Source organism: Caenimonas sp. SL110 (genome assembly GCF_001044395.1).
Taxonomy (GTDB): Bacteria; Pseudomonadota; Gammaproteobacteria; order Burkholderiales; family Burkholderiaceae_C; genus Ramlibacter.
Genome location: NZ_JANU01000007.1, coordinates 1 through 57671, shown reverse-complemented (window position 1 = coordinate 57671; position 57671 = coordinate 1). Strand labels below are relative to the sequence as shown.

Below are 57671 nucleotides of genomic sequence, written 5' to 3'. Positions count from 1 at the left end.
CACCTCGGGCTTGAGGCCCAGGTAGAACACCCCAACGATCAATGGAATCGCGACAATTCGCGTCCAGGTCAGGATCGTCGGGATCGTGAAGAACATGTGCCGATTCTGGCACGAGCCAACGGCACTAATGGAGCGCGCGATAAATCTCTTCGGCCAGCTCGCGCGAAATTCCTTCGACGCTGGCAATGTCGTCCACGCCGGCCGACGCCACGCCACGCACCCCGCCGAACCGTTGCAGCAGGCGCGCGCGCTTCTTGGCGCCAATTCCGGGAATCTCTTCAAGGCTGCTGCCGCCGACCCGAACCTTGGCCCGGCGCGCGCGCATGCCAGTGATGGCAAACCGGTGGGCCTCATCGCGGATCTGCGCGACCAGCATGAGCGCGGCCGAATCGCGGCCCAGGTAAACCTTCTCGCGTCCGTCTGCAAACACCAGTTCTTCCAGGCCGACTTTGCGCCCCTCGCCCTTTTCGACACCGACGATCACCGCCAGGTCCAGCCCCAGTTCGGCAAAGACCTCGCGCGCCATGCTCACCTGGCCTTTGCCGCCATCGACCAGCACCAGGTCCGGAAGCCGCAATGCGCCGCCTCGACCAGGGCTGGGCCGCTTGACCTCGGGCTGCTCCGGCGAATCAATTGGAGGAGAGGCATCCGGCGGGTCGCGCCCTACTTCCGCCAGCTTGGAGTAACGCCGCATCAGCACCTGCCGCATCGCCGCATAGTCGTCGCCGGGCGTGATGCCTGCGATGTTGAAGCGCCGGTATTCGCTGTTTTGCATCTTGTGCTGGTGAAACACGACGCATGAAGCCTGCGTGGCCTCACCGGCGGTGTGCGAAATGTCGAAGCACTCGATGCGGAACGTGTCGATGTTGTCTGGTGCAAGGTCCAGGGCATCGACCAGCGCACGCGTGCGCGCCTGCTGCGAGCCCTCTTCTGCCAGCAGCCGGGCCAGCTGGATGCCGGCGTTCTTTTGCGCCATCTCCAGCCAGAGGCGGCGCTGCTCGCGGGGGTTGTGGACAGCCGTCACGCGCACGCCGGTCTGCTCGCTGATCGCCTCGATCAGTTCGCGGCTCACGGGTTCGCTCGTGATCAGCGCGGGCGGCACGGGAACGCCGATGTAATGCTGCGCAATGAAAGCTTCGAGCACATGCACTTCGACGGGTAGCGGTGGCGATGCACCCATGCCCTTGTCCGCGAGATCGTCGAAATCCTGCACAGCGGCTGCGTCCTCGACATGCGTGGGGAAGTACGCGCGGTCTCCCAGATGGCGGCCACCGCGAACCATCGCGAGATTGACGCATGCGCGACCGCCCTGCACCTTCACCGCAAGAATGTCCACGTCCTTGTCCGAACCCGTATCCACCGACTGCTGGTGCAGCACCTTCGACAGCGCGCCCACCTGGTTGCGCAACTCGGCCGCCTGCTCGAACTCCAGCTTGTCGGCGTGCTGCATCATGCGCGACTCCAGCTGCGTGAGCACCGCTTGCGTTTCACCCTGCAGGAATGCCTGCGCGTTGTTCACGTCGTGCTGGTAGTCGGCGGGCGTGACGAGGTTGACGCAAGGGCCGGAGCAGCGCTTGATCTGGTAGAGCAGGCAAGGCCTGGTCCGATTGGCGAACACCGTGTCTTCACAGGTGCGCAGCCGAAAGACTTTCTGCAGCAGCTGGATCGACTCCTTGACAGCCCACGCGCTGGGGTACGGCCCGAAATACCGATGCTTGCGGTCAACCGAACCCCGGTAATAAGCGACGCGCGGGAATGCAGACGCGCTGGCAACCGATGGGTCGCCCGCCACCTGCTTGTCGGTGCCGAAAATCTTCAGGTACGGATAGCTCTTGTCGTCGCGAAAGAGGATGTTGAAGCGGGGATTGAGCGCCTTGATGAGGTTGTTTTCGAGCAGCAGCGCCTCGGCCTCGGAGCGCACGACGGTGGTCTCCATCCGCGCGATCTTGCTGATCATGTGGCCGATGCGCGTGCCACCGTGGCTCTTCTGGAAATAGTTGGAGACGCGCTTTTTGAGGTTGCGCGCCTTGCCCACATACAGCACGCCGCCATCGGCATCGAAATAGCGATAGACCCCCGGCAGGTTCGGGAGCGCGGCCACTTCGGCCAATAGCTGATCGGAATGCGTGTCGGACATACGGGGGCTATTGTGGACAATCTTCGCTTCAATCCCCGGCCCACCCGCCCATTTCCTATTTTTGGCAGCACACATGCTCTGGGACATCTTCTGCAAGGTCATCGACAACCACGGCGATATCGGCGTGTGCTGGCGGCTGGCCGCTCAACTGGGCGCGCTGGGCGAGTCGGTGCGCCTGTGGGTTGACGACGCATCGGCGCTCGTGTGGATGGCACCAGCAGGCGCTCGCGGTGTAGAGGTGCGCGACTGGGCACTGTGCGTGAATCCGGCAACAGAGCCCGGTGACTTGGTGATCGAAAGCTTTGGCTGCGAGATGGAGCAGGAGTTCCAGGCGGCGATGGCAAGGCGTGCGCAGCGACCTGCCTGGATCAATCTGGAGTACCTCACGGCAGAAACTTTTGCCGAACGCACGCACCGACTTCCGTCGCCTGTTTTGGCAGGCCCCGCCGCGGGCATGACCAAGCACTTTTTCTACCCGGGCTTCACGCCCGGAACCGGCGGCCTGCTTCGTGAGCCTGACCTTGAGGCACGGCAAGCGCAATTCAACGCGCAACGCTGGCTTGGCTCCATCGGCGTGAGTCTGGTTGAGAACGCGCGCCGGCTCAGCCTGTTTTGCTATGAGCCCCCACAGCTGAAGGCGCTGCTAGTTCAACTGGCCACAGACGCCCACCCGACGCAGTTGCTCGTCACTGCGGGACGCGCGAGCGTCGCCGCCCGCGCGGCAATTGATGTGCTGAATGCGCAGGATCCGCAGTGGAATGCCGAAGGTCACCTGTCCATCCGGTGGTTGCCCCTTCTCACCCAAACCGACTTCGATCACCTCCTGTGGTCCTGCGACCTCAACTTCGTGCGGGGTGAAGATTCACTGGTGCGTGCGCTCTGGGCGGGCAAGCCCTTCATCTGGCAGATCTATCCCCAGGACGACGACGCGCATCACGCCAAGCTGCAAGCGTTTCTGGACTGGATGGATGCGCCGCAACGCCTGCGCCAATTCCATCTCGCGTGGAACGACGTCGAGCCCGCCCTGCCCCGCATCGACCCGCAAGCGTGGACGCCTTGTGCCAAAGCGGCCAGAAACCGGCTGCTCGACCAGCAGGAACTGGTCACGCAGCTGCTGCGCTTCGTGGATAAGCTAAAATAAGAGGCTTTGCGCATGGGGCTGTTTCGATGGCCCCAACGACGCTTACAACGCTGCCAGCGCGACGAACGCCCGCCAGCGGACCTACTTCACACCAACACAGCACGCACATACTGGCCATGAAAATCGCTCAAGAAATCCGCGCAGGCAACGTCATCATGCACGGCAAGGACCCGATGGTTGTCCTGAAAACCGAATACGCACGCGGTGGGCGCAATGCAGCCACCGTCCGCATGAAGCTCAAGAGCCTGATTGCCAACTTCAACACCGAAGTCGTGTTCAAGGCCGACGACAAGATGGACCAGATCATCCTGGACAAGAAGGACTGCACGTACTCCTACTTCGCCGACCCGATGTATGTCTGGATGGACTCCGAGTACAACCAGTACGAAGTCGAGGCAGAAAACATGGGCGACTCGCTCAATTACCTTGAAGAAGGCATGCCCGCCGAAGTGGTGTTCTATGACGGCAAGGCCATCTCGGTCGAACTGCCCACCAGCGTCGAACGTGAAATCACCTGGACCGAGCCGGCCGTCAAGGGCGATACATCGGGCAAGGTTCTCAAGCCCGCCAAGCTGGCAACCGGCTTTGAAATCGGCGTGCCGATTTTCGTGGCCCAGGGCGACAAGGTCGAAATCGACACGCGCACCGGCGAATATCGCCGCCGCGTCTGACGCGCGAGCCCACCGGCTTCACAAACTCAAGGGCTCCGCAAGGGGCCTTTGTTCTTTCTGCATCCCGTCATGGACTTCAAGCTCAGCCAGATCGCCGTCCCGTTTCGCATGCAGCCAGGGCTTCGGCGTCTGGCTGACGATGAGTTGCAGTTGACGCCCTTGCAGCCTGGCAGCCGGCTCTACCAGGAAAAGCAGGCTGCGGTGGAGAGCGGCAAGTCGCGCCAGCACCTGGCCGGATTCGATCCGACCCCCGCCCTGCGCGCCATTGCGGCCCGCGGGCATGGCGACCCGACCACGCCCGAACTGGCCTACGAAGAGGACTTCGCCGTCCTCGATGGCGAGACGGGAAGGCTCCCCTGGCTTTGTGTTTGCGTGCCCTCCCACTGGGCCCCCGAAGAAAAGCTCGGCCTGGACTTCGCAGCGCTGCATGCGCCCGTTGCAGACAGCGCCACCATCGTTGCGGCATCGCAGCATCTGGTGGCCCTGGCAACCGGTGGCCAATGCTGGGAGCGCTTCGTCTGGACGCTGACGCCCTCGCCCCGTTATGACCAGCACCCCATGCGCCACTCGCGCACGCCGTGGCCCGCCTTGCTGGATGACGGTGGATTTGCAGCTGCGTGCTGGCTCAGGGCCGAGCGGCAGTGCTTCTTCCCGGTTGGGCAAGGCACGCGCCAGTCAGTGTTCACGATCCGGGTGATGCTGCAACCGCTGGTGGAAGCGGTTGCAAGCCGCGAGGATGCCGGGCGCCTGCGCGATAGCCTGGCTTCGATGTCCGACGCTGTACTGGATTACAAAGGGCTGCGCGGCGCGCGCGCCCCCTTGCTGCGCTGGCTGGATTCGCGGGCCGACTGATGGCTGGGCGACGGCCTGGTCAATAGACCCGCGGCCATAGAAGCACCATCAGCATCACGCCAAGAACGAGCGCGATGGAGGCGATTGCGACCCAGAGCCCATTTTGCGATGCCTTCCCATCTGGCACGCGGCTGCCCGATTCAGCCAATGGGATCGCATTGGGGAACCAGGTGATCATTTCAGCCGCCACTGCCGCGGTGAACATTTCCATCGCGATGCGCTGCTGCTTCTTCTCGCCCTCGTTGCGAAGCCACATCTCGACGATGGTGCCCCTGACCCGGGTCTGAACCACATCCGCCAGCGGGATCTTGATGCGGCCTTCGTGCGTGCCCAGCCCTTTGCGAAAGCGTCCTGCCAGTCGCAGCACATCACTCTGGACCCGGGCCTCGATTTCGCCCTGGAACGAGGGAACGGGAATTCCCCGCCGGTCGGCCGCGATCAACGCGGCACTGTAGGTGGCGCGCACGACCGAAAACACGCCGCTCTTTGTCGCATTGAAGCGCTCAGCCGGCGGTTGACCAATCAGCTCGGCAACGGTCAGCTGCGCGCCATTGCTGGCAACCAGCACATGGCCGCTCGTCAATGTCTTTTTTATTCGCATGCCGACAATGGTCCGGCGGTCGTAAGGCCCCACCCGCGCACCGTCCAGCAGAACGTGAAATCCGCTCTCTTCCACCTGAGCCCCCATCGTTGTCGGCGCTAGGATAGCGGAAGATGAGCTGGCCAGTAACGCAAAATGCGCTCATGGCATCTACACGCAACATTCACGACCGACGACTGGCCGACGCCTGGGCGACCCTTCACGCGCATTCAACCGAGGGGCTGCCGCTGGACCCGGACGCGAGCCGCCTCGCATTCGCCGACCCCGAGTTTCTGCTCAGGCGCGAGACACGCGGCATCCGCTTCCAGCTCGAACTGCTCAAACCCGACCTGGAGCAGCAGGCGATGGGCATCGAAAACACCATCGTGGTTTTTGGCAGCGCCCGGTTTCGCAGCGACGAAGAGGCTGCGGCAATGGTCGTGGCGGCCCAGGCCTCGGGTGACGAAGCGCAGATTCGCCGCGCGCGCGCCCTCGCACGCAACTCGCACTACTACGAAAAGGCCCGCGCCTTCGGCAAGCTCGTCGCGCAATACAGCCAGGGCAAGGAGCCGCGCGACATGCTTTTCATCTGCACCGGCGGCGGGCCCGGGATCATGCAAGGCGCCAATCGCGGCGCGCACGAAGGTGACGGCATCAGCGTCGGCCTGGCCATCGCGCTGCCAATGGAAGAAGCGGCCAATCCATACGTCACGCCTGCGCTCTCATTCAAGTTCCATTACTTCGCGCTGCGCAAGATGCATTTCATGATGCGTGCCAAGGCGCTGGTCGCGTTTCCCGGCGGCTTCGGCACGCTCGACGAATTGTTCGAAGTCATCACGCTCGTGCAGACGAGAAAAGCCAAGCAGGTTCCGATCGTGCTTTTTGGGACCGACTACTGGAAGCGCCTCATCAACTTCGACGTGCTGATCGAAGAAGGCGTCATCTCCGAAGCAGACCTGGAGCTGTTTCGCTACTGCGACGATCCCGCAGAGGCCTGGGAGATGATCAAGGAGTTCTACCGGCTCTGATGCGCTGGCTCACGCCTGGGGCGCTGAGTCATTGCGCATCTTCACGGCCAGGCGGGCGCCCGCACCTACGACGGCGCCGGTGAACCAGAACACGCCGGAAATGCCGATCACCGCACCGGTCAGGCCGAACAGGATTGGCATGGCGACGCTGGAGGCATTGATCGCCATCAGGCGCATCGCCAGCGCTTCGCCATGACGGTGCTCGGGCGTGATCTGGTGCAGGCTGCTCATGATCATCGGCTGCACGGTCCCCAGCGCGAAGCCCAGCATGACCGAACACAGGCCCATTGCGAGGGCCGAATGCATGAACGGATAGATGCCGAAAAGGACCGCCGTCGCAACCATCGCGCTGGCCACCACAGCCCACTCGCGCAGGTGTGCAGCGACCATGGGCAAGACAACCCGGATCAACGCAGCAGCGATGGCAAACGCGCCCAGGATCGATCCGATCACAGACGCTGAAATTCCCCGCTCGTGTCCCAGCACCGGAACCACGAAGGTGTGCACATCCCAGCACGACGAGAGAAACCAGTTCACCAGCAGCAGCCGCCGAAACCGCGCGTCACGCATCAGGTCCCAGGCGCGGTTCTTGTGGTCGCCCTCCCTGGGCACCACCGGCTCCAGCTCCTTCGTCTTGCGGATGAACAGCCAGGACGCGACAGGCGCAAAAGCCATCAGCAGGAATGCCCAGCGAAACCCCGCATGGTCGATCATGAGGCCGGCTGCAAAGGGGCCCAGGAAATTGGAAAACGCCGGTCCTATCGACAGCCAGGAAAACACCTGCCGCCGCCGGGTCGAATCGCCAGCAGCGCGCCCGACGTGCCGCTGGATCGCGATCGATGCCGCGCCTGTCGCGCCTCCGGTCAGCAGCGCGGCCAGACACAGCACCAAAAAGTTCGGAAACGCGGCCGCGAGGCCCGCACCGGCGCAAGAGGCGAACACGCAATACGAAACCGGCCGCTTCAAACCGTGCCGGTCGGCAAATCGACCTGCAGGCAGCGACAGGAACACCTGTGTCAGGGCAAATAGCGCAAGCAAGACGCCGACCGCCGCTGCACTGTAGCCTTCGCGCAGCGCCAGCAAGGGGGCCGCAAGCCGCACCCCTGCCATCGTCGTGTGCAGGAAGACGTGGCCGCCGATCAGCCGCGCCAGCGCCGGGTCGAGTCCCATCATGGCGGGCCGTCGTCCCCTTCGTCAGCTGGCGGTAGCAGCGCCTGGGCCTGCTCTTGCGGCAGCGCCTCCACAACCTTCAGCGCGCGGCGCATCTGGTTGGTTCGCGTCTGCGCCGTGTCCAGCGTATCCGAAGCCTTGCGCACCTGGTCGCGGATCTTCTCCACCCAGGTGCCGTAGCGTTCGAACTCGGTCTTGACCGCGCCCAGCACCCGCCAGACTTCCGAAGCCTGCTGCTCAAGCGCAAGCGTGCGAAACCCCATGTGCAGGCTGTTGAGCATCGCCAGCAAGGTCGTCGGGCCTGCGAGCGTCACGCGGTAATCCCGCTGCAGGCTGTCCATGAGGCCGGGGCGGCGAAGCACCTCCGCGTAGAGGCTCTCGATGGGCAGGAACAGGATCGCGAAGTCGGTGGTGTGCGGGGGGCACAGGTAGCTCTCGGCGATCGACCTGGCCTCGGTGCGGATTCGCGATTCAAGGGCGCGGGCTGCGATGTCGGCAGCTGCCGCATCGGCTCGGTCGTGGGCGTCGAGCAATCGCTCGTAATCGTCGCGCGGAAACTTGGCATCGATCGGCAGCCAGACTGGAGTTCCATCGGCGCTGCGGCCCGGAAACTTCACCGCGAAATCCACGCGCTGGTTGCTGCGCGGTTTGGTTTCAACTTGCTTGGCGTACTGCTCGCTGGTCAGGACCTGTTCCAGCAAAGCCTCGAGTTGGACTTCGCCAAACATGCCGCGCGTCTTCACGTTCGTCAGAACGCGCTGCAAGTCGCCCACGCCCTGGGCGAGCGACTGCATCTCGCCCAGGCCCTTGTGCACCTGCTCCAGGCGATCGGCGACCTGCTTGAAACTTTCGCCCAGGCGCGTCTCCAGCGTCGTCTGCAGCTTCTCATCGACCGTCTTGCGCATCTCGTCGAGCTTGGCCGAGTTGGTCTGCTGCAACTGGGCAAGCTGGGCATCCAGCGTTGCGCGCACTTCGCCCAGACGCCGCGCGTTCGATTCGCCCAGGCTCTGCAGCTGTACCGACAAGGTGTCCGAGAGACTTTTTTGCAGCAGCGTGAGTTGCTGGGCGAATGCGTCGATCTGGATGTTCTGCGTGCGCGTGGCTTCGGCGCCCTGTCGCACGACGGCATCCTGGAACGTTGCCAGTGTGTGGGTCAGCTCGGTGCGCGCGCCACGAGATGACTCGCTGATCTCGCGGCGCAGTTCGCGCTCCATGCGTTCGTTGGCGGCGAGCAGTTCCTGGCGCGCTGCATCATCAGCCGCAGGCTTGCGCATCAGCAGCACAAAGACCACAACCGCGTTGACGATCGCCAGCGCAATGAGCAGCCAGATTTCCAAATCAGGCACCCGCCTTCAACACGTCAGGGTTCAGTGGCGTGAGCGGTTTGCCATGCACAAGGAAGCCAATCAGGTTGTCTGCAGCCAGTTGCGCCATCGCCAGGCGTGTCGGCACGGTAGCGCTGGCAATGTGCGGGGTCAGCACGACGTTAGGCACCGTCAACAGATCGGGATGCACCTTGGGCTCCCCCTCGAACACATCAAGGCCTGCCGCCGCAATCGTCCGGTCGCGCAGTGCTTTGGCCAGGGCGGCATCATCGACGATGCCGCCACGCGCAATGTTCACGAGCGTCGCGGTGGGTTTCATCTGCGAAAGCTCCGCAGCGCCTATCGTGTGATGGGACTCGGCTGAATACGGCAACACGAGCACCAGGTGGTCGGCCGTGCGCAACAGCTCCTCTTTGGTGACATAGCGGGCCTTGCACTCGCCTTCGAGTTCAGCCGACAGGCGCGAGCGGTTGTGATAGATCACATTCATGCCAAAGCCGTGCGCCCCACGTCGCGCGATGCCCTGCCCGATGCGGCCCATGCCGAGAATGCCGAGTGTGGAACCATGCACATCACTGCCGGCGAACATGTCATAGCTCCACTTGCCCCACTTTCCGGCGCGCAGGAAATGTTCGCTCTCAGAAATCCGCCGCGCGGTGGCCATCAAAAGCGCGAAGCCGAAGTCGGCGGTGGTTTCGGTCAGGACATCTGGCGTATTGGTCGCGAGCACACCGCGCTGCGTCATCGCCGGCACATCGAAGTTGTTGTAGCCCACGGCCATGTTCGCGCAGATCTTGAGGGCCGGCGCTGCGGCGAGCGTCTGCGCGTCAATGCGTTCGCCGCCGGTGGTGAACGCGCCGACCTTGTCGTGCAGCTTTTCGCCGAGTTGCTGCTTGGTCCACTGTTCGTCGGCCTGATTGTGTTCAACGTCGAAGAACTGCTGCAGCTTTTCGATGACTTCAGGAAAAACCGACCGTGCGACGAGGATGCGTGGCTTGTTCATGTTACTTAAACCAGATGAGGGTGATGATGAAGAAAAGCGGCAAGAGGATCAGTCCGGACCAGGCCATGTAACCAAAGAAGCTGGGCATCCTGACGCCCCTGTCTTCGGCAATGGCTTTGACCATGAGGTTCGGCGCGTTGCCGATATACGTGTTGGCACCCATGAAGACCGAACCTGCGGAAATGGCGGCGAGTGTGGGAGCAAGTTCCGTCATCAGGCGCACTGCGTCTCCACCTGCGGTGTTGAAGAAAACCAGGTACGTCGGCGCGTTGTCCAGGAAGGAGCTGAGTACGCCGGTCGCCCAGAAATACATGAGGGGATTGGGCGATCCGTCCGGTCGGGTGACCGCGGAGACGATGGCACCGAATGGCCCATCCACGCCGGCGCGCAGCATCGCGATCACCGGGATGATGGTCAGGAAGATGCCGGCAAAGAGCTTGGCGACTTCCAGCATGGGTCCCCAGCCAAACTGGTTGTCTGCATGAACCGAAGTGGGCGTGATCCTGAGCGACAAGATGGTGATGACCAGCAAACCGGCATCGCGTACGAGTCCCGGAAGGCCGATTTCCGTGCCCGACAGATTGAACGTCACCGGCGACTTCCACAAGCCGCTCAGCAGCACCAGGCCCACGACGCCTGCCAGCAAGAAGAAATTGCGCGCGCCGTCGAAGCCCAGGCGCGGTGAATCGGGGGTCGGGTCAACCGGCAGAATCTCTTCGCGCCGGTGGTAATACCAGCTGTCCATCACGTAGAAGATCACGAGCAGCGAGCCCACCAGGAACAGGGTCTCGGGGAAGATGTATTTCACCGTCCAGAAGAACTCCACCCCCTTGAGGAAGCCCAGAAAAAGCGGAGGATCGCCCAGCGGCGTCAACGAGCCCCCGGCATTGGAAACAATGAAGATGAAGAAGACGACGATATGCGCCGCGTGCTGTCGGTTGTCGTTGGCTCGAATGAGCGGACGGATGAGCAGCATCGATGCGCCGGTCGTGCCCATCAGGCTGGCCAGCACGGCGCCAATCGCAAGAATGGCCGTGTTCAACCCCGGGCTGCCGTGAAGATTTCCGCGTATGTGGATGCCGCCGGACACGGTGTAGAGCGCCGTGAGCAAGATGACGAACGGCAGGTACTCCGCCAAAAGCGCATGAACCACGCTCACCCATGCCGGTCCCACTCCCCACTGGATCGCAAAGGGCACCAGAAACGCCAAGCCCCAGCCCGCCGCCACCTTGCCGAAGTGGTGGTGCCAGAACGACGGCGCGAGAAGTGGCATCAACGCAATGCAAAGCAGAAGCCCCGCAAAAGGAATACCCCACATGGGCCCGAGCAAACGCCCATCCATATCGGCCGCGTGTGCGATTTGCGGGCCCATGACAAGCGCGCCGGCCAGGGCTCGCGATAATGCTGGATTCATTCTTGTTCTCCGTAAACCGAGCATAACCGCCGCTGTTTGGACGAACGAGCCCCGATTCGCGTTCCGGGAAGTCCTGAGTCCTAGCGCAGCGCCTCGAGCACCTGGCGCAGCCGCTGCGCAAGCTCGGCAGGTCTGCGTGTGGTGCGATCGACATAGACGTGCACGAAATGACCCTTCGCGGCTGTCATCGGCTCACCCACAGCGAAGATTCCGACTTCATAGCGCACGCTCGACTTGCCCACATGGGCAACGCGCAATCCTGCCTCGATGGGGTGGGGAAACTCCAGCGCAGCAAAGTAGTTGCACTGGGTTTCAATGACCAGCCCGATCGTTTCGCCGTGCTGGATGTCAAGCGCACCCTGCTCGATGAGGTGGGCGTTGACGGCCGTGTCGAACCAGCTGTAGTACACGACGTTGTTGACATGACCGTAGGCGTCGTTGTCCATCCAGCGTGTGCCGATGGTGCGGAACACCTTGTACGCCGTTCGATGCTCAGGCTGGGGCTTGGTTGATAGAGAGTCGCTCATCGCGCCAGATTCTGCCAGCGCGCCGCGTATTCGCAGGCAACCTTGAACGTGTTCACCTGAACCTGCACCGTGTCTTCAATACGCTCGCCGTAGCCGCCAGCCATCGCAAAAGCCAGGGGTATGCGCCTTTGCCACGCCCAGTCGAACACCCGCCGGTCACGCGCCTCCAGGCCATCCCAGGTCAATTTGAGGCGGCCCAGCCGATCACCCTCATGCGGGTCGGCGCCGGCCAGGTAGATCACGAGACCAGGCTCGAACCGCTGCTCCAGCTCGAACAGCGCCACTTCGAGCGCATGAAGGTATTGGTCGTCCGCACAGCCATCGGGCAGATCCACATCAAGATCGCTCGCCTCCTTGCGAAACGGAAAGTTCTTCTGCCCGTGGACGGACAGCGTGAAGACCGAGTCGTCGCTGCGAAAGACATGTGCGGTTCCGTTGCCCTGGTGAACGTCCAGGTCGATGATTGCAACGCGAAGCGGTCGATTCCCCCGCCGCCCCCACTCGGCCTGCATGAGACGCGACGCAACCGCGGCGTCGTTGAACACGCAAAAGCCTGCGCCCTTGTCCGCATAGGCGTGATGCGTGCCACCCGCGATGTTGGCGGCGATTCCCTCCTGGAACGCCGCACGGCAAGCCGCAACGGTCGCACCCACAGACCGCCTGGCCCGATCGGACATCGCGTCGCTCCAGGGAAACCCGATTTCGCGCATGACTTTGGGGTCCACAGTTCCATTGGAGATTGCATCGATATATGTCGGCGTATGCACGAGCGCCAGCTGCCCATCCGTGGCGGGCAAGGCCTGCGCAAGCTCGACTTCGGGCAGCTCATCAGCCAGCCTGTCGCGCAGCAACTGGTACTTTGCCATCGGGAATCGATGCCCTTGCGGCAACCGCAATACGAACTGCGTGGCGTAGAAAACCTTCATCCAGCCGATTGTGGGTGCCCCTTGCGAAACCGGTTTCTAGGCGGGCTTCTCCAGAATGCTGCGTTGCACCAAAAACTGCTTGCAATACCTTTGCAGCCCCCTATACTTCAACCCATGCTGCACTGCAACAAAACGGCGCAGTAAAACCGATCCTCACCCGATCTGCACCCAAACTACCGGAGAAAATCTATGTTGACCGCTGAACAAGTCCTGGCCTCGCAAAAAGCTTCCATCGAAACCCTGTTCGGCCTGTCCGGCAAGGCATTCGAAGGCGTCGAAAAGCTCGTCGAACTGAACCTCACGGCTTCCAAAGCTGCCCTGACCGAAGCATCGGGCACCACGCAAGCTGTTCTCGCAGCCAAGGACCCGCAAGAACTGCTGGCTCTCTTCGCCGCCATGTCGGAACCCCTCGCAGCCAAGACCGCTGCTTACTTCGGCCACGTTCGCGATATCGCATCGGGCACGGGCGCTGAATTCGGCAAGGCATTCGAAGTGCAGGCCGCTGAAGCCCAGAAAAAGTTCCTGTCGGTCGTCGACAACGCAGCCAAGAACGCCCCTGCAGGCAGCGAAACCGCAGTCGCCGTGTTCAAGAGCGCCGTTGCCGCTGGCAACAACGCCCTGGAATCCGTGCAAAAGGCTGTGAAGCAGGCATCCGATGTCGCTGAAGCCAATTTCAACGCAGTCGCAAGCCAGGCCGTCAACGCTGCCAAGACCACGACTGCGAAGAAGCGCTAAGCCCTTGCGCTAAATCGTTCACAGGTTCGCGCTCTTAGTTGAGCAGGACCTCTACAAATCACGGAGCATCTGTCCGAAACTCGTGTTCACTGAACGCAAGTTCTACTGGTTGTCTCCTCGGGTCCTTTCGGCACCTTCACTGGTTCAGGGATCCTTCAAGCCCCGGTCGCAAGATCGGGGCTTTTTTTATTGCCGCATCAATGCGACTTCGCTTCCATCGCGGCCTTCAATTGCGGAATCAGGCGCTGCATCGCGACCCTACCCGCGTCGATGGACCGGCGGCGCGCCGCGAAATCGGCACCGCCGACACCCGCCAGCGCAGGGCGCACCACGATGTCTGCTTCGCGCAGTTCGTGGCTGTTGATGCTCTTGCCCATGATGGCAAACGTCTGCATCAGGATCTGCAAGGTATCGGCAGAAGGATTGCCCTCTGGCGCGCTCGATATATCGACGGCAATCACCAGTTCAGCCCCCATTTGCCGCGCATAACGCACGGGCACAGGCGACACCAGGCCGCCGTCGACGAACTCCTGCCCGCCGATCTTGACCGGTACGAAGAGCGCCGGCACAGCGCTTGAAGCACGCACCGCCATCCCGGCATCCCCACGCTGGAACAACACGCCCTGCCCGCTTTGAAGCGCCGTTGCGACGATGCCCAGGGGCATGGGCATCTGCTCGATCAGCTTGCCCTGCAACTGCGTGTTGACATAGCGACCCAGGGCATCACCGCGAAGCATTCCCCGGCTGAAAAACGGCAGGGTCCAGTCGGTGAACGCAGCCTCTTCCATGGACTCGGACACCTGCACGAGCTGCGAGGACGTGCGACCGCTCGCGTAGAGCGCAGCCACCAGGCTGCCCGCCGAAGTGCCTACCACCAGGTCAGCCTTGATGCCGGCTTCCTCCAGGGCCTGGATCACCCCCACATGCGCAAATCCCCGTGCGGCGCCACCCCCGAGCGCCAGCCCCAGCTTCGGTAGGCGCTTGGCAGCCACCGGGACCGCCGGCGGCGGTTCTGGCTCCCGGGGCTCGCGCAGGGTTGAGCAACCGGCCAGGATGAATGACCCGGCCATCAGCATTGAGATGAGAATGATTCGCGTTTGCTTTATCATCTGCCTATTGTCCATTTTTGACTTCGCAAGGAATTTCCATGTTGTTCAAGAAAGCTGTTGGCCTCGCGTGCGCGCTGCTCACCTTTTCGGCTGGAGCCTCAGCCCAGGAGCAGGTGCTCAACCTCTACTCGGCGCGCCATTACTCGACCGACGAGGCGCTCTACGCCAACTTCACCAAGTCGACAGGCATCAAGATCAACCGAGTGGACGCCGATGACGCAGGCATTCTCGCGCGTCTCAAGGCCGAGGGTTCCGCTTCGCCGGCCGATGTGATCCTGCTCGTTGACGCGGCCCGCCTCTACAAGGGTGAGGTCGATGGCATGTTCCGACCCGTGAAGTCCAAACTGCTCGAAGATGTCATACCCGCCCAATACCGGGCCAAGGCAACGCCAGAAGGCGCCACCTGGTTCGGCTTTTCCACACGCGGTCGTGTCATCGTGTACGACAAGATCAAGGTCAAGCGCGAGGATGTGGACACCTACGAAGAACTCGCCGATCCCAAGAACAAGGGCAAGGTCTGCATCCGCTCTGGTTCGCACCCCTACAACTTGTCGCTCTTCGGCGCAGTCACCGAGCATCTGGGCGAGCAAAAAGCCGAAGCGTGGCTCAAGGGCATGGTTGCCAACCTCGCTCGCGACCCCAAGGGCGGCGACACAGACCAGATCAAGGGCGTCGGGTCGGGCGAGTGCCAGATCGCGGTGAGCAACACCTACTACATCGCTCGCATGATCCGCTCCACCAATCCGGAAGATCGGGCACTGATGGAGCGCGTCGGGATCGTCTTTCCCAATCAGGCGAGCTGGGGCACCCACATGAACATTGCCGGGGGTGCAATGGCCAGACACTCGAAGAACCCTGCCAACGCAGTTAAATTCCTGGAGTACCTGGCAAGCGCCGATGCGCAAAACTATTTCGCCAACGGCAACAATGAGTGGCCCGTTGCCAAGGGGGTTGCAGTTTCAAACCCTGCGCTCAAGGCCATGTCCGGTGGAGACTTCAAGAGCGAGACCATTCCCCTGGCTGCGGTCGGTGCCAACACGGTCAAGGTCCAGCAGATGCTCGATCGCGTCGGATTCAAGTAAGTCGCTTTCCGTCCGCGATAATGCGGTTGACGTTGACGTAAAGGTCAATCCCAACCAGGAGCGGAACACATGGAAATTTCGGGCAAGGTTTACATCGTCACCGGAGGCGCTTCGGGCCTCGGTGAAGGCACGGCGCGCATGCTGGCAGCCGCTGGCGGCAAGGTCGTCATCGCCGACATGCAGGTTGAAAAAGGCGAAGCCGTCGCAAAGGAAGTCGGCGGCGTCTTCGTCAAATGCGACGTGAGCCAGGAAGCCGACGGACAGGCTGTCGTCGCCAAGGCGGTGTCTCTGGGCAAGCTGATGGGCTTGGTCAACTGCGCGGGCATCGCCCCGGCAGAAAAGACGGTCGGCAAAAGCGGCGCACACTCGCTGGGCACCTTCAGCAAGACCATCACGGTCAACCTGATCGGCAGCTTCAACATGATTCGCCTGGCCGCCGACGCCATGTGCAAAAACGAGCCCGAGGCCACCGGCGAACGCGGATGCATGATCTCTACCGCTTCCGTGGCCGCTTATGACGGGCAGATCGGCCAGGCCGCGTACAGCGCCTCCAAGGGTGGTGTGGTCGGTATGACGCTTCCGATTGCGCGTGACCTCGCGCGCAATGGCATTCGCAACATGACGATTGCCCCCGGCATCTTCGGCACCCCCATGCTCTTTGGCATGCCAAAAGAAGTGCAGGATGCATTGGCGGCCAGCGTTCCATTTCCGTCGCGCCTGGGCACGCCCGAGGACTACGCGAAGCTGGCGAAGCACATTTTCGAAAACGACATGCTCAATGGCGAAGTGATTCGCCTGGACGGCGCGATCCGCCTCGCACCTCGCTGACGCAGGCGTGCGCAAAGTGCGCGGCGCTCTCAACGAACGCGCATCCGTGAGAGCGCCCACGCGGGTCCTCGGTGCGATCGCCTCACTCGCTGCGGCCTTGCTGGTTGCCGCGTGTGCGACACCGCAGGGCCTGTTTCACCCGAGCAGTTCGACCCAGCCCGAAGCTGCATCGGGTTACACCGCAAAACCAGGCTGGGCGACTGCGCGATTTTCAGTCGCTGCAGCGAACCCGCTCGCGACGCAAGCGGGTTACCAGATCCTCAAGGCCGGAGGTTCCGCAATAGACGCCGCGATTGCTACGCAACTGGTCCTTGGGCTGGTCGAGCCGCAGTCCAGCGGCATCGGCGGCGGCGCCTTCCTGCTGCACTTTGACGGCAAGACTGTCGAGGCTTTCGACGGGCGGGAGACAGCGCCTGCCGCCGTCAGCGAAACGCTCTTCCTGACCGCCGAAGGCAAGCCGATTCCCTTCGCCGAGGCCGTTGCCGGCGGACGTTCCGTGGGTACGCCGGGCGTGATGCGCATGCTGGAAGTGGCGCATCGGCAGCACGGCAAACTTCCGTGGCGCAGGCTTTTCGATTCGGCCATCGCCCTGGCCGAAGACGGCTTTCGCATCAGCCCGAGACTCAATGCGCTCATCAAGTCAGACGCAGCGCTCAGGCAGGACCCGCAAGCTGCAACCTATTTCCTTGAATCCAGCGGCGAAGCGAAAGCGGTCGGCACCCTGCTTCGCAATCCCGAATACGCGGCGGTCCTGCGCCGTATCGCCTCCGAAGGCGCCAACGCCCTGCACGAAGGCACCATTGCACAGGCCATCGTGCAGCGGGTAGGCAGCCATCCGATCCATCCCGGCCGGCTTTCACTGGCTGACATGAGTCGCTACCAGGCAAAAAAACGCGCCCCCCTGTGCCACGACTTCCGGGCGAAGTCCCGTGACTACCGGATCTGCGGCTTTCCTCCACCGGGTTCCGGCGCCATCACCATCGGGCAGATCCTGGGCATCCTTGGAAACCTGCAAGCCGATTCAATTGCGCTGGACAACGCATTGCCCGCCGCGAACTGGTTGCACCTCTACACCGAAGCTTCACGCCTGGCGTACGCCGACCGCGCGCAGTACATCGCTGACCCCGATTTCGTGGCAGCGCCAGGCGGCAACTGGATGACCTTGCTCGATCCGGCCTATCTCGCCGACCGGGCGAAACGGGTCGGGCCGCAAAGCATGAAGGTCGCCCAGCCGGGCTTGCCTGGCGGCATCCGATCCGGTGCCGCACCGATGCCCGAACAAGAGGAATACGGCACCTCGCACATCAGCATCGTCGACGCATTGGGCAATGCCATCGCGATGACCACCACCATCGAGGCGCAGTTCGGCTCACGTGTGATGGTCAACCCCACCGGCGGCGCTGGCGGGTTCCTGCTGAACAACCAGCTCACCGACTTCAGCTTCACCCCCACCGATGCCCAGGGGCGTCTCGTCGCCAATCGCGTGCAGCCCGGCAAACGCCCTCGTTCGTCGATGTCGCCGACGCTCGTGTTCGACAAAGCCACTGGCCAACTGGTCATGACTGCCGGAAGCCCAGGCGGCGCGGTCATCATTCACTTCACGGCCAAGACGCTTTATGGCGTGCTGAGCTGGGGACTGGACGCCCAACAGGCGATCAACCTGCCGAACTTCGGCTCAATGAACGGACCCACACTGCTCGAAGCGGGCCGGTTCCCGCCAGCCACCATAGAGGCGCTGCGCGCGCGGGGTGCAGACGTTCACGAAGCTGCGATGCCAAGCGGCCTCCAGGCGATCCAGCGCACGCCAGGTGGATGGTTCGGCGGCGCCGACCCACGCCGCGAAGGCGTCGTCATGGGCGACTGATCAACCCCTTGTCGTCAGGTTGCTTCACCACTGCAACTTCGTCCGTATGCAAGGGATTGGGCGGCGGCACTTCTGGCGGCAAATCAACCCGCTCGAACTCCGAGATCACCTGAGCACCCAGCAGTAAAAGTGTCGCGGCGATCTCCAGGCTCAGCAGCACGACAATCGCCGTCGTCAACGATCCATAAACCACATTGACCTGCGAGAGCGTGCTGAAGTACCACACCAGCACATGTCTGGTGATCTCCCAGAGCAGCGCGGCCGTCACGCCCCCCAGCAATGCGTGCCGCAGCGACAGGCGCCCCACCGGCATGACCAGGTAGATCGAGGTCACCACAAAAATTTCGCCCGACAGCCCCAGCAGGTACAGGAGAACCCCGGAGGTCCCCTCCAGCGACCACTCGCGCCCGAGGAACTCGATGCTCTCCTCACCCATCGCCTGCAGGCTGCCCGAAACAAGCGTCATCACCAGCAGGCCGAACCCCAGCGAGAGGATGTACAGGTAAGGCATCAACACGGAAAAAATGAAACGGCGACGCCGCACCACGACGCGATGCAGGAAGATCACCGACATCGCGTTCTCGAGCACCGTGAATGCGAGCGAACTGAAAAACAGCATCGTCACCAGCAGCACCCCGCCGATCACGTCGCGATGCGCAAGAAAGTTCGACAGTTCCTTGACCACCGCACTTCCCTGATTGGGAATCAGCCACTCCAGGTAACGGCCCAGCGTCATCAACAGCTCAGCCTGATCGATGACGTGCGACAGAGCGATGACCGTCAGGATCAACAGCGGCACGACAGACAGCAGCGCGTAATACGCAACAGCACCTGCCAGCAGTAGACCCTGGTTGGCTTTGAATCCCTTGAGGACCCGCCAGGCGAAGGCACCCGGATGGGCCACCACATGCAGGGCTTGCGGACTGAGAAAAGGCATGCGCCGAGTATGCCGTTTCGACTGGCTCAGCAGTGGCGAGGTCAGATGTCGATGGCGGTCGCGGAGCCCACGAGTTTTCGCAATTCGAACTTCTGGATCTTGCCGGTGGACGTCTTTGGCAGCTCACCGAACACCACGGCCCTGGGCACCTTGAAACCGGCGAGGTGCTTCTTGCAGTGCGCCACGATGTCTTCGGGCCGGGTCGTCGCACCTGCCTTGAGCTCGACGAAGGCGCAAGGCGTCTCGCCCCAACGCTCGTCCGGCCGCGCCACTACCGCTGCTGCCAGTACATCGGGATGCCGATACAGCACATCCTCGACCTCGATCGAAGAGATGTTCTCGCCGCCCGAGATGATGATGTCCTTGCTGCGATCCTTGATCTTGATGTACCCGTCGGGGTACTGCACGGCAAGGTCGCCCGTGTGAAACCAGCCGCCCGCGAAAGCTTCTTCGGTTGCAGCGCGATTCTTCAGGTAGCCCTTCATCGTGATGTTGCCGCGAAACATGATCTCGCCCATGGTCTCGCCATCCAGCGGCACGGGCTGCATGGTTTCGGCGTCCATCACGCGCGCATCGCGCTGCAGGTGATATCGAACGCCCTGACGCGCGTTGAGCCGCGCCCGCTCGCCGATGTCCAGCTCGTTCCACTCGTCGTGCTTCGGACACACCGTCGCTGGCCCATAAACCTCGGTCAGACCATAAACATGCGTGAGATCAAAGCCCATGCGCTCCATGCCCTCGATCATCGAAGCAGGAGGCGCGGCGCCCGCCACCATCGCCTTCACGCCCTGCGGCATGCCCTGTTTCATTTCGTCCGGTGCGTTCACCAGCAAGCCGTGCACGATAGGCGCGCCGCAGTAATGCGTGACGCCATGCGCCTTGATCGAATCGATGATCGCGCGCGCCTCGACCTTGCGAAGGCAGACATTGACACCCGCCCGGGCGGCGATGGTCCACGGAAAGCACCAGCCATTGCAGTGGAACATCGGCAGCGTCCACAGGTAGATCGCGTGCTTGGGCATGTCCCATTCGAGGATGTTGGAGATCGCGTTGGCCATCGCGCCGCGGTGGTGATAGACCACGCCCTTCGGGTTGCCGGTCGTGCCACTGGTGTAGTTCAGCGCGATCGCGTCCCATTCGTCAGCAGGCATCTGCCACGCAAAATTCACATCACCGCTCGCAACGAATTCGTCGTACCCGATGCTCCCGATTTTTTCGACCGTACCGGTGTAAACCGCGTCGTCCACATCGATGACCAGCAGGGGCCTGGTGCTCTGGCGAAGCGCAATCGCCTTCTTCATGACGCCCGCGAACTCCGGATCGACGATCACCGCCTTCGCCTCGCCGTGATCGAGCATGAAGGCGATGGTCTCCGGGTCGAGCCGCGTATTGAGCGCATTGAGAACCGCGCCCGTCATGGGGATGCCGAAGTGCGCCTCGACCATGGGCGGCGTGTTGGGCAGCATCACCGCCACCGTGTCGCCCCTGGCGATGCCGTGCGTTGATAGCGCGCTGGCCAACTGCCGGCAACGCGAATACACCTGGCCCCAATTGCGCCGCAGCTCGCCATGCACGATGGCAAGGCGCCCCGGATAGACCTCGGCGCATCGCTCGATGAACGACAGCGGCGACAGCTGTGCGTAGTTCGCGTCATTGCGCGGAAGGTCCTGGTCGAAAATGCCTGGCATCACGTTGTCTCCGAAATCCCGGTTGGCCCGGTGTGGCGCAAGGTTAACCCCCCAGCCCTCGCAGCTGCATTAGGTAAGAATACCGAACGATGGCCATTCCCCAGACATTCATCCAGGAGCTGCTCGCGCGTGCGGACGTGGTGGAGATCGTCGGGCGTTATGTGCAGCTGAAAAAGGCCGGCGCCAACTTCATGGGCCTGTGCCCGTTCCATGGCGAGAAGTCGCCTTCGTTCTCGGTCAGCCCGACCAAGCAGTTCTATCACTGCTTTGGCTGCGGCAAGAACGGCGATGCGATCAGCTTCCTGATGGAGCACGCGGGCATGACCTTCATCGAGGCCACCAAGGACCTCGCGCAGCAATACGGCATGGAAGTCCCCGAAGAAGACACGACCCCGCAGGAACGTGAGCGCGCGGCCAAACAGCGCGAGAAGCAGGCCACCCTCAACGATGTGCTCGAAAAAGCGGGCGAGGCCTATCGCAAGCACCTCAAGCAGAGCCCGCACGCTGTCGATTACCTGAAGCGGCGCGGTCTTTCTGGCGAGGTGGCGCGCGACTTTGGCCTGGGCTATGCGCCCGAAGGATGGCGCAGTCTGGCCAGTGTGTTTCCCAACTACGACGACCCCTTGCTGGCAGAAAGCGGCCTGGTCATCGTCAACGACGAAGAAGACAAGCGCTACGACCGCTTTCGCGACCGGATCATGTTCCCCATCCGCAACGTCAAGGGTGAATGCATTGGTTTCGGCGGGCGGGTGCTCGGTGATGAAAAACCCAAGTACCTCAATTCGCCAGAAACCCCGGTCTTTAGCAAGGGCCGCGAACTCTACGGCCTGTTCGAGGCGCGCACAGCCCTGCGCGAACACGGCTACGTGCTGGTCACTGAGGGCTACATGGATGTGGTGGCCCTGGCGCAGCTGGGCTTTCCCAATGCGGTCGCAACGCTGGGCACGGCCTGCACCAACGACCATGTGCAAAAGCTGTTCCGGTTCACCGATTCGGTCGTGTTCAGCTTTGATGGCGACGATGCCGGACGCCGGGCTGCGCGAAAGGCGCTGGACGCTGCCCTGCCCTTCGCAACCGACGTTCGTTCGGTCAAGTTCCTGTTCCTGCCATCCGAGCACGACCCCGACAGCTACATCCGCGAATTCGGCAAGGAAGCGTTCTCACGCTACGTGAGCGACGCCACGCCGCTCAGCCGCTTCCTGATCGAAGCTGCGCGCGAGGCCTGCGACCTGACCACTGCAGAAGGCCGGGCACATATGGCCGCCAACGCAAAGCCGCTGTGGAACGCGCTGCCAGACGGCGCGCTCAAGCGCCAGCTGCTGGGAGAAATCGCCGCGCTGGCGCAGCTCGATGCGCGCGACCTCACCAGCCTGTGGGGCGCGAAACCGCCACCTGCTGCCGCACAGCCACAGGCCCGTCGGGAGCCGTGGCGCCCGTCCCGCAAGCCCGGACGCGCCCTGCCCCCCGGCCGTGCGGATCGCGCCCTGCAAATCGTCTTCATGGACCCGCAGGCCTGGGGCACCCTCAGCCATGACGACCATCACCTGCTTTGCGACCTGCCCGCCCCGCACGGGCCGCTGTTTGCATGGCTCGATGCCTACACCCACGAGCACGGTGCCACCGACTGGGATGCCTTGCGGCAAGCGGCGCAGGGGCACGAACATGAAGCCTTTCTTCTCGACCAGGCAGGCAAGATGCTGCCCGACATCGAACACGACCTGACCGAACTGCAGCAGATCCTGCGGATGGAGCGCGACCGGCGGCTGGACGACGAGCGCAAGGAACTGTCAGCCCGGGCCGCCACCGACCCGGCTGCATATGAGCGCCTCAAGCAGCTGTGGGCCGAGGCCAAACCGCAAAGATAAGCCTCGAAAAGGCTTGAAAAAGCGCAGCGGCGGTATAATGTAAGGTTACCGCGGCAAGAGCGACAGCAGCACCTCCGGGCCCGGCCAACCGACGCAAATAGCGCGACCGGCCAACTCACCGCAAGGACTGCACCCCAAATGTTCGCCCACACATCTTGCCCATTGAGGAATTGACAGGCCTTTCTGCCGGGTATCCCCGACAGGTCTGCTTTTCGACTCCTCTTCTCGCCCGCGCCGGGTATTCATGGCGCTATTTGTGATTCTGCTTTTTAGCCACCAAGGTATTAATTCATGCCCGCTCAAAAGTCCGGAAAGCTCATCAAGCCTGCCGCGAAACCTGTCGCCAAAAAAGTAGTCAAACCGGCTCCGCCTGCCAAAGCGAAGCTTCATGTGGTGAAGCCACCACCGAAGCCCGCGCCGAAAGCCACCGCCAAGCCCGAAACGAAAGTCAAGCCAGTGCCAGCATCGAAGTCGCCCGTCCACACCGAGAAAGCCGCCGCCACGCAAGAGCCCAAGAAGCCCGTCGCCGCAAATGCCGTTGAAGAAGTCGTGAAAAAGAAGCCGGGCCGCCCTCCCAAGGTCCAGGTGCCAGGCGCCGAAGCCCCTGCCAAGACGGGCGCCAAGCGCGGCCGCAAGCCCAAGAACGCAGCCGACGGCAAGCCGGGCGATGAAATGGACATGTCGGACATCGAGGAAGACCTCGTTGGCGAGCCGGTCGTCGAGACGACCGAAAAGGTCAAGCCGCTGCGCATGAAGATCAGCAAGGCAAAAGAGCGCGCCTTGATGAAGGAATTCGGCCTGGATGAAACCGTCCTGTCCGAAGAAGAAATGGCAAAGCGCCGCCAGCGCCTGAAGACCCTCATCACGCTGGGCAAGACGCGCGGCTACCTGACCCACTCCGAAATCACCGACCACCTGCCCGAAAAGCTGGTCGATGCCGAAACGCTCGAAGTCGTGGTCACCATGCTCAACGACCTGGGCGTGGCGGTGTACGAACAGACCCCCGATGCAGAAATGCTGCTGCTGAACAACACGACGCCCACCTCGGCGACGGTTGAAGAAGCAGAAGAAGAAGCCGAAGCGGCCCTGTCCACCGTCGATAGCGAGTTCGGCCGCACGACCGACCCGGTTCGCATGTACATGCGCGAAATGGGCACCGTCGAACTGCTGACGCGCGAAGGCGAAATCGAAATCGCCAAGCGAATCGAAGGTGGCCTGATGGCCATGATGGAAGCGATCTCCGCATCGCCCGCCACCATCGCCGAAATCCTGCGCCTGGCCGGTGATATCCGCGAAGGCAAGATCGTCATCTCCACCGTGGTGGATGGCTTTTCAAATCCCAATGAGGCCGACGACTACGTAGCCGAAGAAGACTTCGACGAGTTCGACGCCGATGATGACGACGACGGCAACGGTGGCTCCAAGGCCCTGACCAAGAAGCTCGAAGAACTCAAGACACAGGCACTCGAGCGCTTCGACCGCATCCAGCAGCTGTTCGAAAAAGTCCACAAGATCTACGACAAGGAAGGCTGGGGCACCCCTGCCTACGTCAAGGCGCAGAGCCAGCTGTCCGAAGAGCTGATGACCATCCGCTTCACGGCCAAGACGATTGAAAAGCTGTGCGACATGGTGCGCGGCCAGGTCGACGATGTGCGCAAGAAAGAGCGCGAACTGCGCCGAATCATCGTGGACAAGTGCGGCATGCCGCAGGAAACCTTCATCAAGGATTTCCCGCCCAACCTGCTCAACCAGAAATGGGTCGAAAAGCAGGCTGCCGCCGGCAAGCCGTGGTCGGTCATCATCGCCCGCAACATCCCGCCGATCCAGGAACTGCAGCAAAAGCTCGCTGACATCCAGTCGCGCGTGGTGGTGCCGCTCGCGCAGTTGAAGGACATCAACAAGCGCATGAACGAAGGCGAGACGTCGTCGCGCGATGCCAAGAAGGAAATGATCGAGGCCAACCTGCGCCTCGTGATCTCCATCGCCAAGAAGTACACCAACCGCGGCCTGCAGTTCCTGGACCTGATCCAGGAAGGCAACATCGGCCTGATGAAGGCGGTGGACAAGTTCGAATATCGCCGTGGCTACAAGTTCTCCACCTACGCGACCTGGTGGATTCGCCAGGCCATCACGCGCTCGATCGCTGACCAGGCACGCACCATCCGCATCCCGGTTCACATGATCGAGACGATCAACAAGATGAACCGCATCTCGCGCCAGCACCTGCAGGAATTCGGCTTCGAGCCCGATGCCGGCATCCTGGCTGCGAAGATGGAAATCCCGGAAGACAAGATCCGCAAGATCATGAAGATCGCCAAGGAGCCGATCTCCATGGAAACGCCGATCGGCGACGATGACGATTCGCACCTGGGCGACTTCATCGAAGACCAGGCCAACACGGCACCTATCGAAGCCGCCATGCAAGCCGGCCTGCGCGATGTCGTGAAGGACATCCTCGACTCCCTGACCCCACGCGAAGCCAAGGTGCTGCGCATGCGTTTCGGCATCGAGATGAGCACCGACCACACGCTGGAAGAAGTCGGCAAGCAGTTCGACGTGACCCGCGAACGCATCCGCCAGATCGAAGCCAAGGCGCTGCGCAAGCTCAAGCACCCCAGCCGCTCGGACAAGCTGCGTTCGTTCATCGACACGCTCTGATTGCCAGGCTGTCATCCCGGACTCTTCGACAAGCTCAGGAGAGCTTGGATCCGGGATCCATGCCTTGCGAAAGCGCCCTTCGGGGCGCTTTTTTTGCACTCAACTCGAACGACCCGCCAACAACCTGTGGGTGCTCAACCGCTCGAATTGCGCTATCAGAGCGTCAAATGTTCATCTGCGAACGACCCAAGCTCCTGATGCAGGTAATTCCAGTCACGCAGGCAGGTATCGGTTCGCTGCAGATCGTTGTGCGCTTGCGACTCTCGCAGTTCCTTCAGGCTCAGCACAGTCTCACGAATGGTTGGCCGTTCGACCGGCGGGACAGAGGTTTTGAGCTTCACGATTGAAGATCCTGAAGTTTTTGCACCTCCGCGGCCACCTTGTCACACGCGCCGATCAGGTCAAGGACAAGCCGCTCAGTTATATCCAGCATCCCTTCGTACTCACCCAGGTTTCGAACCTGATGACACTTGGCAAGGACTCGCCAGACTTCTGGGCCCAGCTGGAGCGTGTGAGGCAGCATCTGGAACACGATGTAGCGATTGCCGGATCGGTAACCGTTCCATCGCAGCGCCGCGAGGCACAGCGCGTGAGCGGCGTTGTATGCAAGATCGAACTGGCTAACGAGCTTCAGGCCGGGCGCACGAGCGTCAGCCAGCTTGTCAAGACCCATCGAATACAAGCCTTCAAATTCTTTCGCGTTGGGGGGCTCGGCCTGGAGCGGCTTGCCCGGCCCGCACAGATTTTCAAATGCGGAGGTCATGTTCACTTCCAAAGAGCCATACCTTGGGCTGAGACAAAACCCGACTCACGAAGACACTGTCGTCCGCGACGCGCTTTGCGAGCTCTTTAGGTGTGTAGATAACGGGATTGATTTCGCGGCCCAGACCTTGCGCTACGGGCTCCAACGCGGCGACTGCGTCTGCGTAACCAAGCGAATCGCTGATGATCATCACGTCGATGTCGCTTGCTGCGTGGTCAGTCTGCTTCGCCACGGACCCAAAGACGAAGGCCGCGAGGATCTGATCTTCCAGCTCTGCCAATGAGGCCCGCAATGGCTCCGCAATACCGACGGTCTTTCGCGCGATCCCGCACAATTCCTCGTAGATCGGCGACGCTGGATTGGCCTGGTAGTGCTTCTGGTTCCCGACGGGGCGCACCGTCACGAGCCCACTCAGCACAAGCCGCCCCACTTCGCGTTGCACTGCGCCCGATCCGGCACGAGCGAGCGCAATCAGCTCCGTCGCATAAAAGCTTCGATCCGGTTGCCCAAAGAGCAAGCCAAGCACCCTCTGCTGCGTACTGCCAAAGAGCGCAGAAGCGAGACTCACTACCCCTGGAGATTGGTTACCCGATGTCGAATTACCCATTTTGGGCATTTTAATACCCAATTTGGGGTTACGTGCGCCCGCAAGAGCAGCGAGGAACAGGCTTCCCTCAAAACGGATAGTGCCGGGGCGTCGTCTGCAGCGTGATCCAGCGCAGTTCGGTGAACTCATGCACACCGGCGCGGCCGCCGAAGCGGCCCATGCCACTGCCCTTGACGCCACCAAACGGCATCTGCGCTTCGTCATGCACCGTCGGCGCATTCACGTGGCAAATGCCCGAGTCGATCTTGCGGGCGACATTGAAGGCGCGCGCGATGTCCTTGCCGAACACGGCGGCAGACAAACCGTACTCGTTGTCATTGGCGCAGGCAATCGCCTCCTCGACGCCGTTGACCCGCACGATGGCTTTGACCGGGCCAAAGGTTTCCTCGTGGTAGATGCGCATCGCCGGTGTCACATGATCGAGCAGTGTCGCAGGCATCAGCGTCGAATCCGACTTGCCACCGCACACCAGCTTGGCGCCCTTTTCAAGCGCGTCCGCGAGCAAGGCATTGCAGTGCTCCACTGTGCTCATGCCGATCACGCTGCCCAGCACCACAGGCTCAGGCTTGCGCGGATCGCCCACCGGCAATGAGCGCGCCTTGGTGGCGAAGCGCCGCACGAAATCGTCGGCGATCTTTTCGTCAACGATCACCCGCTCGGTGCTCATGCAGATCTGGCCGCTGTTGGCGAAGCATCCGAATGCGGCGGCGTTCACTGCATCGTCGAGGTCAGCGTCATCGAGCACCACCAGCGGCGCTTTACCGCCGAGTTCCAGCACGGCGGGTTTGAGGTACTTGGCGCAGGTCATCGCAATCAGGCGGCCCACGCGCGTGGAACCGGTGAAGTTGACACGCCGCACTGCCGGGTGCGCGATCATCGCTTCGACCACTGCGGCCGCGTCTTCAGGCGCATTGGTGATGTAGTTGACGACGCCTGCGGGCAGGCCCGCCTCCTGGAACGCCTCGACGATCAGTTGATGCGTGCGCGGGCAGTTCTCGCTGCCCTTGAGCACCACGGTATTGCCGCACGCGAGCGGTGTCGCAATGGCGCGCACACCCAAAATGATGGGCGCGTTCCAGGGCGCGATGCCCAGCACGACGCCAGCAGGTTGGCGCACGCCCATCGCCAGCGAGCCGGGCACATCCGATGGGATGACCTCGCCCGAAATCTGCGTGGTGAGCGAGGCGGCTTCGCGAATCATTCCTGCCGCCAGCATCACGTTGAAACCTGCCCACATGCCGGTGGCGCCTGTTTCCGCTGCGACGGCTTCGACGAACTGCGGCAGCTTCGCTTCGAGCTTGTCGGCTGCCTTCAGCAGCAGCGCGCGCCGCTCGCCGGGACCGGTCTCGCCCCAGGTGCGGAAGGCTTCGGCAGCCGCTTCGACCGCCATCACGGCATCAGCAGGTGAGCATGCCGGGGCGCGTGTAGCCACGGTACCGTCAAGCGGGTTGCGGCGTTCGAACGTGGCGTTCTTTTCGGCCGTGACTTTCAGGCCGTTGATCAACATGGAAAGGTCAGACATGGGGTACTCCAGAAAATTCAGGGTTTGATGGGGATGGATGCCGGATCAGGTCCGGCATGACAGCTTTGCCTGTCATTGCGCGCTCGACCCGCGATCCATGCGGCTTTCGACCGTGCGCAGCGACGTCGCAGAAACCGCCCGTGACGCAGTCGTGGTCTCGCTACTCTCAGCGCCCAGATACGCCTCGCGAATCACGGTTGAACGCGCCAGCAGCTTCGCAGGCCCGCTCGCGACCAGCGCGCCGCGCTCCAGCACATAGCCGCGATCGGCAACGGCCAGCGCCTTCTTCACGTTCTGCTCGACCATCAGCACCGTCGTGCCGCCGTCTGCAATGCGACGCGCGATCGTGAGCAGTTCATCGACCATGCGCGGCGCAAGACCCAGCGAAGGCTCGTCCAGCATCAACAGCCGCGGCGCCCCCACCATCGCGCGCGCCACGGCCACCATCTGCTGCTCGCCGCCGCTCATCGTGCCGGCCAGTTGCGTGGCCCGCTCGCGCAGCTTCGGAAAATCATTCATCACCCGCTCGATGCGCGCAGGTCGCTCGGCGCGCGGGACCAGCCAGCCGCCCAGCTCCAGGTTTTCCAGCACCGTCATCTGCGAAAACAGCTGCCGTCCCTCCGGCACGAGCGCGACACCCGCACGCACGATCTCATGCGTCACGTCCGGCAAATCTTCACCGTCCAGCAGCACTTCACCCGCGCGCGCAATGAGGCCGCTCAATGCGCGAAGCAGCGTGGTCTTGCCCGCACCGTTCGGGCCGAGGATCACCGTCAGGCCCGGCTTGATCTCGAAATCAACACCACGCAACACCATGAAAGGCCCGTACCCAGCCGCCAGGCCTCGCACCGTCAGATGCGCCTTGCGCCCGCGCGAACCCAACTCGAACGCCGTATCCCGCCAATGCATCACAGCGAAGCCTCCGCCATCTCGTCGCCCAGATAAGCCTCGATCACTTCGGGGTTGCGCACGACCTCGCGTGGCGTGCCGTCCGCAATCAGCTTGCCCTGATGCAGAACCAGCACCCGCTCGACGTGGCGCAGCAGCGTCGTGACGGCGTGCTCGATCCAGATCACGGTCAGATCGAGTTCGTCGCGCAGGCGACGAATCAGCCGTGCCATGTCTTCCAGTTCGGCCTCGGTGAGGCCTGCGGCAACTTCATCGAGCAACAGCAGGCGAGGCCGCGTGGCAAGCGCCATCCCGATTTCGAGCAGGCGCTGCTGCGAAGGCGTGATGGACCCCGCCGGCACGTCTGCCTGCGCCGACAGGCCGATCAGCTGCAGGATGCGCGGCGCATCACGCAGCACCCAGGCAACGCCCTCCTCTTCGCCCCACAGCCAGTACTTGCGCGGCCTCTTGCCCGCGAACTTCAAACCGAACTCCACATTCGAAAGCACCGACATGTCGGCAAAAACGCGTGGCGTCTGGAAGGTCCGCGCAAGTCCGTGCGCCGCAAACCGATGGGGCCCACGACCGGTGAGTTCACGCCCTGCGACCTGGAGCCGTCCCGACGTCACAGGCTGCACACCCGAGATCGCGTTGAAGAACGTGGTCTTGCCCGCGCCGTTCGGTCCGATGATGCCCACCAGCTCACCAGCGCCAAATCGGGCGCTCACCGCATCGACGGCGACGAGTCCACCAAAGCGCACAGTGATGTCTTGTGCTTCGAGCAATGCCATGGCGGAATCAGACAACGCGCCGCTCCCTTGCACGCTGCTTGTCGCGCGCCTTGTCACCGCTCAATTCGTAGCGGCGCAACTTGGACCAGTCCCGGGTAGACCGCCACCAGCCACGGAAAGTCTCCCAGCGCAGCGACGCCAGGCCACCGGGCAAATACAGCACCGACAGAATCAACAGCAGGCCCAGCGTCATCATGTAAACCTGCGGCGCCGAAAGCCGCAGCGTCTCGGCCAGCAGGCTGAACACGATGGCGGCGATAAGCGGTCCCCACAGCGTGAGTGCGCCGCCAATCAGCGCGATCAGCACGGTCTGGAAACCGATGAACGGATTGAACACCGTGACCGGGTCGATATAGGTCCAGCGCACCGACATCGCAGCGCCCACCGCACCGGCAAAACCTGCGGTCATGACGAAGCCTGCCAGCTTCACCCAGCGCGTATTGACGCCAAGCGTCTGCGCGCGCTGCTCATCGGCGCCGATGCCAGCGAGCGCCAATCCGAACCGCGTGCGCCGGACCACGATGGACACCGCCACTGCCAACACCGCAAGCCCCAGCACCGTCAGGTAGATCGTGTCGCGCGACGGCACCACGGTGAGCACCCGCCCCACAGTCCCGGTCACGCTCTTTTCAAAGTAAGTGATGGCGTGCCGGATCAACTCCGTCATGCCGAATGTGAGCACCGCGAAATACGTGCCGCGCAGATGCAGCACCGCCGCACCCATGACCAGCGCCACCAGCATCGCCAGCCCCGCGCCAAGCGCAATCGCCTGCACCCACGGCATCTTTTCCAGCGCGAGCGCGCAGGTGTAGGCACCGATACCGAAGAACGCGGATGTTGCCAGCGACAGGTAGCGCGTGGTCCCGCAAAACAGCGCCCAGCTCGACGACAGCGCCACGTACATCAGGCAGGTCAGCGCCAGTGACACGACGAACTCGCTGCCCCAATAAGGCAACGCGAGCGCCCAGCCGGTCAGGCCGAACAGCACCAGCAAATCTCGAATGAACAATTGGCGCGATGTCATGCCTTGCGCCTCCGGCTGGCAAAAAGGCCCTCGGGGCGAAGCAGCAACACGCCGATGAAGACGCCGTAAGACATCAATGCCTTGAGCGATGGGTTGGTGTAGTGCATGCCGATGGCTTCGACCAGTCCGAGCAGCAAACCACCGGCCAGCGCGCCGCCCATGCTGCCGAAGCCGCCTAGCGTGATGACGATGAGCGCTGTCACGGTGTAAGGCTCGCCCATCGACGGAGAGATGGTGTAGGCCATCGACAGCAAACACCCGGCCACACCCGACAGCCCCAGCCCGATGCCGAACATCAGCGGATGCAGCATGCGTGTGTTGATACCCACCAGTTGCGCGCCGATCTGCGACTGCATCAAGCCGCGCACGCCCTTGCCCAGCAGGGTCTGGCGCAGCAGCACGATCATGGCCGCCGCAAATGCCAGCGCCAGCGCGAACACCAGCAGCTTGTTGCCCGCGAACTGCGCGCCGCCGAACTTGATCGGTTCGGTAAGGTAGTCGTAGCCGCGCAGGTCGCCGCCCCACATCCAGTTGACGAAGTTCTGAACGAGAAACATCAGGCCGAACGCCACCATCAGGCCGCGCGCCTCGAAGATATCCAGGTTGGGCGAGGTCGCATTGAGCCTTCTGAAACACAGCCAGTGAATGACGACGCCCAGCGCCATCAGCATCAGGAACGACACCGGCACCATCAGCAGCGGCGACAGCCCGAACGAGGTCTGCGCCATCCATGTCAGGTACGCGCCGAGCATCAGGAACTCGCCGTGCGCGATGTTCAGGATGCGCATGAGGCCGTACTGCAGGTTCAGCCCCAGCGCGACGAGTGCGTAGATGCCGCCGGTGATGAGACCGGAGGTCAGGAGTTCAAGCCAGGCGCCTGGGGACATGTGTATGTGCGGTTCTTGCGAATAAAAAAGAGGTTGTTATGCAGGGCGTGCGCTTCGCAAAAAAAGGCTGTCATGCCGGACTTGATCCGGCATCCACCGCGAAGCGGCGGCTGCGCCTGATCGACCGCAGCATGGATTGCGGATCAAGTCCGCAATGACAGCCTTCGTTCTCTTCACGAAGGTCTCTCACCCTATCAAGCCAGGCTCCCTACTTCCACGCCGGCTTCGCCGCATTCAACTTCGCCGTCGCCAGCTTCTGCGGCCACACCACCTCAAACTCGCCGTTCTGCCACTGCCCCACCGTCCCCGGCGTCGCCGTGTTCTCGCTCCCCGTGAACTTCACATCACCAATGATGGTCTTGTGCGTCGTGTTCGCGATGTAGTCGCGCATGGCCTTACGATCCAGGCCGGTCTGCTTCACGGCATTCGTGAGAATCTCCAGCCCCGCCCAGCAGTGACCGCTGGCCCAGCGATCGGGCTCCTTCTGCGCGCCGAACTTCTTCACGTGCGCATCGAAATACGCCTTCGCGCCGGGACTCGTCTTCGAATTCCACGAACCCATGCCCAGCACACCCTCGGCACCGGCAGGCGTCATGACATTGCGATAAAGCTGGAAAGCCGTACCCACCGACGCATAGAAGAACTTCGGATTGAAGCCAATCTCCTTGGCCTGGCGGCTCGCAAGAATCGTGTCCGGCGGATAGGTGAAGCCGACGAATGCGTCAGGGTTCTTGTCCTTGATCGAGCGCAGCGTCGGCGACAGATCCTTCACACCGCCCGGATAGCTCGTGTCCTGCACCAGCGAGATGCCGCTGCCGGCCAGCGCCACCTTGAGCGCGGCATAGTTCTCCAGGCCAAACAGGTCATCGACATAGATGCAGGCGAGCGTCTTGGCGCCACTGGCCTTGAGCATGTCTACCAATGCATCGCACATCGGCTTGGGCTGCTGCAACAGCAAAAAGAAATACGGCAGCTTCATTTCTGCAAGTCGACGCGAAAGCGCCGTGGGTGCCAGGAACGGATAACCGAACCGGTTCGCCAGCGGCGCGACCGCGAAATTGGCGTTGCTGCCCCAGGGCGGCAGCACCAGGTCGACCTTGTCGCTGCCCATCAACTTTTCATAGGTGCGAACGACGGTTTCCATGTCGCTGCGGTCGTCCGACGAGATCAACTCGATCGGCCGCTTCACGCCCTTGACATCCAGTCCGCCCGCCGCGTTCTGCTGCTCGGCCCACAGCAGGTAGTTCGGCTCCTGGCTGACCTGCGCGCCTCCGGTCCACGGGCCGGTTCTGGCGATCGCGTAGCCGACACGCACAGGCCCGGACTGGGCAAGCAGGCCGGGCGTCACAGCGCCTGCGCCCACGACGGCGGCGGCCCCCTGGATGAACTGGCGGCGGTTCTTTTGCAACTGGTGCAGGGACATGGCAAGGTCTCCTTCGTTCGAATGGTGTGGCTATCGTAGAAACCTGCAACGCATGGCGCTTTGCTCTGCGAGCACAAAGCGATTGACCCGGCGTGCAAGGGCCTGCGGGTTATCCCTCAAACGACCCGATAGCCGCGCCCGCTATGCCCCTCCATAATCAAATCCCATGACCCCGTCCATTGCGCTTGACACCGACGCCGTCGCCGAACGCGATCGCGCGCCGCAGTGGTGCGAGTGGGTCTGGCAGCACTTCGGCGGGCTGCAGTCGGACCTGTACGGCGATACCGATTTCGATGGGCGGCTGGCCGCTTCGCACGCAGGCGATGTCATCCTCACGCGGCTCGAAGCCAACCGGCACCGTGTCCTGCGCACACCGTCGATGGCGCGCGCTAGCGAGACGGCCTACCTCAAGATCGTTGCCCCCTGGGAAGGCAGCGCCGTGGTGCAGCAGCAAGGCCGCGAAGCCTGCGCGCGCAACGGCGCCTGGGTGATCTACGACACCTCGGGCGCTTACGAAATCGCCAACCCGGAACGCGTCGACCACCTGATCGTGATGGTGCCGGCCAGTGCCATCCAGGAGCGGGGCCTGCGCATCGATGGCGCAATGGCACGGCGGCTGGGCACGAGCGGCATTTCGCGCGTGGCGCTGGAGACCATGCGCAACACGTATCTCGAATTGCCAAACATGAGCGAGGCCTCCGCGCGCGGTGCAGGCGAGTTGATCAAGCAACTGGTGCAACTGTCGCTGATGGAAGTCGCAGGCCACGAGACCGCGGTGACGCAGCGCGAGGCTTTGCGCGACCGCATACGTGCGCATGTGCAGCGCAACCTGCGCGACCCTGCGTTATCGGTGGACAGCATTGCCCGCGCACTGAACTGCAGCAGGCGGCACTTGTACAACGCGTTTGCGGGCGAAGGCGAGTCGATTGCGGTGTTCATCCAGCGGTTGCGTTTGCAGGCCTGCATCCGTGACCTGCAAGAGAGTGCGCAACCGAGCCGGCCGATCACTGACATCGCGATGTCGTGGGGGTTTGGAAACCCGTCGCACTTCAGCCGGCTGTTTCGCGATCACACCGGCAAGAGCCCGTCGGAGTTCCGGCGCGGCCGTCGAAGTCATGGATTGCGGGTCAAGCCCGCAATGACAGTCACGCACCCTTACCGCGCAACGCCCAACAACTTCTCCAGCAACGCCGGCTGCTCCCGCAACTCGGCGGCCGTCCCGCTGTGCACCACCGTTCCTCTGTCCAGCACCACCGCGTGATGCGAGATCGCCAGAATCGCCTGCGGATGCTGCTCCACGATGATGGCCGACAGGCCCTCTTCGCGTGTGATGCGGGCAATGGCGCGCAGCAACTCTTCCACGATGATGGGCGCCAGTCCCTCCAGCGGTTCATCGAGCAGCAACAGGCGCGGATTCACAACCAGCGCGCGTCCGACAGCCAGCATCTGCTGCTCACCGCCTGACAACTGCGTGCCCAGATTCGTCTTGCGTTCGGCCAGCCGGGGAAACATGGCATAGACACCATCGGGCGTCCACTTGCCGGGCCGCGCAACCGCCGTCAGGTTCTCGTGCACCGTGAGCGACTTGAAGATGTTGCGCTCTTGCGGCACCCAGCCGATGCCTGCTGCGGCCCGCTGGTGCGAAGCCATCGTGTGCAGCGGCTTGCCCGCGAGCGTGATAGCGCCGCCATGCTGGCGCGTTGCACCGGCCAGCGTGTTGATCAGCGTCGTCTTGCCGGTGCCATTGCGGCCCAGCAGCGCCAGCGTCTGTCCTTCACCGATCGCCAGCGACACATCGTGCAGCACCACGGCCTCGCCATAACCGGCGCTCAGGCCCTCGACGCGAAGCAGTTCAGCCATGTGCAACCTCCGCATCCCCATGCGCGTCCCCATGCCCCAGATACACGGCCTTGACCTGCGGATCGTTGGCGATCTCTTCGGGGTTGCCTTCCGTCAGCACAGCGCCGTTGACCAGCACCGTCATGCGATCGGCAAAACTGAACACCAGGTCCATGTCGTGTTCGATCAGCAGCACCGACACATCGGCCGGAAGATCGGCCACGGTTTGCAGCAGCTCTTCGCGCTCGCCCGCAGGCACACCCGCAACCGGTTCATCGAGCAGCAGCACGCGCGGCTCGCAAGCCAGCGCAATCGCAATTTCAAGCAGGCGGCGCTTGCCATAAGCCAGATGCTCGGTGCGCTGGTCGGCCACTTCGGCCAGCCGGAACTGCTCCAGCAACTGTTCACTTCGGTCCGTCACATCCTTGCTCGCCCCGAGCGCCTGCCACCAGCGCGCGCCCAGTCCGCGATGCTGCGACACGACGAGGGCCAAGGTCTCCAGCGGCGTCATCGAATTGAACAGCTGGTTGATCTGGAAGGTGCGCACCATGCCGCGCCGCACGCGCTGATGCGGCGCGAGATGCGTGATGTCCGCGCCTTCCAGCGTGATCGAACCTTCAGTGGGATCCAGCACACCCGTGAGCAGGTTGATCAGCGTTGTCTTGCCTGCGCCGTTCGGGCCGATCAGCGCATGACGCGCACCACGCCGCAAGTCGAGCGTGACGTTGTCGGTGGCAGTGATGCCTCCGAAACGCTTGACCAGCCCCCTGGCCGAAAGAACGATATCGCTCATGGTTTCTTGCCGCCCGTCCTTGACGCAAACCAGGTGTGCGGACGCAGCAGGCGCTCGCGCCCGACCAGCACCAGCACGACCAGGAACAGGCCGATCCAGAACGTCCAGTATTGCGGCGTGATCGACGACAGCAGGTCCTGCATCAGCTTGAACACCACTGCGCCTGCGATGCCGCCATAAAGCCATCCGGTGCCACCGATCACCAGCATCAGCATCACGTCAGCCGAGCGGTGGAACTCGAAGACATCGAGCGATGCGAAGCCGGTGGTCTGCGAAAGCAATGCGCCTGCCGCACCCGCGATGCCCGCGGCCACGGTGTAGATCACCGCAATGCGCGAGGTGACCGGAATGCCAATGGCCATCGCACGCAGGCGGTTGTCGCGGATCGCCTTGAGCGTCGCGCCGAACGGAGAGCGCACCAGCCGCCGGGCCAGAAAGAAGAACACGAGCAGCAAGCAGAGCGAATACAGGGCCGCTGTCCTGCCGCCCAGGTCAAAGGCAAAGGTGCCGAGCACCGGGCCCATCACCACGCCCTGCAGGCCGTCGGCGCCGCCGGTGAGCCAGTCGAGCTTGTTGGCCAACTCCAGCAGGATGAGGGCCACGCCCAGCGTCACCATCAGCCGGGTCAGGTCGCTGCCCCGCAGGATCGTCAGGCTGGCGACTGCGCCCAGCAGCGTTGCGCCACCGATGGCGACCGCCAGGCCGAGGAGCGGGTCTGGCATGACATGCTTGGCAAAGAGCGCTGCCGCATAGGCGCCGAAGCCGAAGAAGGCGGCATGGCCCAGCGAAACGATGCCGGTGTAACCCAGCACCAGGTCGAGCGAGAGCGCAAACAGCGCGACGATGGCGATCTCGTTGATGAGTGCTGCGTGCGACGGAAACACCAGCGGCGCGGCAAAGGCAGCCAGCCACAGCACCGGCTCCCAGGCACGCCAGCGGCCGGTGCGCAGCAATGATTCACGCGGGCTCATGCGCTACCTCCGCGCCGCACGAACAGCCCTTGCGGACGCCACAGCAGGATCAGGATCATGAGAAAGTAGACGATGAACGCGCCCATCTTGGGTATGTAGTATTTGCCGGCGACATCGGCCACGCCCAGCAGCAGCGCTGCCAGCAGCGGACCGGTGATCGACGACGTGCCGCCGACGGCGACCACGATCAGGAAATAGATCATGAACTTGAGCGGAAAGCTCGGGTCCAGCCCCAGCACTTCCGCCCCCAGTGCACCGCCCAGGCCCGCCAGGCCCGAGCCGGCTGCGAAGGTCGCGAGAAACACGATGTTGACGTTGATGCCCAGACCTGCCGCCACCCGCTGATCGTCGACCGCTGCGCGCAGGCGGCTGCCGAATCGCGTGCGCGAGAGCACGTATTGCAGGCCCACGGTGAGCGCTGCGCACACCGCAATGATGAACAGCCGGTAGTGGCCCATGCCGAGCGTCCACGCGCCGGAGCCGATTTCGGTACGGCCCTTCAGCCATGCGGGCAGTTGCACGATCTGCTGGGTCGAGCCGACGAAATAGTCGACCGCAGCCACTGCCATGAAAGTCAGGCCGATGGAGAACAGCACCTGGTCCAGGTGCGGCTTGTTGTAGAGCGGCCGGTAGACGGTGCGTTCGAGCACCGCGCCCAAGAGCGCCGAGATCACGAATGCGAGCGGCAGGCACACCAGGAACGGCACGCCCAGGTGCTGCATCGCCAGCACGGTGACGTAACCGCCCACCATCGCGAATGCACCGTGCGCCAGGTTGATGAAATTCATCAGGCCCATGGTCACGGACAGGCCGACCGCGAGAACGAACAGCAGCATGCCGTAGGCGATGCCGTCAAAGAGGATGGTGAGCATGTGAGTCTGTTCCCTCTCCCCCCGGGGAGAGGGTTAGGGTGAGGGTCAGCGGCGCCGTCAGTTCTTGCCCGGGTCCTTGACGTCCTTGATGACGTCGAATTCCACGTTGTAGAGCTGGCCGTCTTTTTTCTCGACCTTGCGCAGGTACACGTTCTGCACGATGTCACGGGTTTGCGCATCGATGAACACCGGGCCGCGCGGGCTCTCGAAGATCTGGCCCTTCATGGCTGCAAGCAGTGCGTCGCCGCCGCCCTTGCCGCCGGTCTTCTTCAACGCTTCGTAGATCACGCGCATGCCGTCATAACCACCGACTGCCATGAAGTTGGGACGCAGTCCCTTGTTCGCCTTGCCAAACGCCTCGACAAACTTCTTGTTCGCAGGCGAAGGGTGGGCCGCCGAATAGTGATGCGATGTGACGACGCCGAGCGCGCCCTCACCCATATCGTTGAGCTGGTCGTCATCGGTCACGTCGCCCGTGCCGATCAGCTTGATGCCGGCCTTGTCCATGCCGCGTTCGAGGAACTGCTTCATCACGGCTGCGCCCGCGCCCGAGGGAACGAAGACGAACAGCGCATCCGGCTTGCCATCACGCACCTTCTGCAGGAACGGCGCGAAGTCGGGGTTGCGAAGTGGCACGCGCAAGGCCTCTGTCACCTGGCCGCCGTTGAAAATCAGGCGTTCCTTGAAATACTTTTCTGCGTCGATACCGGGGCCGTAGTCGGACACCAGGGTCACGACCTTCTTGATGCCGTTTTTGGGCGCCCAGTCAGCCAGCGCAACCGAGACCTGCGGCAGCGTGAAGCTGGTGCGAACGATGTACGGCGATGCCTGCGTGATGCTGGAAGTCGCTGCGGCCATCACGACCTGCGGGGTCTTGGACTGGGTCGCGATCGGTGCTGTAGCCATCGCCGAGGGCGTGATGCCGAAGCCGGCGAGCACATCGACCTTGTCGTTGACGACCAGTTCCTGGGCGAGGCGGCGGGTGACGTCCGGCAAGCTGGTGTCGTCCTTGAGGATCAGCTGGACCTTGCGCCCGCCAATCGTGTCGCCGTTTTGCGCCATGTAAAGCCGCGCAGCAGCCTCGATCTGACGGCCGGTGCTCGCCTGTTGGCCGGTCATCGGCAGGATGAGGCCGATCTTGAAGGCTTCCTGCGCCATCGCGACGCTGCTTGTACCGGCCAGTGCCGTCAAGACGGCCGAGCAGATGGCGGTTTTGACCAGGGTTCTTTTGTTCACAAGTGTCTCCTTCAAAAATCGTGAGTGATTCTGTACGTCGCCAGCCTTGCTGTGAAGCCGGGACGCAGACTAGCAGTTATGCCATCGCAATATATCCGGGCTTGAGGTATTCAAACAGGAAACTGAAGTCATGGATGCCGGATCGAGTCCGGCATGACAGCCATGCCTCTCAGTCATCCGCCCGCCACGACGAATCCAGCGTGACTTCACCAACCACGCGCGACACACAGGCGCAGATGCGCGAGTTCTCGCGCTTTTCATCCTCGGTCAGATAGACATCGCGATGATCAATCTCGCCCGAAACCGCAATCACATCCATCGCGCACAAGCCGCATTCGCCGCGCTTGCAGTCCGACAACGTCTGCACGCCCGCCTGCTCCAGCGCGTCGAGCAAGCTGCAATCGGCGGGCACCATGATGTCCAGCGAGTGGCGCGGCAACTGCACGCGAAACGCCTGCGGCGCGAACCGGCCGCTCGATCCGAAGGTTTCATAGCGCAGCGCAGTCGGCTCGCGCCCTGCGGCAGTCCACGCATGGCGCGCCGCATCCAGCATCGGCACCGGTCCGCACACATAGAGCTGCGCGCCATCGGGCAACGCAGCAATCTCGGCGTCGAATGCGATGGGTTCGCCAATCGCGGTGCGCATCGCGTCACCCAGGCACCCGCGCAACTCATCGCCGTAGGCCAGTTCGTCGGCCGACCGCACGCCGTAGATCATGCGCACCTGCGCGCCTCTTGCCTGCAACGCCAACGCCATGGAAACCATAGGCGTCACCCCGATCCCGCCAGCGACCAGCAAATACGCAGGCGCATCCAGCGCGAGCGGAAAGTGGTTCTGCGGCGCAAGCACCTGCAGCCGGTCACCTTCGGCCAGCTCCCACATGGCAAGCGACCCGCCTCGTCCCGCATCCATGCGCTTCACAGCGATTCGGTAGCACGAGTCATCGGGCGTGCCGATCAATGAGTACGAACGCGTCTGCGGCTTGCCGTTCACCAGCACGCCGACCTGCAAGTGGCTGCCCGGCGACCAGTGCTCGGCGACTCCATCGCCGGGCGTGAGGGTGAACTCGCGAACCGTAGTCGTCACATCGCGAACGGCGGTGACCACGGATTCGCTCCAGTGCGAAGTGGTTTTCATTTCTTGCGGATCAGGCGAACGCCCGGCATCTGGTCAAGGTTGTGGTTCTGCACGGCTTCGCGCAGGTTGCGCTGCGCCAGGCGCGAGTGCTCGCGCATGATGGCTTCGGCCCGGGCACCTTCGCGCCGCTCGATCGCGTCGATCAGCTGGCGGTGCTGGTCCTGCGCGACGATGAGCATGTCGCGCGCTTGCGGCGAATTGGCCTGCACAACGACAAACGCAGAAGGCGATGCAAACGGCAAGCTGTTCACGCGCTCGAGTTCGCGCTTCATCAGGCTGCTGTCTGCCATCTCGCCGAGCAGCAAATGGAAGCGTTCATTGAGCTTGACGTAGGCCGAGAAAGACTCGTCGTCCAGCGCGCTCTGGCGCAGCAGCGCATCAACCGCATCCAGGCACTCGCGCGCTTCGCTCAGCACGACAGGCGCGGCGCCCCGCTCTGCCGCCAGCCGCGCGGCGAGACCTTCCACGGTGCCACGCAACTCGATCGCCTCGGACACCTCGCGCTCGGAGAACGTGCGCACCGCATAACCGCCGTTGGGCAGGGACTCGATGAGTCCTTCCTGCTCCAGCCGCATCAGGGCCGCGCGGATCGGCGTGCGCGAGACGCCCAGCTTTTCGACGATGGACAGCTCCGCGATGCGCGTGCCGCCGGGCAGCTCGCCCGCCAGGATCATTTCGCGCAGGCGCAATTGCGCCCTCACCTGCGCGCTGTCGGGCGTCGCCGCGGCAGCAAGGTCGGTCTCGAAGGCCCGCTTCATGCGACCCGCCGGATCGGGAACACCGGCGCAGGCTTGCGCTCTTTCGCGATCATGTTGTCGATGAGACGCCGCGCCCACATCGAGCCCGCGTCGATGTTCAGGTTGTAGAACTTGTGGTCGGGATGCTCGTCGATCGCTTTTTGCTGCGCTTCGAGAATCAGCTCGTCCTCGCGAAAGATCGACGCCACGCCCTCGCGCAATTGATGGGTGAGGCGTTGCTCGCCCAGGCAATAGTTGCGCGCGAAAGCCCAGAAGTAGTGACAGGTCTTGTCCGTCTCGGGCGTGATGGTGTTGAGCACGAAACCATTGACGCCCCTGCTGCGATCGCTGTGCTTCGGATCGCCCTTGTTGCCGCCAGGTGGCACTGCGCCGGTTCCGGTCTCGGCGACACCGACATCGATGCACACCGTCGCAGGCGCTTCAAAGCGAATGATCTGCCAGCGGTCCACCTTCCCTTCGTAGCCCAAGCCCTGCATGATTTGCCCGGCCCAGAAAGGCGGCGCGTCGATGTCTTCCATCCAGCGCGTCACGGTGGCCGTGCGGTCGCCGTGCGTTGCGACGAACGGTGCTTCGGCAACCGCCTGCTGGCCGATGGACGAGCCGTGCACGAATGTTTCGTGCGTGAGATCCATCAGGTTGTCGACGACCAGCCGGTAGTCGCACTTCACGGTAATCAGCTTGCCGTCGCCGGCCCACTGCGCGTCATCGTTCCAGTGCATGTCGGGCACGAGCGCCGGGTCGGCCTTGGCCGGATCGCCCGGCCAGATCCAGACGAAGCGATGCTTTTCCACCACCGGATAACTGCGCACGCAGGCCGACGGGTTGATCGACTCCTGGCTGGGCATGTGGGTGCAACGCCCTTGCGCGTTGAAGACCAGGCCGTGGTAGCCGCAGGTCAGCTCATCGCCATCAAGCCGCCCCATCGACAGCGGCAGCAGGCGGTGCCAGCACGCATCTTCGAGCACGGCGACGCTGCCGTCGGTCTTGCGAAACATCACCAACTTCTGGTTGCAGATGGTGCGCGCGAGCAGCGTGCGGCCGACCTCGACGTCATAGGCAGCGGCGTACCAGGCGTTGAGGGGAAAGGTGGGTTGGGCGGCATTCATGGATACGTATTGTATACAGCAACTATTGTTTTTCCAGTGAAATTGGCGATTTCAGTCGGTTTCAAGCCGTTCTTGTATTCTTGAATCCCGCCAAGTCGTGTCATAAGATGCGCCCGAACCCCATCCGAAGGAGCCTTCCATGACCCAGCTTCCCGCCCATTACGACCACGTCGGCAGCTTTCTGCGTCCCAAGTACTTGCTGGACGCACGCGAGCAAAAAGCCAAAGGCGAGATTACGCCCGAGCAACTGCGCGCGGTCGAAGACAAGGCGATCACCGAGATCGTGAAGTTCCAGGAAGACGTGGGCTTGAAGAGCATCACCGACGGCGAATTTCGCCGCACCTACTTCCACATCGACTTCCTGGAAAAGCTGGGCGGCGTCAAGACCGACATCCCGGTCACGATCCGAAAGGCCGATGGCACCGAAGAACTCGCGCCGCCTGTCATGCGCGTCGTCGACAAGGTGCGCCACACCACCGACATCCAGAAGGCCGACTTCGAATACCTCAAGAGCCAGGTCAGCGCGGGGCACACACCCAAGGTGACGATTCCCTCGCCCACGATGCTGCACTTTCGTGGCGGCCGCGCAGGCATCAGCCGTGACGCCTATCCCGAGCTCGACCCGGCCTTCTACGACGACGTGGCCAAGGCCTATGGCGATGAGTTGCGCTCGCTCGCAGCAGCGGGCTGCACGTACGTGCAGATGGACGACACCAACCTGGCCTACCTGTGCGACGAGAAGATGCGCGAAGCCGCCCGCCAGCGCGGTGACGACCCCAACGAACTGCCGCATCGCTATGCCGCCTTCATCAACAAGGTCGTCGCGCAAAAGCCCGAAGGCATGCTGCTGGCCATGCACCTGTGCCGCGGCAACTTCAAGAGCACGCATGCAGCCAGCGGCAACTACGAGCCGGTTGCCGAGGCGCTCCTCAAGGAGATGAACCTCGACGCGTACTTCATGGAGTACGACGACGACCGCTCGGGCGACTTCAAGCCGCTGCGCTTCCTGGCCAAAGGCAAGACCGTGGTGCTGGGCCTGGTCACGACCAAGTTCGGACAGATGGAAGACAAGGACGAACTCAAGCGCCGCATCGAGCAGGCCGCCAAATACGCGCCGCTGGAGCAGTTGGCCCTGTCGCCGCAGTGCGGCTTCTCCAGCACGGTGCACGGCAACAACATCGCGGTGGAAGCGCAGCGAGCCAAGCTCCGGCTGGTGATCGAAACCGCTCGCGAAGTCTGGGGCGACTGATCCGGCTGTTCTCCCCTCCCCCGCTGGGGGAGGGCCAGGGTGGGGGCAGGCAGCCCCAAACCAGGAACCGCCAACTCTGCGGTAACCTCCTGCGCCATGACGCAGATCAACCTGAGAATCCGCAAAAAACCGCAGACCCCGGGCGGCGTTGCTGTCTTTTGCATCGCCAGAAACGAGCTGTACTTTCTGCCGTTTTTCCTCGCGCACTACCGCGCGATGGGCATCCACGAGTTCTGGTTCCTCGACGACAAATCCACCGACGGCACATTCGAATACCTGATGGAGCAGCCCGACTGCGCGGTGATGCGCGCGAACGTCGGCTATGGCGACAAGGTGTATGGCAACCGCAAGTTCGGCCTCATCGTCCGCACGCTGGTGCCGCATCAGTTCCTGCTGAACCGCTGGGTGCTGATCGTGGATGCCGACGAATTTCTGTTCCTGCCACCTGGCATCGAAGCCATCGACGATCTCGCAGAGGGCCTCGCGCGCAACCGGATCAATTCGGCCCGCGCGCTCATGCTCGACTGCTTTCCGGCAACGCTGGCCGATCTCGACGGCGCGCAGACCAGCCAGTCACCATTCGAGCTCAACCCGTACTTCGATGCGCTGCAGGGCTTCAGCTGGGGGCCCGAGCAGGTCTGGCCGGATACGGAATACCTGAAAGACAGCGTCAGGCCCCGAATGATGGCGGAACTCGTTCGCCGTCAGGTGCCGATGGGAAACCTGCTGGACGACTACGGCCACGCCAGCCTGCACAAGATGCCGCTTCTTTACTGGACCGACCAGGTTCAGATGAACACATCGCATCGTGCCAATGTGCCGGTGAGTGACCGCGTCCAGCTGGCCCTTGCGCACTTCAAGTTCTATCCCGGCTACCAGCGCCGCATCGCGGATGCGATTGCCTCGAAGGCGTACTGGCTGGCGTCATCCGAGTACCGCTTCATGGACGTCGCCGTGCGTGAACTCAGGCAGTGGCCGCTGCAGGGGCCCCGCTCCAGGCGCCTGGACTCGGCGCAGGACCTTGTCGACGCCGGCCTTCTGTACTCCCATTTAGACTAGCCGCGCAAATAGCCACCATGCAAGCACTCAAGCTCAAGCTCCACAAGAAGCCCGCACCGGCACCCGGCACGGCCATCTTCTGCATCGTCCGCAACGAAATCTACTTCCTGCCGTTTTTCATGGCGCACTACCGCGCGATGGGCATCCACGAGTTCTGGTTTCATGACGACAACTCCACCGACGGCACCTTCGAGTACCTGATGGCCCAGCCCGACTGCGGCGTCACGCGCGCCAATGTCGGCTACGGCGACCGGATCGCTCCCAACAACAAGATTTTCGGCACCGCGATCCGCACCATCATTCCGCACCATTTCCTGCTCAATCGCTGGGCGCTGATCGTGGATGCCGACGAATTCATGTACCTGCCGCCGGGCATGGAATCCATCGACGACCTCACGCGCGCGATGGAACGAAGCAAGGTCAATTCAGCACGCGCCCTGATGCTCGACTGCTTTCCGGCCACGCTGCGTGATCTCGATGGCGCATCGATGACAGCGTCGCCTTTCGAGCTGTGCCCGTACTTCGATGCGCTGCAGGGCTTCACCTGGGGCCCCAGGCAGGCGTGGCCGGACACCGAATTTTTAAAGGACAGCGTCAGGCCGCGCATGCTGGCCGAACTGCTGCGCCGCGAAGTGCCCATGGGCAAGCTGCTGGACGACTATGCCCACGCGAGCCTGCACAAGATGCCGCTGGTGTACTGGACCGACAAGGTACAGATGAACACCTCGCACCGGGCCAACATCGCCGTCAACGACCGGGTGCACCTTGCGTTGGCGCACTTCAAGTTCTATCCCGGCTACCAGGACCGCATCGACGACGCGATGGCGACCAATGCGCACTGGCTCGCCTCGTCCGAGTACCGGTTCCTGGACATCGCCGTGCGTGAGCTGAAAGACTGGCCGCTGCAAGGCCCGCGCTCGCGCCGTCTGAATTCCGCGCAGGATTTTGTGGATGCGGGGTTGCTGTATTCGCGCCTGGATTAGGGCGCTCTGGATGTCATACCGGGCTCGACCCGGTATCCACCGCGCAGCGGCGACGGCCGTCGAAAACCTGGATTGCGGATCAAGTCCGCAATGACAGCCGCGAGAAGGTTGTCATGCCGGACTAGATCCGGCATCCACCGCGCAGCGGAAACAGCGCCAGCTTTTTCTAACCCCACCACCAAAATCTCAGACCTTTGTCTTAGAACTTTGTAATCAAACTCAACCAAATAATTTGCCACGCGCTAAACACCTGCCGATCGCTCCAGATAAGTGAGTAGAGAGGCGGACGTTGCCCAAAAGGACAACGGGCGCCGGCCCGGGGCGCGGTTGCCCCAGGCCGCAAACCGGGGCAAATCACATGGTAGGTATCGTCAGCGGCAATTCACTGGGCCTGGACTTGACGTCTGGGGCAACGCTGGGCCAGCGCGGCCAACTCGGGCAATCGGCCCTGGGCCAGACAGCCGAGCGCAGTTACGTCAACGTTGCCACAGGCAACCTGGTCGTCCAGGACGTGGACGACTTCCTGGCCAGCAACGGCCTGGATGTCACCGCCTTGCGCACGTACAACAGCCAGGGCCTGCTGGACGACGACAACGCCGACAACTGGTCCAACGGTTTCTACAAAAAGCAGCTGCAATTCACCGGCGCAGCAGGCTCGACCGGCACTGTCACCCGAACAGCGCAGGACGGCAGCCAGGCGGTATACATCTATGACGCCGGGCGATCGGCGGCAACCGGTAAACCGACCTATGTCACAACCGCAGGCGTCGGCGCGTACGACACGATCTCGTACTCGAACGCGGCCAGCCAGTACACCTGGACCGATGGCGACAGCGGCATTTCCGAGACCTACACGATCAACGGTGCCAACGAAGCACGCCTGACCTCGGCGACCGATCACCGGGGCGGTGCGACAAGCTACGAATACAAGGCCAACGGCCTGATCTCGAAGGTAACGGGCGGCTCGGGTGAAGCGATCCTGTATGACTACGACGACACCACCAAGCGATTGATGTCGGTGAAGTACGTCGCCACCAGCGGCGCGCAGACGGCGCAGGTCAGCTTCACGTATGACGGCTCCGCACGCCTGGCCACCTCCGCCGTTGACCTCACGCCTGAGAACCTCGCCGACAACGCCACGCCCAGCACGATCTACACGACGACCTACACCTACGACGGTGCGAGCAAGCGGCTTGCCAGCATCACGCAGGGCGACAAGACCACCATCAAGTTCACCTACACCCTGAGCAATGGCGTGCATCGGGTGACCAGGGTCGAAGACGGCCTGGGCAAGATCACCAACTACACCTACACGGCCAACCAGACGGCGGTCAAGGACGCGCTGGGCAACACCACCACCTACAACTACGACGCCTCCGGCCAGCTCCTGAAAATCACCAGCCCTGCGGTGGACGGCGCGCCCCTCATCACCGAGTTCACCTATGACGGCGCGGGAAACCTCACCGATGTCGTCGATGCGACCGGTGCGCGTACGAAGATGGAATACGTCAACGGCAACCAGACGTTCCAGCGCGACGCCGCAGGCAACACGGTGCAGCGCACGTTCGACGAACGAAACAATCTGCTGACCGAAACGCGGTTCGCGCAAGCGGCTGCCGAGAACTTCGGCGCCGGGCTGGCCTCGCAACCGAAGACCACGCGCTACCTGTACGACGGCACCGACAAGAACCTGCTGCTCTACGCAATCTCGGCCGAAGGCCGCGTCACCGGCTACGAATACAACGCGCTCAACCAGCTGGAATTCACCCGCGAGTACCACGCGGCCTCCTTCCAGGTATCGACGCTCGCCCCCGACGCCATCCTGCTCGATGCATGGGCTTCGGGCCGCGACCACCGCGTCACGCAATACAAATACGACTTCCGCGGGCAGCTCGACCAGCACATCGTCTTTGCGCCCGTGGGCAACAGCACCACCGCCACCGCATCCACGACCTTCTACGTCCGCGATGCGGGGGGCAACCTGCGCGAGACCACCTCCTCCACCGGCTCGCGCACGCAATACCTCTACGACGGCCTGAACCGGGTTCACACCTTCACCAACGGCATGGGCGAGCAGACGCTCACCAGCTGGAACGATGCGGGCAGCTCGGTCAGCGTCACCCAGGCCAACGGCCTCGTCACCACCACGCTGCGCGACAAGGCGGGCCGCGTGACCAGCGTGGTGGAAGGCTTCATCCCGGCAGCGGGCTCGCCCATGACGGTGCTGGGCACCACGCGATATGCCTGGGACGCGGCAGGCCAGCTGGTGATGGTCGAAGACCCGACGCAAGAGCGTTCGTTCATGCTGTACGACGCGGCCGGCCGCAAGGTGGCCGACATCGACGCCACCGGCACGCTCACCGAATACTCGTACAACAAGAACAACCTGCTCACCCGCAGCTACACCTACTCGGGCACTGCCCTGCCCGAAAGCCTTTTCGTGACAGCGGGCGTGCCCAGGAGCCCGATGCCCACGCTGGCTTCGCTGCAGTCACTGGTCGCAACACCGATTGCCAATACCGCAACCGACATCCAGAGCTGGCGCATCTACGACAGCGCCAACCGGCTGGTGCGCGAGATCGATGGACGAGGCGCAGTCACAGACACGGTCTACAACGCACTGTCGCAGGTGGTCAGTGTCACGCAGCGTGCCAACCGGCTGGCGGACGTCTCCGCGCTGGGCAAGACGCCCACACTGGCACAAACACAGGTCGCGGCCAACGCAGGTGAAGACCGCGCGGCGCGCAACTTCCATGACGCCGACGGCCTGCTGCTGGCCGAGCTGGACGCCGAGGGCTACCTGAGCGAGCACACCTACAACTACAACGGCGAACTGGTACGCACGATCCGGTATGCGACGCAAGTTGAAGCATCGCTGCGCACCGCCCAAGAGCTGGCCGATCTCCGTCCGTCAACCGATTCGCAGAAGGACGCAGTCACCTGGTTCATCCGCGATGCGGGAGGACGCGTCGCAGGCGAAGTCGACGCCGAGGGCTACCTCACAGAAAAGCAATACGACAGCGAAGGCCGCCTGACTGCCTCGGTGCGTTACGACAACAAGGTCGCGGGCACCATGACGTTCGCCAGGTCGCTGGGTGACGCCCGCCCGACAGCGACCAACGAAGCCCGCACGACCACCTGGACCTACGACAACCTCAACCGCATCTCACGCGAAACCGATGCACAGGGCACGGTCACGCAGTACACCTACGACAATGCCGGCCACCTCGTCAAGACCGAGCGCGCACTGGGCACCGCCGAGCTGCGCACCTCGCAAGTCCGGTACGACATCCAGGGTCGCCTGATCGGGGAGCTGACCGCCGAAGGCGCGCTGGCACTGGCTGCGCCGGGAGCGATCGCCGCGCAGGTCTGGTCGCAATGGGGCATCACTCACGCCTATGACGCAGCGGGCCGGCGCACCGGCACCACCGATCAGTACGGCAACAAGACGCGCTTTTATTACGACGGCGACAGCCGCCTGACCCACACCATCGATGCGCTGGGCGGCATCACCGAGAACCAGTACAACGTGCTGGGTCAGCTCAAGGCGACGGTCAGATACGCCACTGCGATTGCACCGGCCACGCTCGCCACCCTCATCGGCGGGCTGGTGACTTCGGCACTGACCACGGCCATCGCAGCAGCCGCTTCGGACAGCTCCGACAGCAAGACCAGCTACGCCTGGAACCTGGGCGGCGCGCTGGACAGCGTGACCGATGCGACAGGCGTCAAGACCAGCTACCTCTACAACGCGTTCGGCCAGGAAACTTCACGCACACGATCGCTGGGCGCAGTGGCGATCTATACCCAACTCACGGGCTACGACAGCCGCGGCCAGGTGACGTCAACGAAGGCGGACGACGGCGGGCTCAATGCCTGGACGACGGCAAGCTACGACGCATTCGGGCGCGTCGTCAAAACCACCGATGCCAACTGGATCGAACGTGAATACAGGTACGACAAGCTGGGCCGTCAGATCGCCCTTGAAAACGGCCTGGGCCGCTGGAGCTCCACCAGCTACGACGCATTCGACCGCATCTTGAGCACCACCGACGAGCTGAACCAGACCACGACGTACAGCTACGACCTGCTCGCGCGCAGCGTTCGCGTGACCACGCCCGAGGGCTTCGCGGTCACGACCACGTTCAACCGCTTCGGCCAGACGCTCACGGTGAGCGACGCCCGCAACGCGGCCGACAAGACCACCTACGACTACGACGACAACGGCAACCTGACCCGGACCACCTTTGCCGACGGCACCAGCACGTCGACCGACTACGACCGGGCCGCCCGCATCGTCAAGACAACGGATGCCGGGCTCAATGAAGTGCAACTGGCCTACGACGGTGCGAGCAGGCTGCTCACCCGCACGGTGAACCCCGGCGGGCTGAACCTGGTCACCACCTACGGCTGGGATGCCAAGGGCCAGCAGGTCCGCATCACCGACGCCAACCAGGTCGTCACGCAACTCGACTACGACCTGAACGGCCGGCTCGTGAAGCAGACGGTCGACCCCACCGTGGCCGGTGGCGCAGTCGAGCTGAACCTGGTCACGAGCTTCAGCTACGACGCCAGCGGCAACCTGCAGTCCATCGTGCGCCCGAACGCCAATGCGACCGGCGACGGCGCGATCACCCTGTACTTCTACGACAAGCTGGGCCGACGCACGCGCGAAGAAACGCGCACCGGCACGACGGTAGCCGATCCCTTCACCACCGGCACCATCGTGACTGCGCGTGACTGGCAGTACGACAAGGTCGGCAACCTGCTGCGCGCGTTCGACGGCAACGGCAATTCGACGCGTTATGTCTACGACGCCGACAACCAGCTGCGCTACACCATTGATGCGCTGGGCAATGTGCAGGGCACGAACTACACCGACACGGGCCTCGTGTACCAGAGGCGCACTTATGCGCAAGCGATCAGCCTGACCAGCCTGCCCGCGGCACCGACACTGCAAGACATCGAGGCGCTGCTGGCGCCCTCGCAGCTGGACCGCTTCGAAGGCAATCTCTACGACAAGGACGGGCGCGTCACGGCCACCTTGAACAGCCTGGGTCATGTCGTGCACTACCAGCACGACGCCAGCGGCAACCTGATCGAGCGACGCGCCTATGTCAACGCGGTGACCAGCTGGGACGGCGTCTCCGTTCCGCAACCGGCACCAGACGCGCGCGACGAGCGCATCCGCACGGTCTACGACAAGCTCAACCGCGCGATCTACACGATCGACGGCAATGGCGCGGTGGTTGCGCAAGCCTACAACGCCAACGGCCAGGTGCAAGAGCGCCGCGCCTATGCGGTTGCAATTGCCCCGGAAACCGCAGCCACGCAAACCGCACTGGCGCAGGCCGTGGCCCTGATTGCAGACGATACGCGCGACGTGCGCACCTCCATGCGCTACGACCGCGCCGGACGCCTGGAGTGGACAGCAGACGGCATGGGCGCAGTCACCCAGCGCAGCTACGACAAGAACGGCAACCTGAGCGCGCTGCGCCAGTACGCGACGCCGCTGGCCGCAGGCCTTGCGCCATCGCAGGCCACGGCCAACTGGATGACCGACCGCGTCACCAACTTCACTTGGGACGCGGCCAATCGCCAGGTGTTCACCGTGCAGGCCACGCGCGATCTGGCAGGCGACCTGGGCGGCGCGGTCACACGCAACCACTACGACGGCAACGGCAACCTCACGCGCCGCACCTCGTACGCGAAGCTGCTCACCACCCTGCCCACCACCACGGGCACGATCGAAACCGCGCTGGGCGCTACGCAGGCAGACGACCGCGTCGAGCAATTCGCCTACGACGCGGCCAACCGCCGGGTCTATTCGATTGATGGTGCGAACGCCGTCACCAAACTCGACTACGACAGCGCAGGCAACGTGGTCAAGACGACCCGCTATGCCACCACGATGACCACGGCCCAGCGGGCGGGCCTGAGCACAAACGCATCGGCCAACGACATCCTGGTGCGCACCTCCGCAACGCCGAGCCTGGACCGCATCGAGCGCAGCGCTTACGACGCGGCCAATCGACTGCGCTACGCCGTCGATGGCGCGGGCACGGTTCGCGAAACCAGCTTCGACGCGCTCGGCCGCCTGACCAGCACCGTGCTGCACGCGCGGCAAGTCACGTTCGCACACAGCGCGACGGTCTCGCTCACCGACATCAAGTCCGCCCTGGGCAGCCCACTGGCTGCCGACCGCACCGAGAGCTACAACTACGACAGCCAGGGCCGCCTGCTGTCCAGCACCGACGCGCTGGGCTACACCGAAAGCTACAGCTACGACGCCATCGGTCGCAAGCAGAGCTTCACCAACAAGGCCGGCGCGGTGTGGACCTACCAGCACGATGCATCGGGCCGTGTCACCACCGAAACCTCGCCCACCGTGCTGCGCACGCCCACCAGCCTGGACGCAGCGGGCAACCTGGTGCTGGGAACGCCGGTCAACGTCCAGCCGCAGACGCATCTGAGCTACGACGCACTGGGCAACCTGCTGCAACGCAAGGAAGCCGCAGGCCTTGACGAAGAGCGCATCACGCGCTATGAGTACGACTCGCTGGGCCGGCAGGTTGCGACCATCCACGGTGACATCCAGACCCGCACCTGGTACGACACCCTGGGCAACGCTGTCGCTGGCATGGACCAGGCCGGCAACTACAGCTACAAGAGCTATGACCGCGCAGGCCAGCTGGCCTTCGAGATCGACGCTGGCGGCTACATGACGGCTTACGAGCGCAATGCGTTCGGTGAGGTCAAGACTCTCACCCGTTACAACGGCGCGACCACTGCCATCACGCCGACTCCTGCAGGCCTGACCTATGCGCAGGCCAAAGCGCGCGCAATCGCGCTGGACGTCTCGCAAAGCCGCAGCATCGAGACGGTGTACGACACCGCAGGTCGCGTCAAAACCGTCACTGAACCCGCAGGCTTCATCTACGACGCCGACACCGGCACCACCTCCGTCGACGGACGCGCTTCAACAAGCTACGCGTACAACGCCTTCGGCCAGGTCACGCGCAGCTCGGACGGCAAGGGCACGACCGACCACTTCTACGACGCAGGCGGACTGGAAGTCGCCACGCTCGACGCGATGGGGTTCCTGACCAAACGGGAATTCTTTGAGACCGGCGAACTGAAGAAGCTCACCGAGTTCGCCACTGCGGTGACCGTGCCAGCCAGCTACTCGGCCACCCGCCCCGCAGACCCTGCCACCACGCGCGAAGACCGCGTCACCGAATTCACATACGACCTCGCAGGCCGCAAGCTGAGCGAGACGCGGCGCAAGGTCGAAGTCACCTCGGGTTCCACATCGGCAGGCCACGCCAGCGGCACCTTCACCGTGTCGACCACCACGCCGGTCAAGCAGACGCTCCTGGTCACCACACCGGCGAACTCCGGCACGCGCATTGCCGACGTGATGTTCTTCGCAGGCGCGGACGGCAGCTCGGTCATCCAGTGGCCCACACCACCCGCAGGCACGATCGCCCGTGTGAGTTGGCGCGTGCAAGGCACCGACACCTGGACCAGTGCGAGCGACCTGATCGTGACCGACGGTGCCTCGCAGAGCATCAGCATCGGCGCGGACACCACGCCCAACATCCTTGAGCTGGAGCTGACCTGGACGCAGGGCAACGCCGTCGTGGGCCGAGAGACCAGCACGCTGACCATCTCGCCGCGCACAGGCGCCGCGCCCACCTCCTCTATCACCGGCATCGCCAACACCATCGTCGCCCTGCTCAATGGCGTGCGCGTACTGAAATGGCCGACGCCCGCAGAGGGCGTCGTTGCCACCATCCAGATCAAGCCACCGGGCAGCACGCAGTGGGAAACCTGGCCCGTCAAGACCGAAGGCAGCATCCAGTACGTGGTGCTTTCTTCCAGCCTGCAGGCAGGCACCTACCAGGTCGAGCTGGACCTGCAACGCCTGAACAGCGCCACGCCGGTGCAGGACCTGCAGACGCTCTACCAGTACGACAAGCTCGGCAACCTGACGCAGACCACCGACGCCCTGGGCAACAACAGCTACAGCTACTACGACGCGCAAGGCCGCGTCACTGCCACCGTCACACCGGCAATCGGCCTCGCATCCGAAGGCGGCACCATCACGCCGCTGGCGGAGTACTACCACGACGCGCTCGGCAACGTCGTGGGCAAGGTCGCAAAAGCCAACGGCGTGGCCAGCGCCAACGCGGACGGCTACGTGCGCGTCGATGCCGGCCTGAACCCTGCCGACCGCACCGACCGGTACAAGGTCGATCGCTTCGGCCACATCACGCAAATCACCAATGCGCAGGGCGTCTCCAGCTTCATGTCGTACGACCGCATGGGGCGACTGGAGCGAACGTGGCAAGGCGTCACCACGGCCACAGGCGCGGCCACGATTTATCAGGCCTTCGAATACGACAAGGCCGGGCGTGTCGTTCGTGTTCGCCAGCCCTCCCCCACAACCCTGACCGGCGCAGTGGGCGAAAGCGTGACCGTCATGGGCTACAACGGCTTCGGCGAAATGACCAGCCGACGTGTCGATGCGCTCGAAGCGGAGTACTTCGAGTACAGCACTGCCGGTCGCCTGTGGCGCACCAACGCCGATGACGGCATCGACCGCATCTACCTGTACGACCTGCAAGGCCGCGTCACGCAGGAGATTCGCAGTGCGGGCCGCGAGACCGGGCCTGTCAACATCATCACCGTGCTGAACCCGGCCACGGCCGCGACCAGCACGGATGTGCGCCGCACCATCACCCAATACGACAAGCTGGGCCGCGTCATCAAGACGATGATGCCGCAGCGCCAGGACTCGCAGGGCGGGGTCACGGTCAGTCACATGACGACGGCCGCATCGATCACGCAGCAGGCGAGCGTCGTTCGCGACGACTACAGCTCGGGCTACGTGTCGGGCAACTACCACTGGACCATGCCCAACCGCGTCCAGTTGTCATGGGCAAGCCTCGCCTCACTGGGCTCGGGCGACATCAAGGTGGAACTGAAGTACACCAGCGCCGCATTCAACATCCCCGAAGTGACGGTGGAAACCGGCGCGAACGGCGAACTCACCACCTACCCGGCCATCAACTTCTACGCGACTGCCACCAGCATCACCAAGACCTTCACCGCCGAAGAAGCCGCCAGCGGCCCGGTGATGGAGTGGCTGGACCAGGGCAGCATCGGCGGCATCAGCGCCGTCAACGGCCTCACGGTCTGGAAGAAAGACATCAACGGCCAATGGGTCAAGCTGATCGACCAGAACGCATTGGGCGATGGCAGTAACAGCATCACCATCGCAGCACCCACAGCGCTAGACACAGCCATCGTCATGCAGGTGCGCGACCTGGGCAACACCAGCGAAACCGCATGGCGCGACCTGGTCACCACGAACTTCGGCGACCAGCTGTACTTCGACACCAGCGGCCTTGCCAGCGACGTGTACGAATACCGCGTGCGCACCAAGCGCGTGGCCGACACGGCCTGGGCCGTCACCTCCAGCGGTGTCATCGACCTGAACCCGCCGCTGGTCGCCAAGATCACGACGGCGATCACGCCTGCCGCCACATTTGCCACGACACCCGGCGCGGGCTACAGCTGGACCAGCCCCGGTGCATCTGTGGTCCAGACGTGGCGCTACCGCGCAGCGGGCACCACCGGCGTGTGGCTCAGCCTGCCCGTGGCCTCTCGCGGCACCGGCATCGACGGCGTCGATGCGTCGGCCTTGCCGCCCGGCCTGTACGACTACGAGCTGCTGTACAACCAGCCCGGCGAAATGCGTCCGTATGCACGCGCCAGCGGCCAGATGACCGTCGCGCCGTCGCAAGGCATCGAGCCGGTATCGGGCATGACCGCCACGGGCCGCACCGACGGCACCGCCCTGCTGCAGTGGACCAAGCCCACCGACACGACTGTCACCAGCGTCCTGCGCATCAAGCCACCCGGCGGCACCCTGACCGCAGTGACGATAGGCCTGGACGCGAGCGGCCTCAAGCAGCAATACGTGCTGCCCGCGAACTCGGCCTACGGCACGCACCAGTTCGAAATCACGCAGACCCGGGGCGGCGTGGTGATCGCCATCACCACGGGTTCCATCACGATGAGCCAGGGCGCAGTGCCCGCAGCCGTGATCACAGAGACGACGCCCGCCTACATCGCCTTGACCGCGCCCTACGCCGAGCCCGCAGCGGGCGCCGCGCCGCGCGTGTCCGGGTTCCAGTTCCAGACGGCGGCCAACGGCGGCTGGAATGTGAGCTGGACCGCGCCGACCTCGCCACAGGACACGCAGGTGTTCGCGCGACTTCGCGGCGATACGGCATGGACACTCGTCACCGCGCCCACGCTCACCGTCGCAGCCGGACGCCAGCGCCTGGACCTGAACGCCAACGTGCTGCAAGCCGGCGACTATGACCTCAAGGTGCTGACCCGCAGCGGCACCACCGTGACCGGCTTCACCTCGGCCGTCGTGACGATTGCAGCCGACACCAACGTCGCGGCCACCGCAGCCATCACCACACCACCGCAGGCCACCTTCGCGGCCAACGCCGACAGCAGCTGGTCCCTGCAGTGGACCAAGCCGCCTGTGGGCAGCGACGTCTACCTGAAATACCGCCGCGCCGGCACCGCCGACACCTGGAACAACGCCGCCTTCGCCGATGTAGCGGGCACGAGTTTCCAGAAGGCCGACGTGAGCCCGACCGGCCTGACCCAGGGCACCTGGGAGTTCGACCTGTACTTCGTGGACCGGGCCAGCGGCCAGCGCACCGAAGCGGCCTTGCGAAACGTGACCGTCACACCCCCGGTGTACAAAGCGGCCACGCAGGTCGTCACCACCGACCCGCTGACCACCAAACCGCCCATCCCGGGCCTGACCTGGTCCACGACCGCGGGCGTAGGCTCGACCTTCACCTGGAGCCCACTGGCCGCAGGCACGGTGCTCACCGTCAAGTCGCGCCTGAAGGGCACGACCACCTGGCCCGCCTCGTCGATCTGGCAGTTCGTGCCGCCGCAGACCAGCCAGATGATTCCGGCAGGCACCTTCGTCGATGGCACCTACGAGATCGAACTCACGGTGACCAGCGGGGCCACGGTGCTCAGTTGCTCGCGCCGTGAGAACACCGTGACCAACGGCAACATCGCCTCGGTCGATACGACCGTCACTGCGATCACCCCGACCTTCAGCAGCACCGCCAGCAACGGCGAGTGGAAGCTGCAGTGGACCCCACCGGCCACCGGCACCCTGCAATTGAGATTCCGAACGGCGGGCAGCAGCGATGCGTGGGTCGACGCGAGCACGCGGGTCTCGGGCACCACCACCAAGTCCGTCACCTTCTTTGCGTATGAGGCCGCGCCGGGCACCTACGAGATGGAGCTGTTCTACACCGATGCCAGTGGCAAGGTCACGCATCGGGCGAAGTCGAACATCACCGTCAGCTCGGTCGTGACAGCGCCCACCTTCGCACCAACCGCCGCCGCAGCAACCCCGCCCACGCTTGCCACCATCAGCGCCCGCCCCGATGGCGGCTTCCGGCTGACGTGGACGGCCGCAGCGGGCACGGTGAGCAGCACCTTCAAACTCATCGACGCCTATGGGGGCGTGGTGATCAATCCCGGCGTGATCCAGGTCTCGGGAACATCGCGCTGGATCGACATCGCCGACACGCTGGCACCGGGCATCGTGAGCTTTGAGATCGCCGACTTCAATGGCCTGAACGGTACGGGAACGCGCCTGGACCAAGCCTTCGGCAAGGTCACTGTCGCCAACGATTCACCGGCCGCCACGCTCGTGCAGAACTACGCGGCGATCACGCCCGCCCCTGTCGCAAAGGCCAACGCCGACGGAAGCTGGAGCCTGACCTGGGTCACGCCACCGGCGGGCACCACGGCCAAACTGAACTACCGCATCGCAGGCGGAAGCTGGGCCGCATGGCCGGACGCCATCACCACCTCGGGCGGCAATTCATCAGTCAATGTCGCACCGACGCGGCTGGTCGCAGGCACCTACGAGTTCGACCTGTACTTCGAGCGTTCTTCGACCCGCACCAACCAGACCTTCAAGCGCATCGTGGTCTCCGCACCCGGAGTTGCCGCGCCGACGGTGAGCATTGCGCCGAGCACCTACGTGCCCAAGTCATACACGCTCACGCAGACCACGGCTGCACTCGCCGCAGTGACCAGCGCCGTGCAAACCTTCGTGGTCTCGGCAGCGCCTGAAGGCATCTCGAACTTCAGCCACAC

At 63.4% G+C, this 57671-nt stretch carries 44 protein-coding genes (1 of these 44 running past the window's edge); 15 read left to right on the top strand and 29 right to left on the bottom strand.

Annotation, left to right across the window (positions count from 1 at the left end):
* Nucleotides 1-96: the start of a CDP-diacylglycerol--glycerol-3-phosphate 3-phosphatidyltransferase gene (gene pgsA / locus AQ12_RS05115; RefSeq protein ID WP_048438799.1), read on the bottom strand. It extends 471 nt beyond the left edge of the window; 96 of the gene's 567 nt are visible here — the first part of the coding sequence; it begins with the start codon at nucleotides 94-96; the stop codon falls past the left edge of the window.
* Nucleotides 97-124: 28 nt separating this feature from the next.
* Nucleotides 125-2137, bottom strand: a complete 2013-nt coding sequence (uvrC, locus tag AQ12_RS05110) for an excinuclease ABC subunit UvrC (RefSeq protein WP_048438798.1) — start codon at nucleotides 2135-2137, stop codon at nucleotides 125-127.
* Nucleotides 2138-2210: 73 nt separating this feature from the next.
* Here uvrC and earP point away from each other — a divergent pair, with 73 nt between their 5' ends.
* The 3 genes from earP to AQ12_RS05095 all read left to right on the top strand — a co-directional run bounded on the left by earP (nucleotide 2211) and on the right by AQ12_RS05095 (nucleotide 4801).
* Complete coding sequence (gene earP / locus AQ12_RS05105) at nucleotides 2211-3278, top strand: elongation factor P maturation arginine rhamnosyltransferase EarP (protein ID WP_082151412.1); 1068 nt, start codon at nucleotides 2211-2213, stop codon at nucleotides 3276-3278.
* A 116-nt stretch (nucleotides 3279-3394) separates the two neighbouring features.
* Entirely contained in the window at nucleotides 3395-3949 is a 555-nt protein-coding gene (gene efp, locus AQ12_RS05100; RefSeq protein WP_048438796.1) for an elongation factor P, read from the top strand.
* Nucleotides 3950-4018: 69 nt separating this feature from the next.
* On the top strand, nucleotides 4019-4801 hold the full coding sequence (locus AQ12_RS05095; protein ID WP_152682677.1) for a heme-dependent oxidative N-demethylase subunit alpha family protein: 783 nt from the start codon (nucleotides 4019-4021) through the stop codon (nucleotides 4799-4801).
* Nucleotides 4802-4820: 19 nt separating this feature from the next.
* Here AQ12_RS05095 and AQ12_RS05090 read toward each other — a convergent pair whose 3' ends face one another.
* Nucleotides 4821-5402, bottom strand: coding sequence for a hypothetical protein (locus tag AQ12_RS05090; RefSeq protein WP_152682676.1), 582 nt, complete (start codon nucleotides 5400-5402; stop codon nucleotides 4821-4823).
* Between the two features lie 143 nt (nucleotides 5403-5545).
* Here AQ12_RS05090 and AQ12_RS05085 point away from each other — a divergent pair, with 143 nt between their 5' ends.
* A complete protein-coding gene (locus AQ12_RS05085; RefSeq protein WP_048438793.1) occupies nucleotides 5546-6409 on the top strand; it encodes a TIGR00730 family Rossman fold protein in 864 nt (287 codons plus the stop codon).
* Between the two features lie 9 nt (nucleotides 6410-6418).
* Here AQ12_RS05085 and AQ12_RS05080 read toward each other — a convergent pair whose 3' ends face one another.
* The 6 genes from AQ12_RS05080 to AQ12_RS05055 form a co-directional block, all read right to left on the bottom strand.
* Nucleotides 6419-7582 carry an MFS transporter gene (locus AQ12_RS05080; RefSeq protein WP_238587653.1) on the bottom strand — a complete coding sequence of 388 codons (1164 nt, stop codon included), beginning with the start codon at nucleotides 7580-7582 and terminating at the stop codon, nucleotides 6419-6421.
* Nucleotides 7579-8916, bottom strand: a complete 1338-nt coding sequence (locus AQ12_RS05075) for a DNA recombination protein RmuC (RefSeq protein WP_048438792.1) — start codon at nucleotides 8914-8916, stop codon at nucleotides 7579-7581. Before AQ12_RS05075 ends, AQ12_RS05080 begins: the two co-directional genes overlap by 4 nt.
* Nucleotide 8917: 1 nt before the next feature.
* Complete coding sequence (locus AQ12_RS05070) at nucleotides 8918-9907, bottom strand: D-glycerate dehydrogenase (protein ID WP_048438791.1); 990 nt, start codon at nucleotides 9905-9907, stop codon at nucleotides 8918-8920.
* A gap of 1 nt (nucleotide 9908) precedes the next feature.
* On the bottom strand, nucleotides 9909-11321 hold the full coding sequence (locus tag AQ12_RS05065) for a sodium:proton antiporter (RefSeq protein WP_048438790.1): 1413 nt from the start codon (nucleotides 11319-11321) through the stop codon (nucleotides 9909-9911).
* Between the two features lie 80 nt (nucleotides 11322-11401).
* Nucleotides 11402-11848, bottom strand: coding sequence for a thioesterase family protein (locus AQ12_RS05060; RefSeq protein WP_048438789.1), 447 nt, complete (start codon nucleotides 11846-11848; stop codon nucleotides 11402-11404).
* Complete coding sequence (locus AQ12_RS05055) at nucleotides 11845-12774, bottom strand: histone deacetylase (protein ID WP_048438788.1); 930 nt, start codon at nucleotides 12772-12774, stop codon at nucleotides 11845-11847. Before AQ12_RS05055 ends, AQ12_RS05060 begins: the two co-directional genes overlap by 4 nt.
* Nucleotides 12775-12963: 189 nt before the next feature.
* Between AQ12_RS05055 and AQ12_RS05050 the strand changes: the two genes are divergently transcribed.
* Nucleotides 12964-13509, top strand: a complete 546-nt coding sequence (locus tag AQ12_RS05050; protein ID WP_048438787.1) for a phasin family protein — start codon at nucleotides 12964-12966, stop codon at nucleotides 13507-13509.
* 197 nt (nucleotides 13510-13706) lie between these two features.
* Here the strand turns inward: AQ12_RS05050 and AQ12_RS05045 are convergent, their stop codons facing one another.
* Nucleotides 13707-14618 (bottom strand): patatin-like phospholipase family protein, encoded by a 912-nt coding sequence (locus AQ12_RS05045; protein ID WP_238587652.1) that lies wholly within the window; start codon nucleotides 14616-14618, stop codon nucleotides 13707-13709.
* A gap of 38 nt (nucleotides 14619-14656) precedes the next feature.
* On the opposite strand from AQ12_RS05045, the gene AQ12_RS05040 reads away from it, so the two are divergent.
* The 3 genes from AQ12_RS05040 (at nucleotide 14657) to AQ12_RS05030 (ending at nucleotide 18392) form a co-directional block, all read left to right on the top strand.
* On the top strand, nucleotides 14657-15700 hold the full coding sequence (locus tag AQ12_RS05040) for an extracellular solute-binding protein (RefSeq protein WP_152682675.1): 1044 nt from the start codon (nucleotides 14657-14659) through the stop codon (nucleotides 15698-15700).
* Nucleotides 15701-15769: 69 nt separating this feature from the next.
* Nucleotides 15770-16528: a 3-hydroxyacyl-CoA dehydrogenase gene (locus AQ12_RS05035; RefSeq protein WP_048438786.1), complete on the top strand. Its 759-nt coding sequence runs from the start codon at nucleotides 15770-15772 to the stop codon at nucleotides 16526-16528.
* A 16-nt stretch (nucleotides 16529-16544) separates the two neighbouring features.
* Nucleotides 16545-18392: a gamma-glutamyltransferase family protein gene (locus tag AQ12_RS05030; RefSeq protein WP_152682674.1), complete on the top strand. Its 1848-nt coding sequence runs from the start codon at nucleotides 16545-16547 to the stop codon at nucleotides 18390-18392.
* On the opposite strand, the gene AQ12_RS05025 is transcribed toward AQ12_RS05030, so the two are convergent.
* Nucleotides 18379-19329 (bottom strand): YihY/virulence factor BrkB family protein, encoded by a 951-nt coding sequence (locus AQ12_RS05025; protein ID WP_048438785.1) that lies wholly within the window; start codon nucleotides 19327-19329, stop codon nucleotides 18379-18381. The two genes, AQ12_RS05030 and AQ12_RS05025, sit on opposite strands and share 14 nt — an antisense overlap.
* A gap of 41 nt (nucleotides 19330-19370) precedes the next feature.
* A complete protein-coding gene (locus AQ12_RS05020; protein ID WP_048438784.1) occupies nucleotides 19371-21017 on the bottom strand; it encodes an acyl-CoA synthetase in 1647 nt (548 codons plus the stop codon).
* An 89-nt stretch (nucleotides 21018-21106) separates the two neighbouring features.
* Between AQ12_RS05020 and dnaG the strand changes: the two genes are divergently transcribed.
* The gene (gene dnaG / locus AQ12_RS05015) at nucleotides 21107-22882 is read left to right on the top strand and encodes a DNA primase (RefSeq protein WP_048438783.1); all 1776 of its coding nucleotides are present in this window, start codon (nucleotides 21107-21109) and stop codon (nucleotides 22880-22882) included.
* Nucleotides 22883-23173: 291 nt separating this feature from the next.
* Complete coding sequence (gene rpoD, locus AQ12_RS05010) at nucleotides 23174-25540, top strand: RNA polymerase sigma factor RpoD (RefSeq protein WP_048438782.1); 2367 nt, start codon at nucleotides 23174-23176, stop codon at nucleotides 25538-25540.
* A 155-nt stretch (nucleotides 25541-25695) separates the two neighbouring features.
* Here rpoD and AQ12_RS05005 read toward each other — a convergent pair whose 3' ends face one another.
* From AQ12_RS05005 to AQ12_RS04965, 9 genes are all read right to left on the bottom strand, one after another.
* Complete coding sequence (locus tag AQ12_RS05005) at nucleotides 25696-25881, bottom strand: hypothetical protein (protein WP_048438781.1); 186 nt, start codon at nucleotides 25879-25881, stop codon at nucleotides 25696-25698.
* The gene (locus AQ12_RS05000) at nucleotides 25878-26303 is read right to left on the bottom strand and encodes a hypothetical protein (RefSeq protein WP_048438780.1); all 426 of its coding nucleotides are present in this window, start codon (nucleotides 26301-26303) and stop codon (nucleotides 25878-25880) included. The genes AQ12_RS05005 and AQ12_RS05000 overlap by 4 nt, the downstream gene beginning before the upstream one ends.
* Nucleotides 26287-26910 (bottom strand): nucleotidyltransferase domain-containing protein, encoded by a 624-nt coding sequence (locus AQ12_RS04995; RefSeq protein ID WP_048438895.1) that lies wholly within the window; start codon nucleotides 26908-26910, stop codon nucleotides 26287-26289. The genes AQ12_RS05000 and AQ12_RS04995 overlap by 17 nt, the downstream gene beginning before the upstream one ends.
* A 67-nt stretch (nucleotides 26911-26977) precedes the next feature.
* Nucleotides 26978-28432 (bottom strand): aldehyde dehydrogenase, encoded by a 1455-nt coding sequence (locus AQ12_RS04990; protein WP_048438779.1) that lies wholly within the window; start codon nucleotides 28430-28432, stop codon nucleotides 26978-26980.
* A gap of 72 nt (nucleotides 28433-28504) precedes the next feature.
* A complete protein-coding gene (locus tag AQ12_RS04985; RefSeq protein ID WP_082151411.1) occupies nucleotides 28505-29341 on the bottom strand; it encodes an ABC transporter ATP-binding protein in 837 nt (278 codons plus the stop codon).
* Nucleotides 29341-30111 carry an ABC transporter ATP-binding protein gene (locus AQ12_RS04980; protein WP_048438777.1) on the bottom strand — a complete coding sequence of 257 codons (771 nt, stop codon included), beginning with the start codon at nucleotides 30109-30111 and terminating at the stop codon, nucleotides 29341-29343. Before AQ12_RS04980 ends, AQ12_RS04985 begins: the two co-directional genes overlap by 1 nt.
* Before the next feature lie 7 nt (nucleotides 30112-30118).
* Nucleotides 30119-31135 (bottom strand): branched-chain amino acid ABC transporter permease, encoded by a 1017-nt coding sequence (locus tag AQ12_RS04975; RefSeq protein WP_048438776.1) that lies wholly within the window; start codon nucleotides 31133-31135, stop codon nucleotides 30119-30121.
* On the bottom strand, nucleotides 31132-32022 hold the full coding sequence (locus AQ12_RS04970) for a branched-chain amino acid ABC transporter permease (protein ID WP_048438775.1): 891 nt from the start codon (nucleotides 32020-32022) through the stop codon (nucleotides 31132-31134). Before AQ12_RS04970 ends, AQ12_RS04975 begins: the two co-directional genes overlap by 4 nt.
* A gap of 208 nt (nucleotides 32023-32230) precedes the next feature.
* On the bottom strand, nucleotides 32231-33445 hold the full coding sequence (locus AQ12_RS04965) for an amino acid ABC transporter substrate-binding protein (RefSeq protein ID WP_048438774.1): 1215 nt from the start codon (nucleotides 33443-33445) through the stop codon (nucleotides 32231-32233).
* A gap of 166 nt (nucleotides 33446-33611) precedes the next feature.
* On the opposite strand from AQ12_RS04965, the gene AQ12_RS04960 reads away from it, so the two are divergent.
* A complete protein-coding gene (locus AQ12_RS04960; protein ID WP_082151410.1) occupies nucleotides 33612-34706 on the top strand; it encodes a helix-turn-helix domain-containing protein in 1095 nt (364 codons plus the stop codon).
* Here AQ12_RS04960 and AQ12_RS04955 read toward each other — a convergent pair.
* From AQ12_RS04955 to AQ12_RS04920, 8 genes are all read right to left on the bottom strand, one after another.
* On the bottom strand, nucleotides 34601-35305 hold the full coding sequence (locus AQ12_RS04955) for an ABC transporter ATP-binding protein (protein ID WP_048438773.1): 705 nt from the start codon (nucleotides 35303-35305) through the stop codon (nucleotides 34601-34603). The genes AQ12_RS04960 and AQ12_RS04955 overlap by 106 nt on opposite strands.
* On the bottom strand, nucleotides 35298-36077 hold the full coding sequence (locus AQ12_RS04950) for an ABC transporter ATP-binding protein (RefSeq protein ID WP_048438772.1): 780 nt from the start codon (nucleotides 36075-36077) through the stop codon (nucleotides 35298-35300). Before AQ12_RS04950 ends, AQ12_RS04955 begins: the two co-directional genes overlap by 8 nt.
* The gene (locus AQ12_RS04945) at nucleotides 36074-37048 is read right to left on the bottom strand and encodes a branched-chain amino acid ABC transporter permease (protein ID WP_048438771.1); all 975 of its coding nucleotides are present in this window, start codon (nucleotides 37046-37048) and stop codon (nucleotides 36074-36076) included. The genes AQ12_RS04950 and AQ12_RS04945 overlap by 4 nt, the downstream gene beginning before the upstream one ends.
* Nucleotides 37045-37920: a branched-chain amino acid ABC transporter permease gene (locus AQ12_RS04940; RefSeq protein WP_048438770.1), complete on the bottom strand. Its 876-nt coding sequence runs from the start codon at nucleotides 37918-37920 to the stop codon at nucleotides 37045-37047. The genes AQ12_RS04945 and AQ12_RS04940 overlap by 4 nt, the downstream gene beginning before the upstream one ends.
* A 57-nt stretch (nucleotides 37921-37977) precedes the next feature.
* Entirely contained in the window at nucleotides 37978-39126 is a 1149-nt protein-coding gene (locus tag AQ12_RS04935) for an ABC transporter substrate-binding protein (RefSeq protein ID WP_369798972.1), read from the bottom strand.
* A 199-nt stretch (nucleotides 39127-39325) separates the two neighbouring features.
* Complete coding sequence (locus AQ12_RS04930) at nucleotides 39326-40294, bottom strand: PDR/VanB family oxidoreductase (RefSeq protein WP_048438768.1); 969 nt, start codon at nucleotides 40292-40294, stop codon at nucleotides 39326-39328.
* On the bottom strand, nucleotides 40291-41052 hold the full coding sequence (locus AQ12_RS04925; protein WP_048438767.1) for a GntR family transcriptional regulator: 762 nt from the start codon (nucleotides 41050-41052) through the stop codon (nucleotides 40291-40293). Before AQ12_RS04925 ends, AQ12_RS04930 begins: the two co-directional genes overlap by 4 nt.
* Nucleotides 41049-42158, bottom strand: coding sequence for an aromatic ring-hydroxylating dioxygenase subunit alpha (locus tag AQ12_RS04920; protein WP_048438766.1), 1110 nt, complete (start codon nucleotides 42156-42158; stop codon nucleotides 41049-41051). Before AQ12_RS04920 ends, AQ12_RS04925 begins: the two co-directional genes overlap by 4 nt.
* A gap of 139 nt (nucleotides 42159-42297) precedes the next feature.
* Here AQ12_RS04920 and AQ12_RS04915 point away from each other — a divergent pair, with 139 nt between their 5' ends.
* The 4 genes from AQ12_RS04915 to AQ12_RS04900 all read left to right on the top strand — a co-directional run.
* Entirely contained in the window at nucleotides 42298-43407 is a 1110-nt protein-coding gene (locus AQ12_RS04915) for a 5-methyltetrahydropteroyltriglutamate--homocysteine S-methyltransferase (protein WP_048438765.1), read from the top strand.
* Between the two features lie 96 nt (nucleotides 43408-43503).
* Complete coding sequence (locus AQ12_RS04910; protein ID WP_048438764.1) at nucleotides 43504-44466, top strand: glycosyltransferase family 2 protein; 963 nt, start codon at nucleotides 43504-43506, stop codon at nucleotides 44464-44466.
* Nucleotides 44467-44483: 17 nt separating this feature from the next.
* A complete protein-coding gene (locus AQ12_RS04905) occupies nucleotides 44484-45449 on the top strand; it encodes a glycosyltransferase family 2 protein (protein ID WP_048438763.1) in 966 nt (321 codons plus the stop codon).
* A 358-nt stretch (nucleotides 45450-45807) separates the two neighbouring features.
* A partial coding sequence (locus AQ12_RS04900; RefSeq protein ID WP_048438762.1) for an RHS repeat protein occupies nucleotides 45808-57671 on the top strand: 11864 nt, incomplete at its 3' end.

Coding starts and splice junctions, on each gene's coding strand:
- uvrC (WP_048438798.1), bottom strand. CDS start 2,137: ATGTCCGACACGCATTCCGATCAGCTATTGGCCGAAGTGGCCGCGCTC.
- earP (WP_082151412.1), top strand. CDS start 2,211: ATGCTCTGGGACATCTTCTGCAAGGTCATCGACAACCACGGCGATATC.
- efp (WP_048438796.1), top strand. CDS start 3,395: ATGAAAATCGCTCAAGAAATCCGCGCAGGCAACGTCATCATGCACGGC.
- AQ12_RS05095 (WP_152682677.1), top strand. CDS start 4,019: ATGGACTTCAAGCTCAGCCAGATCGCCGTCCCGTTTCGCATGCAGCCA.
- AQ12_RS05090 (WP_152682676.1), bottom strand. CDS start 5,402: ATGCGAATAAAAAAGACATTGACGAGCGGCCATGTGCTGGTTGCCAGC.
- AQ12_RS05085 (WP_048438793.1), top strand. CDS start 5,546: ATGGCATCTACACGCAACATTCACGACCGACGACTGGCCGACGCCTGG.
- AQ12_RS05080 (WP_238587653.1), bottom strand. CDS start 7,582: ATGATGGGACTCGACCCGGCGCTGGCGCGGCTGATCGGCGGCCACGTC.
- AQ12_RS05070 (WP_048438791.1), bottom strand. CDS start 9,907: ATGAACAAGCCACGCATCCTCGTCGCACGGTCGGTTTTTCCTGAAGTC.
- AQ12_RS05065 (WP_048438790.1), bottom strand. CDS start 11,321: ATGAATCCAGCATTATCGCGAGCCCTGGCCGGCGCGCTTGTCATGGGC.
- AQ12_RS05060 (WP_048438789.1), bottom strand. CDS start 11,848: ATGAGCGACTCTCTATCAACCAAGCCCCAGCCTGAGCATCGAACGGCG.
- AQ12_RS05055 (WP_048438788.1), bottom strand. CDS start 12,774: ATGAAGGTTTTCTACGCCACGCAGTTCGTATTGCGGTTGCCGCAAGGG.
- AQ12_RS05050 (WP_048438787.1), top strand. CDS start 12,964: ATGTTGACCGCTGAACAAGTCCTGGCCTCGCAAAAAGCTTCCATCGAA.
- AQ12_RS05045 (WP_238587652.1), bottom strand. CDS start 14,618: ATGATAAAGCAAACGCGAATCATTCTCATCTCAATGCTGATGGCCGGG.
- AQ12_RS05040 (WP_152682675.1), top strand. CDS start 14,657: ATGTTGTTCAAGAAAGCTGTTGGCCTCGCGTGCGCGCTGCTCACCTTT.
- AQ12_RS05035 (WP_048438786.1), top strand. CDS start 15,770: ATGGAAATTTCGGGCAAGGTTTACATCGTCACCGGAGGCGCTTCGGGC.
- AQ12_RS05025 (WP_048438785.1), bottom strand. CDS start 19,329: ATGCCTTTTCTCAGTCCGCAAGCCCTGCATGTGGTGGCCCATCCGGGT.
- AQ12_RS05020 (WP_048438784.1), bottom strand. CDS start 21,017: ATGCCAGGCATTTTCGACCAGGACCTTCCGCGCAATGACGCGAACTAC.
- dnaG (WP_048438783.1), top strand. CDS start 21,107: ATGGCCATTCCCCAGACATTCATCCAGGAGCTGCTCGCGCGTGCGGAC.
- rpoD (WP_048438782.1), top strand. CDS start 23,174: ATGCCCGCTCAAAAGTCCGGAAAGCTCATCAAGCCTGCCGCGAAACCT.
- AQ12_RS05000 (WP_048438780.1), bottom strand. CDS start 26,303: ATGACCTCCGCATTTGAAAATCTGTGCGGGCCGGGCAAGCCGCTCCAG.
- AQ12_RS04995 (WP_048438895.1), bottom strand. CDS start 26,910: ATGGGTAATTCGACATCGGGTAACCAATCTCCAGGGGTAGTGAGTCTC.
- AQ12_RS04990 (WP_048438779.1), bottom strand. CDS start 28,432: ATGTCTGACCTTTCCATGTTGATCAACGGCCTGAAAGTCACGGCCGAA.
- AQ12_RS04985 (WP_082151411.1), bottom strand. CDS start 29,341: ATGCATTGGCGGGATACGGCGTTCGAGTTGGGTTCGCGCGGGCGCAAG.
- AQ12_RS04980 (WP_048438777.1), bottom strand. CDS start 30,111: ATGGCATTGCTCGAAGCACAAGACATCACTGTGCGCTTTGGTGGACTC.
- AQ12_RS04975 (WP_048438776.1), bottom strand. CDS start 31,135: ATGACATCGCGCCAATTGTTCATTCGAGATTTGCTGGTGCTGTTCGGC.
- AQ12_RS04970 (WP_048438775.1), bottom strand. CDS start 32,022: ATGTCCCCAGGCGCCTGGCTTGAACTCCTGACCTCCGGTCTCATCACC.
- AQ12_RS04965 (WP_048438774.1), bottom strand. CDS start 33,445: ATGTCCCTGCACCAGTTGCAAAAGAACCGCCGCCAGTTCATCCAGGGG.
- AQ12_RS04960 (WP_082151410.1), top strand. CDS start 33,612: ATGACCCCGTCCATTGCGCTTGACACCGACGCCGTCGCCGAACGCGAT.
- AQ12_RS04955 (WP_048438773.1), bottom strand. CDS start 35,305: ATGGCTGAACTGCTTCGCGTCGAGGGCCTGAGCGCCGGTTATGGCGAG.
- AQ12_RS04950 (WP_048438772.1), bottom strand. CDS start 36,077: ATGAGCGATATCGTTCTTTCGGCCAGGGGGCTGGTCAAGCGTTTCGGA.
- AQ12_RS04945 (WP_048438771.1), bottom strand. CDS start 37,048: ATGAGCCCGCGTGAATCATTGCTGCGCACCGGCCGCTGGCGTGCCTGG.
- AQ12_RS04940 (WP_048438770.1), bottom strand. CDS start 37,920: ATGCTCACCATCCTCTTTGACGGCATCGCCTACGGCATGCTGCTGTTC.
- AQ12_RS04930 (WP_048438768.1), bottom strand. CDS start 40,294: ATGAAAACCACTTCGCACTGGAGCGAATCCGTGGTCACCGCCGTTCGC.
- AQ12_RS04925 (WP_048438767.1), bottom strand. CDS start 41,052: ATGAAGCGGGCCTTCGAGACCGACCTTGCTGCCGCGGCGACGCCCGAC.
- AQ12_RS04920 (WP_048438766.1), bottom strand. CDS start 42,158: ATGAATGCCGCCCAACCCACCTTTCCCCTCAACGCCTGGTACGCCGCT.
- AQ12_RS04915 (WP_048438765.1), top strand. CDS start 42,298: ATGACCCAGCTTCCCGCCCATTACGACCACGTCGGCAGCTTTCTGCGT.
- AQ12_RS04910 (WP_048438764.1), top strand. CDS start 43,504: ATGACGCAGATCAACCTGAGAATCCGCAAAAAACCGCAGACCCCGGGC.
- AQ12_RS04905 (WP_048438763.1), top strand. CDS start 44,484: ATGCAAGCACTCAAGCTCAAGCTCCACAAGAAGCCCGCACCGGCACCC.